We start from the raw sequence: 57,671 nt of genomic DNA on the forward strand, positions 1-57,671 counted from the left end.
GCAGGCGGTCGGGCATGATGTCGAGCGTGAAGATCGCCGTGCCATTGGTCTTTTCGCGGGTATCGAGCTTCGGCAGGTCTGTACCGATCAGCACGAAATCCTTCGGATCCTTCAACTTCGGATCCGTTGGCGGCGTCTGGCTCGCAGCCTTGTCTGCAAAGGCGCCGAAGCCGCTTTCCTTGCCGGAGGCTGCATGTTTGATGCGGCCTTTCTCCACGGTGATTTCCGCAGCCGGGACTTTCCATTCCGCAGCGGCGGCGGCAACGAGCATGGCGCGCGCGGTGGCACCCGCCTTGCGCATCTGCTCGTAGGCATTGGCGATCGAGCTGGACCCGCCGGTCCCCTGCAGGCCAAACGCGAGGTTGGCGTAGATCTTGTTGTCCGTCGGCGAGTGGACGGCGCGCATCTGGCTCCAGTCGGCATCGAGTTCCTCGGCGACAAGGGTCGCAAGGCCCGTGAACGGACCTTGGCCGAACTCGATATGCTTGGACAGTACCGTGACGGTATCGTCTGTGCCGATCTTGACGAAGGCATTCATCGGCTTGAGGTCGCCAGCACCCCCGGCCGGTACGCCTGTCGGCGCGGCCGAAAGGAACCGCGGCGCGATGGCTACGCCAATGACGAGCCCGGCGCCGGCAAGGAAAGTGCGGCGGGTGGCCGTGATGTCGTGAAGGGTCATCGTTCAACCCTCCATCGAATTGGCGGCGTTATGGATCGCCGCCCGGATACGATGGTAGGTGGCGCACCGACAGAGATTGCCGGTCATGGCGCCGTCGATCTCGTCATCAGTGGGTTTGGGCACCATCTGCAGGAGCGCGACTGCCGACATGATCTGCCCGGATTGGCAGTAACCGCATTGCGGGACATCGAGCCCCGTCCATGCAGTCTGCACGGCGTCTGCCTCCTTGCCGGAGATACCTTCGATCGTCACCACATCCGAGCCGTCGATCGTGGCGATCGGCGTGATGCAGGATCGCCGTGGCATTCCATCGAGATGCACCGTGCAGGCGCCGCATTGCGCCACGCCGCACCCGTATTTCGTACCGGTGAGTTTTTCGAAATCGCGGATGACCCAAAGGAGCGGCGTATCCGGGTCGCCGTCAAACGTGCGTTCTTTTCCATTCAGCGTGAAAGTCACCATGTCCATGCGTCCTTCCAAGGAACCGAACGAGGGCCGGCTCATGTGCAGAAAATGGTGCCGGAACTGTAGAAACGAGAGGCCGGCCAAGAGGGTGATGTGGTCAGAGAACTGCCATGCTACTGCCGGATCAATTCAAATGCGCGTGATTTGGACCGGGGACAGCGCGCGGGCCCGGTCAAAGCTTCTAATGCTCGCTTGGCCAGTTTGTTCCAAGAGATCCGATACGTTCGCCAAAGCATTCGAGGTCGGGGGCGCCAGAGGCTGCGTCCTTGTTGCGAAAAGAGCTGAGGTAGCGACCGCTCAAAGAGTGCGCCGGCAAGGGCGACCGCCGTTCCCCGTCGATCGTGCAGGCTAGGGAAAGGTCAGGCTTGCGGCCAGACCGCCGCCGGCCGCTTCTGCGAGTTCAACCGAACCGTTGTGCGCCGTCATGATCTGGGCGACAAGCGCCAATCCCATGCCTGTCCCTTCGCATGTGGTGTTGTTGCCGCGCACGAACGGTTTCAGCACGTTCTCACGCTCAGCAAGTGGAATGCCGGGGCCATGGTCCGAGACACGCAATACTCGTGTATGAAAAACCTCGACGACCAGCGTTTCCGTGCCTTGCGCGTGTCGCATCGCATTGACAATCAGATTGTCCAAAGCAACGCGAATGGCCGGCTCGGAGCCTGATATCACGATACGGTCCTCTGGCGCCCTGAACTCGATCTCCATTCCCTGATTCATTGCCGCTGGCACGTGCTCGGAAATTATCGCGCGGGCAGCAGCGACAAGGTCGACGGCCGTAAAGGTGAGCGACTGGCCGGACAGCCGTGCCAGTTGCAACGACGTCGTGACGATCGATGCAAGACGCGTGGTGTCGCGTACCAGCACCTCCCGGACACCCGGGTCCTGAACGAGATCAAGCTTGATGCGCAGCTTCGTCAAAGGCGTCCTCAACTCGTGAGACGTACTGGCAAGAAAGTTTCGCTGCGCGGCAAACGCATCATCGATGCGGCTGAGTGCCGTGTTGAAGGCTGCGACCATCGGTTTCAGCTCTATGGGCGTGTCCCGGTCAGATATTCGCCGCCCATTGGGAAGGCCATCGATCTGTTCTGCGGAGTTCACGACCTTGCCCACGGGAATTGCGATCGTGCGCTTGACCGCCACAACGGCAATCGTGGCCGTTGCGGCAAGAACGGCAGCCAGAAGATGATACAGACCCTGCGGCCAGATGTCCCGCAGGGCAACGAGTATCGTTTGACCGTTGGAAAACGATACCCCGCCAATGACAACGAGCCGGCCGGGGTTGTTTTCATCCAGCTTGCGAAGTCCCAGATAGCGTTGGCCTTCACGGATGTAATAGAATTCCGAGGAGATTATCTGCGCGGGAACGGAGTTGAGAACAGGTTGGACGGATGCTGGAACGCGTCCGTATTCAATTGTTTGGCTTCCGTCGCTCAGGAGATACCAGAAGCTTGGCTGATCTTCGGACAAGCGGATGATATTCTTGGCGATCAACCCATCCACCTCGATCCTGAGCTTTCCATCGCTGCCATAGTCCGCCTCGTCCTGCAGAAGTTTTGAAACGCTCTCCAGCGCGATCTTTTGCTTGATCTGAGGATCGGTCAGCAAAAATACTGCGATCGTGAGGACGGTGCTTACGACCATCATGAGTGCCATGCCGAGGATGAGCATGCTCGCGACCGGAAAGGCGATTGAACGCAGGCGCATCATTGTTCGAGTACCAGCATGTAGCCGATGCCGCGAATGGTCCGGATTGTCGCGTCGCAGTTTGCCTCGCGCAGGCGCTTTCGCAGCCGCGAGACGTGTGAGTCGAGCACGTTGGACTCGACCTCGTCGTCGATGTTGTAGACGGAAGCTTCCAGGTTGTCGCGCTGCACCACGCGTCCCGCCCGCCGAATTAGGGCCTCCAAAACGGCGAGTTCGCGCCGCGGAACGCCCAGCGCATTCTCGCCGATCATGGCGGAACGATTGGTCAGATCGAAAGACAGGTTGCCGAATTGGGTGCGGCCTGTCTCATCCAGACTATAGCGACGCAGAACGGCGCGTGCGCGTGCGACAAGCTCGATCGGCTCAAACGGTTTGCCGACATATTCGTCTGCGCCCTTGTCGAGCGCAGACACGATGTCGATCGGATCGTCCAATGCCGTTAGAACGAGTGTCGCCGGTCGTGGGCGGAGTTGCCGCAACGTGGAAAGGAGCGACAGGCCGTCACCGTCCGGAAGATTGCGATCGATGATGACAAGATCAAACTTGAAGGCAAGCAAGGCCGCCTCTGCGTCCGCAATCGTCTCGAATGTATCTGCGACCCCGATGGATGCTTCCATCATGAGCTTCAGTGAAGATGCCAACTCCCGATCATCTTCTACGATCAAAATACGCATGGAAAACCCGTGCTTTCAATATTGATTGGTCATGAATAAAGGCGACTTGAGCCGGATATAGTCCGGTTAAATCTTCGTTGCCGCGAGATCCTCGCAGACAACATGACGATTATGTATGGTGTCGATGCAGGAAATAATTCCTCCCTGTGGTTTCATTCGTAATCATAACCGGGTGAATCATAACGCGGCACTCTGCGATACTCTCGCGACATATCGAGCCTTTGCATGCAGTTGGCGTAGGCATCGGTCCCGCGGACAAATCCGTATTGCGAGCAACGCTCCTGATATTCAATGGTTTCGCATCCAGCCAGCGCGAATAGCAGGCCTACTGCAATTAAAAGTCGCATGAAATTACCTCAGGTGGTTATGTGTTTCTCATCGGTAAATCGTTTTGCAACCTTGCGAGAATGTTACGGACCGGGCGCTCGATCTCGCCAAATTTGTTGGCGAGCCCGCGCTGTTTCGCGGGTTGAAAGCGTGCTGTCGCATGTCGTGTCGATGACGCCCGCCTGGCGGCCAAGGCTGTCATAGATCACCGAGCGGAGATTCCCGCCAAGCGATGGACGAAAGGCGGGAGCAGATCGAAATTGCCAGGTTCCTTGCCAGCAATGAAAAAGAGTCGGCGGAGGCGGACGTCAGGTCGCAAGCAGCGTCAATACGCGGGCGTACCCGACCTCTTTATGTGGAAAGCGGGAGATGAGTGGATCTCCACCCTTTGAAGACGCTGCGCACTCTGACGCGACCGATACGACCAGTTACTGATCGTCATGTTAGTGCAATGTCGAACCTATAGCTTTTAGATATTGAAAAGCTCCGAGGTTATCCATGTATATATTCGCCGTTCCGAGTGCAATTATCGTTTTTATCATGCTATTTTTGTGGGGATACAGCATCTTTTATCAGTTTCGCGGCGATCAAAATATGTTTGGTCTCTAGCGTTGATTATGGAAAGTGTATTCTCCGTTCGCGTTCGAAGACTGCGACGGCCGTCCGGGACCGCAACTCGCCCGGCAATGCGCAGCCCTCCGCCGCGGGATCCGTTGAAGGAGGGCATTGCGCGTGGCCTACCACCGACACCCTTGATGGCAACCGGAACTACTGTTTTACAGCGGCACGCAAAGTGTCGTTGATGCGGTCCTGCCAGCCGGGTCCGTCAGCCTGGAAATAAGCCAATACGTCGCTGTCGATCTTCAAGGAGACGAGTTCCTTGGTGTTCGGGATCGCCGGTCTTTCCACCGCAGGCGCCGCGACCTTCTTCGCAGGTCTGAATAGAGCCTCCGCGGCATCCTTTGGATTTGCCGGTCGTCGTGGTGTCGTAGCCATGGTTGTTCCTTTCGATGTCGGTCAGATCGTGCCGCGGTGCGTGCGTGGGTATCGACCATGCCGGCCACACTTGCTCGTCCACACGTGGCAATACGCCTTCTAAGTAACAGGCAGCCGATCGGCATGCCATCGAAACAGATGCCTCAGGGCGCGATCCACCGCTTTCTGGGCAACCCGGCGACTTGAACCAGTGGCAAGGCTGAACGGCGCGGCAGGGTTTGCGCGATTGTCGAGGTCCATCTCGATGTCAGCTATTCCAGTTCACCTCTTCGCCGCCTGATGAGACGCCGCACGATCTCCGTCAGGTCGCCTTCGACGGCGCCGATGGAACAGGAGGATCCTTGGGGGCGATGCGTGCCGTAGATATCGCGGCCATTGATCGGCGCGCCCTTGCAGACACCAGGGTCGCCGCTTTCGCCCGCCGGGCTTGCCGGGCGGATCGGCGCGTAGAACCAGCCGAGCAGCGGTGGCCGGACGGGTATGGTGCTGCCACAGGTCGACCATGGGAACTGAAGATTGTGGCCGAGGTCGCGGAAGCTGCGGTCAGCGGCAGCGCCGGCGCAGACGCCGCTCTTGCCGCCCTGCAGAACCGTGTTGGCGAACTCGATGGCAGCTGGCCCGCATGGCGTGCCGTGGCGGACGGGCAGGTCGCCGTTGTCGGCGACCGTTGCGTTGAGGAAGCGGATGCTGCCACCCACATAGGCCGCCCCTGTATCGGCGGTGTTGTCTGCAATGATGGAGTTCGCGATGCGACTTGCCGCCGGCGAACACAGTGTCTGGACGGCGCCACCGCTGGCCGCACGGTTCCTCCGCAGCAGGCTGCCGTCGAGGAAAAGCGGCGACTGCCGGGCATAAATGGCACCGCCGGCTGTGCCGGCTATGTTGTCGATGAGGGTGCTGCCGCGGATCTCGGCATGGGCGGCTTCACCCACGGCGATTGCCCCGCCCGCGAGTGCTGCCCGGTTGCCCTTGAAGCGGCCGTTGCGGATCGTGAAGCTGACAGGACGGGATAGCTCCCCGGCGGCGGCCACCGCGCCGCCGCTGCCGTCGGCGACGTTGCCGGTGAAGGTGACAGCGCGCATGTTCGCCTCGACGCCGGGACCCGCGAAGATCGCGCCGCCCTGTCCGGAGGAACGGTTGCGCTCAAACGTTGTTTCCTCGACCGAAAGCTTGCAGCGCGACAGGAACGCGCCGCCGTGGTCGGCGCTGGAATTGTCGACGAACCACGACCGCGTGATCGCCACCTGGCAGTTGCCGGTGGCATCAGTGCCGCCGAAGCTCGAAGCGCCGCTGCGCCGAAACTGGGAATTGTCGATGCGCACGCTGCTGAAACGCGAGGTGGCCAGCAATTGTCCGGTGTTGTCGCTAAACCGGCTGTCGGAGATGTCCAGGACCCCTTCGGACACGATGAGTGCCGGACCGGAACTCCCACGGATCCAGGCGTCGCGCAGCACCAGGTCGCCGGCCATGAGCCAGATCGGCTGCTGCGATTTGGCGATGGTGGTGCCCTCCAGCAACGAGACAAATCCCTCGCCGACGATAACGCCGCCGGGCAGGGTGGACGCACCGATACCGCCACTCTCGATCCGGATCCTGGTAAACGAGACACGCGCCCCCGAGGAGCCGAGGCCGAACATGCGACGGCCTTTGCCATCAAGCGTGATCTTGCCGCCGCCGTCGATATCCATATCCCGCTGCAAGCCGTGCTGGCGCGTCAGTTCGATGATGCCCGAACAGGCGAATGTGACGCGCCCGCCAGCCATAAGCGCTTCTGCAAGGTCGGTGCGGGCATCGCCGGGCCAGACATCCTTGCCACAGACCGTGACAACCGCGTCGGCATGAGCAGAGGTGACGGCCAGCACCAGCCAGAATGCCAGGGTGAGCACCTTCGCCAACACGCTCATGGCAGGGTCACCGTATCGAAGCGCGGGTCGAACCAACGCTCGAGGTCGAGCACGACCTTTCGCTTGCGCACCGTACTCGTGATTTCGACGCGGCCAGTTCCGCTCGAAGTGATGGGGGCGATACCGATGGCACCGGGAGGTGCTGCGGCATGCGGCCAGTCGTCCGGGTCGGGCTGCTCGATCGCGTCGACCTTGGTGACGCGCTCGCAATCGAACGCGATGCGCTGTCCCGACGAACCACGCGCCGACACGTAGCTGCCCCCACAGTCGCTAGATACGGTCATTGGCTCTCCCGGTCCGGGGTTGCGCGCCGATACTCTCGACTTGAAATCGTCGAAGGTCATCTCGGCCGCGTCGACGACCTCCACGAACCCGGCGCTGTAGACCTCGTCGAAATTGCCAAGGTCGGAGCCGAAGAGTTGCTTGCGGTAGAGCGACATCCAGAAAGGCGGGCCGCCATTGTAGGCCGCGCAATCGGCATCATCCGAGCGGACCAGGAACCAGCCTGCGCGATGCCCCGGCTTCATGCATGGTGCCGCGAGATCACCGGGGATGACGACGTTGACGCCGCAGGCAAAGCCGTCCCAGACACAGAGGTTCAGGTCGTAGCTCGGTGCAGAATCGACTGCCTCGGGCAGCTTGCCCTGGAAACGCAGGAAGCGCTCGAGCGACGAGCGTCGCGCGGCAGGCGGCCGTGCGACCTCCGGCTGGGTCAAGGTGGGCGGCTGGTGGGGCGGCCCCGCCAGCATGACGGTGGTCGGAACAGCCACGCCCAAGTCATCGGCGACGAACAGCTGGTCGATCGGGTCGATGGTGGTGTTCTTGGGCATGCCGGTGGTAAGTCCGCCCGCGGTTATGGTGAAGGCCGCGCCGCTTGAGACGATCTCCCAGCCATAGTGATGCAATCGCTGATGGACTGGCGGCGAACGGTCGCGGTCGATAACCAGCGAATAGATCGTTTCGTCGGGCCGGTAGCCGGAGGTCGCGTAATAGATCGCGTGTGAAGCATAGGATGTGGAGGCGGCGTATTGATTGCCGTCGAACCCCGGCAGATTGAGCGAAACGCCGAAATAGAGCAGTCCGAGCGCGTGTTGATGGTCGGCGCCGCGATTGAGGTCGAACAGGCCGTTCTTCGGCGGGTCGGTCGTGGTAAGCGCCGTGCCGTCGCGTGGCACACCGTCGACATGTTGCAGATACTCGCGCTTGCGCCGGTAGGGCGCAATGCGGCGTCCCTCGCTGCTGGTGACTGCGTATTTGGCGACGGCATATTCCATGACGGCGCGCGCGCCGGTGCGAATGTCCACGTCCTCGGCGAAGTCAGCCAGGTTGGTGATCGAGACCATGCTGTAGCGCTGGTACGGACGACTGTTGTATTCGAGGAAATCTGCCTTCAGCAGCCTCTGCATTTCCTTCAGGATCCACTCGCGCAGGTCAGTCTGGTCGCTGGCGTAGCCTGTGCCACCATTGGCCATGATGTACTGGTTGTTCAGATACTTCGTGGAATTGATCATCCACAGGTGGTTCTCGGTTTCCGGTATCGTCAGCGTGGCCAGCGCCGCCGCGGCAACCGCCACGACAATGAGTACGATCGCGACGGTGATCGCCGCGACTGCCCCGGCCACAACCGCGACGGCGGCGATGATGGCTGCGATGAGGATGAGCAGGATGGCGAGGAACGACAGGATGTCCCAACCGGAATCCCAGAGATCCTCCATCATGCTATCGAAACCGGAACGGTCGTCGGAGCGGTCCTGCGGGCTGCCGACGCTCTTCTCCTCGTTGCCACACTCCCAGAAATGATAGTTTTCCGCAGCCGGCCCGCCATCGATGTCGATGAGTTGTTCGTTGAGATACTTGCGCGCTTCGTCGCTCAGCGCCGGCTGCCGGCGGTCGAGTTCGGCAATGCGGATCAGGTTTTTCAGCGTCGCATCCCAGTCGCCGTCGGTGCCGCCAAACAGATTGCAGGGGGCGCCGTCTGTGCCAACCTGCATGTCGCCGCGCGACATCAAAAGCAGCGACTGGTCAACCTGCGCGGCGAGGCAGGACGGCGAGATTCGGAATGTCAGGCGGACGTTGGCCGGCCGGTCCGGCGCGAGATTGCTTGCGGTGATCGAATAGTTCTGGACGACGCCGGCGTCGGTACTGGCGTCCCCGCAGGCCGGCGGCAGCAACGACAGGATGCGGTTACGGATCGGAGCGGTATCGGGTGCATAGCTGCCGGGATTTGGCCAGTTGGTGATCGCGAGCCAGGCGGGATGGGTGAGAAACGCGTCGATGGCCGGCTGCCTGACAGACGCTTCGTCATGCAGGCATTTGTCGTCGAACACCCGGCAGACCTGCCAATGTGCCGCGGCGATGGTGAACTCGCACGGTCGCGGAAGAAAAACCGCGGCGTGTGTTCCGCGCCCGAGCATGTTCCAGGCCATCTTGCCGAGCAGTTCTGCGGTGATGTCTTCGCTGTTGGACCGTTTCCAGTGGTGCGGGACAAAATTGAACTCTGAGCCACAGGCCATGGTGGCGATGACGGCATCGCGGCGCTTGGGCAACGTCTGTATGGGGTCGGCAACGAATGCCGGCGCAGGGCCGATCGGGACCTGGTAGCCAAAGGTATCGATGCCGGCGCGTGCGACCGTTGAAAACAACAAAAGCCAGCACAGGCAGACGCGCGCTGCCAGCCGGCTGGTTCTTGCGGATATCATCGGCGTTGGACCTGCCACGCGACCAGCAACGCGCGCGAGTATATGTCGAGCTGGGCGATCCTGAAAGGGCCGGTCACAGCGTGCCTTAACGGATCGTCAACGTCCGGAAACGGGTCCTGCAGCGCCGATGGAACGGTAGCCTCGATCAGACGTTATACTTGCCAGGCAGCGTGGGCCTATGGGCAGTGGCTGCCGGATATCTCGTCAGATGCGGTGAAATCCCGACCGGAGATTGGAGAACCATCATGAAATTTTCCGCGAAGATGTCATGGGGCGCACTGGTTGTCGCCTTTGCCGGAACAACCGCTCTCGCCGACAACTACTATTACGAACCGGCACCCGGTGTCGTCTACGTCGATCCCATGCCGACGGGCAGTGTGTACGTCGAACCGGGACCGATATACGGCCCCTATGGCTACTATCGTCCGCCGGCTCGGACCTTGGGCGACGAACGTGAACGCTACACCAACGAGTACATGGGCGGCGGCGAGGGTGACTATTACCAGGGCATTACGCCGCCAGCACCGGTTCCTTGACGCATCGCGACCGTCGCGCGTTTTCTTGCGGGCTGTCGGAAAAAAGCCGGCGCGCGATGCTTCGTTTGGCGGCATGACGATGCGCTTATCAATCCTGCGCGCGTGCAGCACTCTCGCTTGCCGATGCGGGTTATCCGCCTTCGGCGGTACGGGCATTCGCCACGCTGCGGGTGCGGCCGGCGTGACGGCTTACACCTTTTCGAGCCTCGAGATTCATTGCAATCGTCTCGTCGAGGGTGCCTGAGGCGTCGGTGATCATCGTCGGCGTGAAGTAGGAGCGGAAGCTTTCCCCAACCCGGAATGCCGGTGTGTAGAGCGGGCCAAGCGGCTGCGTCGTCGTCACGTAGGTGAGATTGTCCTCGTTGCGCGAACGCATCGGAAGGCGATGATGATGCATTACCGATGGCAGCGCGAGGCGCAGGCTGTTGGCAAGCAGGTGCGCCATCTGGCGACCCGAGAGCGAGTGGCGATAGGTGCGGTAGAAGCCGACGCAATGCCGCAGGATACGGAAGCGCTGGCCGTCAAGCCGCGACAGCCGTCGCGCGAAAGCCGATACCTCGTCGAGCGCGTCGAGGGGCCGCGTCATCAGGGTGAAGCCGTCCATGTCACGCAGCTTGGCGGAGGGCAGGAAACGGTTTTCCGCGACGCATTCGTCGAACAGCGGTGTGCCGAGCAGCGGGATCGTCAGGCTGAGGAAGGCCGGAAGCGGCATGGTGCTCTCGCCGGTGATGAAAGCCAGCTCCTCGTGCATCGCCTGCAAGGTTTGCGACGACGGGTCGAACATCAGGCCGTACTGGAAGGCGACGCCGGCCTTCAGGCTCGTCTGAATCGCCTCCAGTTGCGGCACCACCAGATTCTGCTTTTTCTGGTAGCGCTTCAACTGCGCCTCGTTCAGCGTTTCGACGCCGCTGAAAAGACCGAGACAGCCGGCGGCCCGCACCGCCTCGAGATTGCTGAAATCACGAAAGAAATCGCCTGTCACCAGTGCGAACCACCCCTCGAATAGACCCTCCCGCCAGAGCGAACGGATCAGGTCGAGCTTGGCGAGAAAAGCATCCTTGCTGTTCCCATAGAAATTGTTGTCGATGAAGAGGACGTATTTCTTTCGAGGCGCATTGCGCACTTGCGCTTCGATGTAGGCAGGATCGTAACCCTGGTAGCGTCGGCCTTCGGCGGTCAATGCGCAGAAGCTGCATTTGAAATTGCAGTAGCGGCTCGTCTCCACATACATCACCGGGCCGGCCCAGTTTGCCAGATCGAACCGCGGCAGGATGGTCTCGGCTGCGGCCCACTCTCCAAAGACATCCCTGATGATCGCCTGCATGTCCTCGATATCACCCTGGCAGGCGTAGTCGAAGGTCGCAGCACTCGAGACCGGTAGATTGCGCACGGCTGGCCCACCTGCCACCACCACGCAACGCGGTGACTTCGTGCGCGCGTAAGCCGTCAGATGGCGCATGCGGTCAAAGGCGGCGGTAACACCGGTGAGCACCAGCATGTCCAGTTCCGCAAAGGCTGTTTCGTCGACTAGCGGCCCGTCATGGAACTCGCTATAGGCCCAGATATCGACGCAGTCCCTGGCGAAGGCGCCTGCGAGAAAAAGGTGCCCCGTTCCCTGCGGGATGAAATCGGGACGGCCCCGCGGGTTGCGGGTTTCGTCGAAATGGGCGAGCACGATCAACACGCGGGGGCGCTGGGTGCGTATCATGCGCTGCCTCCCTCTGGGCCAACCATGGCGGCCGTCGGCGAACGAAGGGGTTGATGGAGGCGAAGGACTTCGCTCCAGATGGCTTTCCGGGGGGCAACCATCGTCTCGAACGCGCGCAGCGCGGCTTCATCCTTCGGGCCTGCCGGGTGATTCAGCGACGCAAGCGCCACGGCGGGCATCTCCAGCCGTATCGCTTCATCGAAGGCGTGCCGCGCGGCGCGCTCGGCGCGCCGCCTCTGGCCGCGAACGCCGTAGACGCTCGCCTGGCCGAGAGCTGCCGAAGGTCGGCCGATCGGATAGACGCGCGCAAAGCGCTTAAGCTTCCCGAGAACGAACCGGGCCGCGAACAGGTTGCCAGCTTCCGGGTCGCTTGCCACGTCCATCAGGCGGGCGAGCGCCGGCAGCGTGCGTGTCTTCATGGCGGGATTGAGTGCTCGACACCAGGAAAGCGCGCGTTCGAACCAGATCGTCGCCTCCTCCGAGTTACCCCTCCGTCGGGCAACCTCGGTCAGCAACGATGCGCCCTCGATGCAATGAACCAGCTCCAGCCCATCCGCCTGTTCGGCAATGATATGCTTGAGTTCATCGAGGTCCGCGTCGGTGGCATCCCACCGGCCAAGCGCTGCGTTGCCCCTCAGGCGACCGAGTAGGCCACAGCCGAGCACCTGGATGTCTCCGCGCCTTCGGCCTTCTTCGCAGATGCGCTGAACGAGGGTTTCCCAAGGCGTAATACCTTCGAAGGCCGGCGTCAGCAGCCACGGGCCGGATATCGTCTCGAGGCCAACCGCGACTTCGCACCAGCGTCTCATGTCGCCGACCGCCGTGGCATTGCTCAGCCCGGCTTCGAAGGCTCGTTTTCCGGCCGGCCAGTGGCCGATGCTGATCTGGTAGAGGCCCGACAGCAGGTCGACGCGGACCCGCGTTCCCAATTGGTCGACACGCTCCGAAAGGGCGGCGGCGAGGCGGCTATAGTGCTCCGCCTGCCTGTGCAGCGGAATGACGCCGCATATAGCCCCAAGGCTCGCATAATTCGTGGCTGTCGTCGGCGAGACATAGGTGTTGCGTTCGGCGAGGTTCGTTGCCCGCAACGTCGCGTGGATCAGTCGCAACTTCTCGCTCGTGAAGTAATAGATCCGTGTCAGATCCTCATGTGCTTTTGCTGCAAGGAGGAAGGGATCGGAAGGGGATCGCGAAATCTCGCGCTTCAGGATCCAGTCCTTGTCCCGATGGGTTGCACGGCGCCACATCTGCTCTGCGAGATCGAGAACGAGATGCAAGGCCAGACCGGCAGAGGTCCGTGGGAGTGGAATGTCGGAGAGCCTCAACCCTTCTTCATAGGCGTGCCTGGCCGCCTCGGCACGTCCCAGATTAAGGTTCGCTTCCCCGAGCAGGAAGCACGCGGCCGCATGCCTTGGCGCAGGGATCGCAATCGCCTGGTCCTTTGCGATCTTGAAGAAGCGTTCGACCAGATCGACGACAGCGGCATTGTCGAACTGGCGCAGCCGCAGTTCGGCGACCCGATCAAGGTAGTTGAAGGCCATCGCGGCATCGCCGGCGCGCTCCCAGTGACTGAGGATGCGGGGCAGGTTTTCAGCGTTATCGAGTTGCCCGCTCTCCTCCATGGCCTGGGCGATTGCGCGGTGCGCCTCCCGACGCTGCTCGGAGAGCATGCTGTCGTAGATTGCCTGACGGATAACCGCATGGCTGAACATGAACCGCCCCGGACGGTCGTCCACGGGCTTGATGAGATGTGCCGTCTGCAATCGCTCGATGCTTGCCAGGATATCGAGCTCGGTTTTCCTGATAGGCGACAGGGCCGCCAGGTCGGCTGCCGAGAACGTCGACCCCATGGCGCTCGCAATTTTCAGGATCACCTGGAGTTCGGCCGCCAGCTGATCGGTCCTGGCGATTACGGTCACCTTGGCCGTGTTGAGCAGCGTTGCATCGTTGGAGCGGTTTTCAGTGGGGGTCGTGGCGCTGGGGCTGCCGACGGCCTTCGGTAGCCGGCGTTCGTCAATCATCCGACAGATCTCGCAGATCAGCAGTGGATTTCCCGCCGACTGGGCATAGACCGCCTCGCCGAACCCGTCGGCCGGAAAATTGCTGCCGATCGACGCGCGCACAAGGGCGATCGTACCTTCTACGTCGAGCGGCAGGAGTTCCAATGTCTGGGCGCCGTTATGCCGCTGGCCGGTCCAGCGCGTCAGGTCCTCCTGCGTTCTCGCCGCGCGGGTCGAGACTACGACCGGCACCGGTTCCGCGCCGGAAGCCAATCGACCGAGCAAGTGTCCAGAGGCTTCGTCGAGCCAATGCACATCTTCGAGCACGACGAGCCCCTTTCCCGACGCAAGGCTCGTTGTCATGAGTTCACCAAGCAATTCGCGCAGGCGATGAGACCGCCCGTCGCCCGACATTGCCCAGGTCTCGACCGTGTCGGCCAGGGTGAGATTGATGGCGTCGTTGAGCAAGGGCGCGAGATGCGCGAGGTCCGGCTTGTGGGAAAAGAACCGCGTCACCTGTTCTGCGGCCTCGTTGCCACGCAGGTCAGTAATGCCAAGCAGTTCGCGGATCACGCCGCGCCAGGCAAAATAGGGGACGTCGTTTTCGATATCATCGGCATTTCCGACCAGAACACGACGCCCTTGGTCGCGACACTGTTCGACGAAGGCGCGCAGCAGAGCGGATTTTCCGACGCCGGAATCACCCCTGACGATCATGATTCCGGGTCGGCCGTTGCTGGCGCGCTCAAGATAGGCGTCAAGCGCGGTCAGCTCGGCCCGCCGGTTGAGCAATAGGGGAGCACTGGTGTCGCGCCTGGGAACTGTCTCGGCGACCGGTGCGAAGGCGGGTACGCCACCGCGCACACCGGGAACGGTGAGTGTCCAAGGTCCGGAGAACGCAATCTGGCCGGACGCCTCCCTTGCGGTTGCCTGATCGACGAGAATGCGCCCGGCAGCAACGCTCGCCAACCGCGATGCCATGTTCACGGCCGCCCCGACGACCGTGTAATCGGCGCGATGGTTCGCCCCGAGTGCGCCGCAGAAGCTCTCTCCAGTCGAAATGCCAGCCGACAGGCCAAGGTCCGCCTCGACCAGTTCACTCGACAGCCTCAGCGCCGCGAGTGTCGCGCGCCGGGCATTGTCTGCATGTTTCGCACCAGGCAGGCCGAAGACGGCGAACACCTCAAGCCCGTTTGAATGCAGGGCCGTATGCAGGATTTCGCCGCCGGTCCGCCCGACAACTGCGATCGCCATCCCGACGATCGTGTTCAGTCGCGCGAGATCCGTGTCGAGATTGCGGCCCGCGACATGCACGAACAGCGCTGTCACCGTTCGCAGGTCTGCTAGCCAATGCGAAAGCGGCGACAGAAGGCGGCTGCGCAGCGACAGGGGTAGATAAGCCTCGAGACGCTCGGTCGCCGATTGCAAGCGGATGGGCGGACCGGTGCTGGCCGCAACATAGGGTGTAATCTCGTCGAGACGCGCCGTTCCGTCGCCGGAGGGGCCGCCTTTTGCCCGTTTTCCGACCATTTGCCACACGGCATCGGACACCAGGATTTCGCCTGCCTCGGTCAATTGGCCACAGTGATCGGCCTGTGCCAGGCAGTCGCCGCCGACGATCAGCCACCGCTGGTCGGCGCGCGGCAGCAAATGCAGCAGCGTGATGGTGCCGGCGCCGACTGCGACGCGCAATTGCAGCGCGTCGTCTGGACCGCCTGGGCCGCCGATCTGTTCGCGGATCCGCCCGGCGCAATAGCAGCTGCGCCAAGCTGTCTGCTCCAGCTCGTGCGCATCCGACGCGCGCCAGCCGGCAATGAGGCTATCGCCGGCGAAACTCAGCACCGTGCCGCCATGCTCTTCCACATGGCCGACGAGCTCGCTCATGAACCCGTTCAAGAGCAGGCTGACACGCTCAGCACCCGCAGCACGGTCGCTTTCGGACCATTTCGCGGTCAGGCGGGTGAAGCCGGAAATATCGGCGAAAAGCAGCGATCCCAGGAAGTCTTCCCGCGTCGGGTCAGCAGAACCCGTCGCTGCGGGAGACGACCATTGAACCAGGGCCCCCGACAGGTAACGTTGGAATTCATACTTGCTGGTGCCACCAACCACGCAAAATTCTCCCCAAGATTTTAGAGTAACATGCCTCCTTTGCGACTGAAAGACGGCTTCCATTGATCTAGGAAACGGCAGTAACGGTAAGTAGATTTCTGTTCCAACAGGGCAGGAGCCGGAGTAATGTCGCCAGTGATTGTTCGAGGGGGTCTCGCAACAGGAGGGGACAATGGAAGATGATTGGGCCGGTCCGATTTCGGCCGCGACCCGCCGCGACGTGTTGCGGCTGGTCTCGGCGGGCGTCATCGCAAATGTACTTTCCGGGTGTCGTCCAATTCTGCCGCCGGCTGGTGCATGCAATCTCAGTCATCCTGTTGTCGACGTCCACTGTCACTTTTTCAACGCGGCCGATGTGCCGGTCGAGGGGCTGGTGCGCTACGTGGCGCTGCGCGAGCCCAAACCCGACTTCAGACGCGCAGCCGACGCCGCCGAAGCGCGCGGGATCAGCAATGCACTCATCGTCTTTCTGGTCACGGCACTCGGTGATGTCGCCCCCAAGGCAAAGGACGAACTTGCAATCCTGAAACGACGCACTCGTCGGCCGTCGAAGGCCGAGTTGGAGCGACGCAAGGACGAGCAACTGCGCACGGCCGTCCGACAGCTCGTGGGGCTCGCCGCCGGGCAACGCGTGTCGGGCATGGCGCGCAGCTCCGCCGAAACACCCGATTACGCCGGTCTTCTCAGCGAGTTGGGCGGCGAGGCGACGCTGCCGCGCACGTTTCAGCGACGCTCGGGACCTGTCGCAGAGGATGACGTTGATACCCTGGTCAAGGCCGCAAAGGCGCATGACAAGATCGGCACCTACCTGACCTTCGTGCGGCTGATGCAGGATTACCGCGAAGACCTGGCCGAGAGCTATATCAGGATCTTCGCGAGCAAATGCCGGCTGTCGCTGATCACGCCCAGTATTCTCGACTTCGAGAAGTCCATCGGCGGTCACGCTTCGCCACAGCGTGACCAGATCGACGTCATGGACGAAGTCCAGCAACTGGTGACGAAGCGCACCGGCATACGCATGCACAGCTTCGTCGGCTTTGATCCGCACCGCGAAGCCCTGAGGCCAGGGTCGGCGATGACCAATATCCAGTATGCGATCATGGAAAAGGGGTTTGTCGGCGTCAAGATCTATCCGCCCATGGGGTTCAAGGCCTGGGGCAACGCCGACCCTGCAATCGATGCAGCGCTAAAGCGGCTCTATGTCTGGTGCCGCGACAATGAGGTGCCGATCATGGCGCATGCGGAAAACAGCATCGGCGCCGGCTGCGGCTTTGGCGAACTGGCGAGCCCTGCCTACTGGAAGAAACTGCTCGATACCAACCAGTACGACAAGCTGAGGATCAATCTGGCCCATTTCGGCGCTTTCGACGAGGTTATCCGTCCCGGAGCGCCCACGGGCGTGATGGTGTCCTGTGCCAAGGACAAGTTCTCGGGTCCGCCGACCTGGGAAGACATCATCGGCAGAACGATCGATCATGGGCGTCGCCCAAACCTGTTTGCGGACCTGAGCTATCTCAGCGAGCTCGTCAGCAGCGACGACGCAACGCTGCACCGAAAGATCCGCGCGTTGCTGAACAAATGGCTGGACGCTTACGATCCGGACGCCCGCCACCTCATGTTCGGCACCGATTGGTCGATGATGGCGCTCGAGAGGAACTACAACGCCTATGTTCCAAGAATAAAGGACGAACTGACCCTGGCGGGCGTCAGCGAGGATCATCAGCAGAACATTTTCTGGCGGAACGCGTCCCGTTTCCTCGGCCTCGATCGGCCAGGCAAGGCGCGCGACCGACTGATATCCTACTGCCGCAAGCGCGGCCTGGACCAGGGCTGGCTCTCGGAACTGGCGGTCGCTTGAAGAGAACCGGTCGCTGTGCGCATGGCAACCATCAGGCATGGCTGGTGCGCTCCGTCACGCGCAAAGACCGCGCGTGACGGTCAATTCCATGGGCGCCCAGAGCTGCGGATTCGACGCTATGTGCGATGCACATGCGAAGCGCAGATCCGGGCTACTCCCTTTGTGACTGTTTCTACCCCAATCTTGCAGATCGACCTCATCCCACGATGCCCCCTAGATTTCCCATGGGGACGCAATCGCGACGGAGGGGAACCAAATGGCGCTGCCTGCTATTACCTGGACACAGGAGAATCGCACCGCGATCGCTCGATCCGGCCGGCTCATGAAGGCCGTCCTGTCGGACGAGACAAGCCGACTGACGTCCTTGCTTCTGGGCAAGCCACAGTCCCGAGAGGCGATCGAGGGGGAACTCGGCACAGCGGTCATAGACGATCTTGTGAGGTTCGGCGTCTTCGAACAGTCGGGCGCGGTCTTGCGTGCGCGGTTTCAGGCGCAGTCGCTTGGGGCGCACCTCGTCTTTTCGGATTTGCAACAGCCCATGCGCGTCGTGCGCAAGTCCGGTGATCGCGACAATTATGTCGATCCGATGTGGGAAGGGCCAATACTGTCAAACCTGCTGGTGCGGGAACCCGTGGAGAGCGGATTGGACATGGGCTGTGGCTGTGGCGTCATCGCCCTGGCTATGTCGGGTTATTGCAGAAGGGTCGTCGCACTCGACGTCAACCCGCGCGCACTCATGTTGACCAGCTTCAACATGGCGCTGAATGATGTCGGCAATGTCGAGGTGTTGCCGTCCGATCTCTTCTCCGCCGTCGAAGGTGCGACCTTTGACCGGATCGTTTTCAACGCACCGATCGGAATGGAGCTCAAGCCTCGCAACGCGTTGGAATCGGGCGAGCAAATCTTGATCCGTTTCCTCGGTGGGCTGGACAGGCATCTGAAGCCGGGCGGCCTGCTTCAGATGAACGTGTGCGTGAAAGAGTGGAGCAAGGCAAATCTGGCCACCAACCTGCGCACCTGGCTCGGAGGCAGCCACCAGGATTTTCAGAGCCTCTTTATCGAATTGTGGCGTGTGCAAAGTGGCCTCAAATTCTACATTCGCAGGTGGGTTGCGCCTTTTGTGTTGCCGCGACGATACGGCCGCCTTCTTCGCATCCGCCGTGGTTTGCTCGTTGTCGAACGCAACGGGGTTGCGGTCCACGCAGAGACGGCTTCGACCTATGACACGTGGGCGGTACCCCTCGGTCCCCGGTTCGGAGCAACCCTGGTCCAATCGCTGATGGCCTCGGTCCCGGGCAAGCAGCAAGCCGGTGCTTCCGCAACTGTCCTCAACAGCCTTGACGCGGACCAACACACATTCGCTGGCTCTGTGTTGGCCACGATCTTCCGAAAACTGCAAAAGGTTCAAGCGGCGGCGCTGCTTTGGCAGTGCGCGTTCATTGTGTGACGAACGCTTTGTGGCGTGCCGCCGTTGCGCGGCGCGGTGGGCGAGGCTGATGAGCGGCAATCGGACAGCCGGATGCCGTTGTCCGCCGAAGCGTGCGCTGCGGCATTTGCTAAGCGCCTGTCAGGTTCTCATCCAGAGGCACGGCCATTTCCAGCACCGAACCTGCCACTCGGTATTTGAAAGACAGGGTGCCACCCAAGCTTTCGACGCGCTGCCGCAAGCCGTCTATTCCCATTCCGCCCTTTGTAGCCTCTGATTTGGGCGTTGCGATCGTGCCCCCCTCGTCGTGAACGCGCACCTCGAGCGAGCCGTCCGTGAAACGGCATTCGACGTTCGGCGCACGGGCACCCGCATGTTTGTAGGAGTTGTTGAGACCCTCCTGCAGAAAGCGGAAGACGCAGGTCTTGATGGGTGTGGGGAGGCTGAGGTCCATCCGGGGCATGTCCAGCGCAACTTTAGCGCCCGTTCTTGCCTCATGAAGACGGATGACGCGGCCGACAATCTGTCCCAGGTCCAGGCGCTCGATATCAGGAAGCAGAAGCGCCTTTGCGATCATGCGAATTTCGTTCAACGAGTCGTCCAGGGTTTCGGCGATGACCTGAAGAGCCGCCTCGCGCCCCGCCTTTGTCTTCGATCGCTTCGCGGTTTCGAGTTGCAATACGGCAAAACCGATCAGTTGCGCCGGACCGTCGTGAAGGTCAGCCCCGATCTGACGCGCCAGTTTTTCGTTCGCGTCCGTCAGCCTCATCGTGGCTAGGCGCGCACGGTCGCTGAGGACGCGCACCTGATCGGTAACGCGCTCGGCTTCGGCGGCTCGCTGAAGCAGCTTGTTGCGTTGCGTTTCAATGGTGGCGCTGCCGCGCCGCACGATGCCGAAGAGGCAAAACAGGATCAGCGCCGACGCACCCGCAACGATCAGCCAACTGCTCAGACGGACCTCGAACATCTCCTGCGCAAGGAGGGCGCTTTCTTCCTGGATTTCCGCCACGGCCACGATTGCGCCGTCGTCGGCCACTCGAACCGGGCTGTAGATCTCAAGATACGGTGTCGTGAACGCCCGCGTCTTATGTTCGTCGGCGTTCAAATCTGTAAAGTCCGACACGACATTGCCTTGCCGCGCCTCGACCAGCCCTGGCGGTGGATCGAAACGGTTGCCGATCAGCTCGGGTGACGTCGAATAGACGATGGTGCCGTCGGCCCGCCATAGCTCGAGATGTGGGAAACGCATTCGGAATTCATCGTCGAAGAACACCTGGTCGAGGGCGTCTTTTGACGATTGGGAGAGAGTTCGCCCCGTTGCCAGTTCGTCGGCAAATGGCGACAGAATGCTCTGCATGAAAAGCGCGGATGCCGCCGCCCGATCCTTCAACGTGTCCTTGGACACCTGCTCGGCAATCAGATGACCGGCGATTGCCGCGGCGATCACGATAAGGATGCCGCTTGCAACGACGAACTGGAAAGCCAGGGTGCGCTCGGCAAACCAGTCCTGCCACCAGCCCGGTCTTCGCCCGCGCTGCTGGCTTTCTCGTGGTGACGAACTCAACCCCACTTTCGACATTTCATGCATGGTGCGCCCTCGGCTCCGCCGCCAGCATTGAACCATGGTTGATACGCGTTGAGAAAGGAAATTCCGTTATGTCCGGACACGACGAAAGCATCATATCTGGGCACGAACCGACCATCGGCGCGGCCGGGGTAACTCGCTCAATGGCTATGGTATTTGTCGGTAACGGACGCATGGCTATGCCGGTATCCGCCTGCTACCGATACCGCCCCAACGAGGTGGGGGTGCGACGCTTCGAGGTTGGTATGCACGTGGCTATCGTCCCGTTCAACCGACGGCCACAAGGCCGCGGCCGCGATCGCGCCAAGTGCCGTGATCACCGCCAGCACGCCATAGGTCGCCCAAAGGCCGATTGTGGCACCGAGCCAACCGGCGAGCGGATAGGTGATCAGCCAGCAGCCGTGCGATAGGGCAAACTGCGCCGCAAAAAGGGCGGGACGATCTTCGGATGCCGCCGAGCGGCGAAGGATGCGACCGGAGGGTGTCAACACCAGTGAGTAGCCCACCCCGATCACGGCCCATAGCGCAACCATTGACCAGTAGGAATCGACCAACAGGCCGGTGACGAGCGCGATCACCAGGACACCCGTGCCTGCAAGCATGACGGGGCGATCCGGTGTAATCTTGAGCAGGCGCGGCAGGAAAATTGCGGCGATCATGGACCCGAGGCCAAAGGCCGCAAGCGCGATGGCGGTGAACCGCTCTCCCAGCGCGTAGGTCCCTTGGACCAGCACGACGGTATTGACGAGAACCATGGAACCGCCGGCAGCGACAGCGAGGTTGAGTGCGAGAAGGCCCCTGAGGCGCGGGACCGCGAGGTACAGCCTGAGACCGCGTGTGGTTCTTTCATAGATGCTGCGCGGCGCCGACGGTTTCGGATCCGGCAACAGGACCGAAACGACCAGGGATGCGGATGCAAGGAAACCGACGACTGTCCCGAGGTAGAGATTGTGGTAGCTCATCACCGCCAGAAGGATCGCGGCGAGCAAGGGGCTGCAGACCTTTTCAAGATCATAGGCCAGCCGCGATAGCGACAGTGCGTTGGTGTAGTCGTCTTCTTCCACGAGAACGTCGGGGATTGTCGCCTGAAACATCGGGGTGAAGGCGGCGGAGGCAGCCTGCAGGACGAAGATCAGCACATATGCCTGCCATACCCCCGTCACGAACGGTAGACAGAGCGCGACCGCGGCTCGAACAAGATCGAGCGACACCAGCATCGCCCTGCGTGGCAGCTGTTCGGTAAAGGCGGTGGCGATGGGGGCGACCACGACGTAGGCGATCATCTTGATGGCAAGCGCGGTCCCGAGAACGGCCCCGGCGTTGCCATCGGCAAGCTGGTATGCCTGCAGCCCCAAAGCGACGGTTGCAAGACCGGTTCCAAGCAGCGCAATGACCTGGGCGAAAAAAAGGTGCCGGTAGGTCCGGTTCTTGAGAACTGCAAGCATTTCGCTGCTCCTGGCCCTGGGTCGACGACCCCAAAGTGGCGTTTGAAATTCACAGGCAAGTTCCACACGCAGTTTGCAGGTACGGGCCTGCAAGCTGAGTCTGGCTATCGCTAAAGATACTTCGTGATCGTCTTGAACGCGTCGATCGTCTGCCTTTGCTCTCGATCGACTGGGCCGATCGTTTCTTCGAGACAATGGTCGAGGTGGTCCTGGATCAGCGTGCGCTTGGCGTTGGTGATCGCCTTTTCGACAGCGTGCAGCTGTTGTGCGATGTCAAGGCATGGTCGACCGGCATCGATCATGGCGATGACGCTTTTCAAATGTCCTTCAGCACGCTTCAGGCGCTTGACGATTTCCGGGTGCGTATCGTGTCGATGTGTGTGTTCTGTCATGAGCAACTACCTATCCCCCTGGAGGGGATAATTCAATCCGGAAATTTACGAAAATGCTCGCTTCGGGGGAAAGGCCGCTTGATTTTATCAGCGCATTCTCGATCTCCAGAGAAAACCACCGCTGACTATTTCCCGATCGAAAGGGGATTGCCGGGCAAAAGACGAGCCGATAGCCGCTGATGGCGACGTCATCGATGGGCACGATCGCAGGGAAGGGGGCATGCGTTCGGGACGCGACGCGTTACTACAGTGTCGGCGTTGCGGCATCGTATGCCGGCCAAACCACCCCGCCTGTCGTTGCCATTGTGGCGCATGTGAGTTTCGCGCTCACCTTTCACATTACAGTGGCATGCAGGCGCCTTTGGCGAACCATCTCTGCGTTGCATGGATGCATTTCCTCTCCCGTTCGGCCCTTTGAAACTGTAGTCTCGCTCCCAAGCCGGCGAGAGCTTCGCAGGAACCGGATTCGCCGAATCCTGTTGATGCGTGTGGAGAACAATCATGAGCGGAACCAGACTTTTCTCGCCCTTCGAAATGGGCTCCCTTGCACTGCGAAACCGGGTGGTCATCGCACCGATGTGTCAATATTCGGCGACGGACGGCGAGATGACCGACTGGCATCTCATCCACCTCGGCAATCTGGCGATGTCGGGCGCAGCCGTGCTGACCATCGAGGCGACGGCAGTCCTGCCTGAAGGCCGCATTTCCTATGGCGATGTAGGGCTCTATTCGGATGCCTGTGAGCGCGCGATGGGCCGGGTTCTGGACGGGGTCCGGCGTTGGTCGGACATGCCGCTCGCCATCCAGCTCGGCCACGCCGGGCGGAAGGCCTCGAGCGAAGTCCCCTGGAAAGGTGGAGGGCAGATCGCTCCCGACAGCGAAGGCGGCTGGAAGACCGTTGCACCGAGTGCCGTGCCGTTCCGCGACAATTATGACCATCCAACGGCCCTCGATCGCGCCGACCTCGCGCGGGTAAGGTCGGCATTCGTTGATGCGACACGGCGTTCCGCAGCACTCGGGCTGGACGCCGTGCAGATACATGGCGCCCACGGCTATCTCCTGCACCAGTTCCTTTCGCCGTTGTCCAACCATCGCACCGACGAGTATGGCGGTTCGCTGGAAAACCGCATGCGCTTTCCACTCGAGATCTTCGACGCCGTTCGGGCGGCATTTCCGCCGGAGCGACCGGTCACGATGCGTCTATCGGCGACCGATTGGGCTGACAAAGGCTGGGACATCGAGCAGACGATCGCCTTCTGCCAGGCGCTGGAGAGGCGGGGGTGCTCGGCCATTCATGTCTCGTCGGGCGGCCTTGCATATCACCAGCAGATCGCAATCGGCCCGAGCTATCAGGTCCCCTTTGCGCGCGCCGTCAAGAACAATGTGACGATCCCGGTCATTGCCGTTGGACTCATCACCGAGTTCGAACAGGCGGAAGCCATCCTCACGATGGGCGATGCCGATCTCGTCGCGATCGCCCGCGCAATCCTCTACGATCCCCGCTGGCCCTGGCATGCCGCCGCGCATTTCGGCGAGAAAGTTTGGGCGCCAGACCAGTATTTGAGGTCGCAACCAAGCCAGCTCCGCCATCTATTCGACCGAAAATAGACGCCGAGGTTACTGCGCTGAAAGCTCGGCTAGCATGTAAAGAAAGCGCGTTAATATGAATATTACATTAGATAAACTATTAGATGCCTCATCTTCAGTCGGTGAAGATCGAAGTCTGCATTCAAGGGCGGCGCGCTTGATGGGGGATATGCGCGGCTGGAGCAGGGTTCTGTGTCGTCTGTCGTGATCGGCGTCGATATGTCGTGGGCCTTCACCTGGTCGAAGGACGATCCGACGGCCGCTCGCGACGACATCATCGATATCGCGCGGTCGTTGGTCGGGGCGGGCAGGTGAGGGCGCGGTGGCCAATGTTGGTCATGGTCGCAATCTCGTAATCAACGTGGGAGTTTGCCGGTAGTACCTTTACCCTTCACTTAGGCAGTCAAAAACGCGGCGCCTCCTGGACGCCCGCCTCTCAGAGTGTGTCCCGTTCTGTGCGAAGATTGGAGACCACGCGCCGATTCTGCACCTTGCAGGAACGCTCCGTGCAGTCGCGCACCTCGCGGTCGTTGCCATAGCCCTTGGCCCACATGCGGTTGGGGTCAACGCCCTTGGAGGCAAGATAGGCCATCGCCGCATCGGCGCGCTGTTGCGATAGCTTCGCCATCTTCGAGGCGGAGCCGCTGTCGTCGGAAAAGCCCTGCAGCTTGACCAGCCAGCGCGGGTTGCTGTTGAGCCAGATCGCCTGCTTGTCCAGGGTTGCCTTTGCGACGGGGTCGAGGGCGGCCGAATCCTGCGTGAAATAGGTTCGGCGGCCGACATTGAGGATGAAATCCTCCTCGCTGCCGGCTGATACTGTCTCGAAGCCGGGAGCCGGATCGTCGGTTCTTCCGGTCATCGGCACTGCGGCTGGTTCTTCGACTGCAGCAATCTCAGTGGTGTTGCAGGCGGTCAGCGTCAAGAGAATGGCCGCAGCAGAAAGCAGCCTCGTAAAGCCGGGCATAGCGTGCATCAGGGCGGTGTTCCTCATTCGACGGGGGTTGCAACCGGAGTTGCTTGACTGACCTCGGGGGCCTTGTCTGCAATGTGTGGCAGGACCTGAACGGCAGTGCCGATCGGGCAGCGCTGATAAAGGTCAATCGCATCTTCATTGAACATGCGGATGCAGCCACTGGAGGCATCCTTGCCGATACTACCCGGCTCCAGCGTCCCGTGGAAGCGATAGCCGGTGTCGATACCATCACGAAGCAGGTACATGGCGCGGGGCCCGAGCGGGTTCTTCGGCGAGCCCCCCTCGACGAACTCAGGCAGTTCTGGGTGACGTTCGCGCATTTCCGGCGGCGGTGTCCAGCGTGGCCAGAGTGATTTGCGGTCGATGGTGGCGCGGCCATACCATTTGAAGCCCTCGCGCCCGACGCCGACGCCGTAGCGGATGGCCGTCTTGTTCTCCATGATCAGATAGAGAAAATGGTGCCTTGTATCGACAACGACCGTGCCGATCGGCTCGCTGCTGAAATATTTGACGACCTGACGCTGCCATTTCCTGTCGATCTTGGCGAAATTCGTGCTTCGGTAGGTCACACCATTGTCGACTGCGGGGCCCGAAAAATAGGACGTCGCCGCAGCAAAGACCGGCTTTTGGGTTGCGCCGGCGCCAAGCAGTGCCAGGCCACCAAGCATAATATCCCTGCGGGTGCATTCCATCGGCAATATCCCCCGAAAAGCCAAGAAGCGAGCGGCAGTAAAACAGATTGGTGATTTTCTACAATATAAAATTCCCGCCCTGAAGCGGCTCTGGGTAGCTTCCTCACCTATATGGACAGGCCAGCTATGTCGCAGCCTTCGATAGGCAGGGCAGCCATCTTAGTCCTCCCCTGTCATAGCAAGACGAACTAGTTCGATTGAACTCGTTCGAGTCGGAAAAATCCGTCTGAATGGAGCACTATAGTGCTGCCCCCGATGGAAATCCGCCGAGGCTCTAGTCGCAGCAGGATGAAGATTGAGTGTTAGCTGAGCGTCCTTGTTGTTGAGGCCGTCCATCCGGGCGAACCGCCCAGTCGTCTGGAACTGACCCCGATAGATGACCTGGTCATGAGCCCCAGCAGGCAGATCCAGACGATGTCGGGCTGTCGGAGGAAATGTTCTTCGGCTCCTTTATTCCTCTGGATGAGAGGTGCCGGAAGTGCGCGACCCCATTGGGATCGGCACTCCCCATTGACGATCAGTTACAGGTACTGGACGTCGCCGCATGACTTTGCGACCCACTCATTCTGCGGGAATTTTGTTCTTTGGAGGCAGGGCCAAGACCGCGACGAGGCTCACGAGGATACCGGCGGCGGCAAGCAGGAACGCAAGTTGCGTGCCCTCGGCAACGGCGGTTCGCAGGGCGTCCCCTTCCAGGCCGTCGGTGTGCCGGTTGGCGATGGCAAGCAGCACTGCAAGGCCGATTGCGTTGCCGACGCTCAGCGTCGTCGAGGCCATGCCTGATGCAATGCCTTGTTCGTCGTGACGCACACCGGATGCGGCCGCGATCCACATGCCTGTCCAGACAACTCCCTGACCAACACCAGAAATGATCAAACCCGGCACGATGGCAAGATAACCGCTGTCGGCCGCCGCGCCGGGCGCCAGCAGTGCAGTGCCGATCGCACCAACGACCATGCCGATGATCAATGTCGTGCGGATGGAAAGCCGGGTCGCCATACGCTCACCGATCTGCGTGCCGGTCAAAATGGTGATCGATGGCACAAGGAACGCGAAACCAGTCTGCAGCGCGGTCAGCCCTTGCACATTCTGGAAGAGCACCGTTAGGAAGTAGGGGATTGCGCCGAATGTTCCCATGAAGAGGAAGGTAATGATCATCCCGGTGACGAGGTTGCGGTTCCTGAACAACCGGAGAGGCATCAAAGGGTCGGAACTGCGGGCCGCAATGATCCCGAACGCGATCAGAAAGATCGCAGCCAGGATAAGTGCCCAGAGGACACTTGCAGCCTCCCAGCCGATCTCAGGCCCTTCGACCAACGCGAAGACGAGCAAAGTAGCGCCGACCGTGACCGTGAGCGCGCCCGGCAGATCGAAGCTTCGCTTGTGATGCTGCTTTGGATCGCGCGGGATCAGCAGAAAGGCCGCAATGATCGCGAGACCGGCCAGTGGCACATTGACGTAGAAGACTGCGGGCCAGCCCCAGGTCGCGGTTAGGAAGCCACCGGCCAACGCGCCAATGCTCAGCCCGCTTGCGCCCGCTCCACCCCAGACGGCCAGCGCTCGGTTGCGTTCGGGTCCTTCCGCAAACAGCCGGTTGATCAGCGAGAGCGTGGCTGGGAACAGGAACGCCGCTCCGATGCCCTGTATCGCACGCGCTGCCACGATAATCTCTGGCGACCAGGCCAGTCCGCCGGCGAGCGATGACAGCGCATAGAGCCACAGCGCGAAGATGAATATGCGCCTCTGGCCGATCAGGTCCACGGCCCTTCCGCCGAAAAGCAGGAACCCTCCGCAAAACACCATGTATGCGCTGACGACCCATTGCAGGGTCTGGCCCGAAAAGCCCAGTCCAGCACCAATCTCGGGCAGGGCGACAAAGACGATATTGATGTCGATTGAATAGATGAGCTGGGCGAAGGCGAGCAGCGCGAGTGCCGCGGCTCTTCGCCCGTCTATGCCTGTTGCCGGTGTTGCGCCGTCGTAGTGCGATGCGGTCATGTTTATCTCCTTTACGACAATTCTTTGTCGATTAACAAATAATGTAAGCTTGCATTGAAGTGTCAAGCGAATTATTTGTTGATCGTTCAGGAATGGAGGGCGTGATGGCGGGGAGACCGCGAGAGTTTGATCGCGACGTTGCACTGGCAAAGGCGCGCGATGCCTTTTGGTCGCGGGGCTATGAGGGCGTGTCGATGGCCGATCTGGTGGAAAAGCTGGGGATCGCCTCCGCACGAATCTATGCCGCCTTTGGGTCGAAGCGGGAGTTGTTCCAGGAGGCGGTTGCGCTCTACGATGCCGAAGAAGGCGGCTTCGCCGTTCGGGCCATGGCGGAAGAGAAGACAGCAACACGAGCCATCGAGCGGAGCCTGCGCGAGGCAATTGAAAACTGCACACGAAAGGGCCGGCCGCAAGGCTGTATGATCGTGTCAGCGGCAACCAATTGTGCGGCAGAGAACGAGGATGTGCGGGAGTTTTTGGCCGAGTATCGCCGGGGCAGGTCCGCATTGTTGCTCAAGCGTCTGGAGCGGGCGATCGCAGAAGGAGAGCTGAAGCCGGAGGCAGACGCTCAGGCCCTTGCGGACCACTATGCGACTATCCTTCTTGGCCTCGCGGTGCACGCGCGCGATGGAGTGTCTCGCGCGAGACTGCTAGCCACCATCCCAATGGCTATGTTGCCCATTCGCGCCGTTGCTCTTTGAGGGCCGAAAGGTGCCGGCGATGTGACCAATGCAGTTCTTCGTTCGCGACGGGACCGCGACTACCTTGGGAGGAGATCTATCCTCCTCTGTCGCCGCCGAAGTATCCCGTTCGTATTCGCAGCGTCGCCTATACCTGTGACGACACGTTCTCGCTGGTATCACTGGTCTCAGCCGGACTTGGCATCGGCTTTGCGCCGGAATGGACGCTGGATTTGCCCAACCGCAATTTCTAGCTTCGAAAGGTGAGAGTGGACTTCAGGATTGGCCTCGGCGTTGCCTGGTCCAAGGACGATCCGACGGCCGCCCGTGACGACATTATCGACATTGCGCGGTCGCTGGTCAGGGTGGGCAGGTGATGCGTGAACTTAAGGTGGGGCTGGACGTGAAAGTGAAAGGCGGATTTGCAACGTGACGTCTGCACATTCTCCGCAAAGCGGAGCCACTGCAGGATGCCGACCCTTGGTCGTCGCATCTTCAGCCGGCGTGCGGGCTCAGGCTGCTCTCCTTTGCCTGTGTCAGGTAGATGACATTGGGGGCCGTTGAATGCCCCACTGGCGTTAGCGGCGCTCTGACGTAACAACGGAAGCAGCCGTCAACCACCGTGCAAATCCGACAGCGAGCAAACTGCCCAGACATTGGGAAACAACGAAGGCCAGGACGTCTACGGGGCGAATACCCGCAAGGCTGTCTGTGAATGCCCTGGCTATCGTGGTCGCCGGGTTTGCGAAGGAGCTCGACGCAACAAGCGTAACTGACAGGACGTAGAAACCGACGAAGGCGGATACAGAGTTGGGGCGAAACCTGAGCCCAAGGAAGATCGTGAATATGAGGCCAAACGTGGACGCTGCCTCGGCGATCCAGACGGGAAATCCGGTTCGTACGTGAACGCCGACAGAGAGCAGCGGCAAACCGAAAGTGACATGGACGAAGACAACGCCGAGTACACCGCCGATCGTCTGCATGGACACATAGGCGGCCGCCTCCTTCCGCGGTATCTGGCCCTGAAGGAGCATTGCCAGACTCACCGCCGGATTGAGGTGGCCGCCGGAGATCGGCCCGAGCAGCTCGAGAAGGACGTATAGCGCCGCGCCGCAGGATATAGCGACACACAGCACAACCAACGCCGGAACATCCGTCATAGCACCGGCCATTGCCGCGCTTCCAACAGCGGATACCGCGAGCAGGCCCGTCCCGAAGGCCTCGGCAACAAGGCGTTTTGAAAGCGAGTGATTCACGGCGGTTGTCTCTGCATTTGGTCTGTGATGGCGTTAGACAGATGGCGACTGTGTGCCTATCGCTATCGGTGACGGTGATGGGCACACAAGGTGGCTTTTCCCCCAACAGTTTCTTGAGAACCACCGCTATTCGCCCGAAGACACCCGAGTTTTCCGGTCGCTCTGGCTTCTTTCCTGGGTGCGCGCTTAACTGAAGCATAGATTTGCACCGGGACGGCTACAGGTTATGGGCAGTAAAACTGCGTGAGTTGCCCGGGCCAAGTCAAAGCCAAACTTAAATCACGTGAGTTCCCTCTGAATCTGCAATTAACTCCGACGCCGGCGCAACTTGCGGAAGTGACGTATTCTTAGGAGGTGATCACCATCAGGGATTTGCTGGGGAACAAAACCCATATTGTCGGCATTTTAGGTGGCGAAATCATCAGGTTATTGTCTCCATGCGCGAACTTCTCACCAGCCTTCTCCTAGCTTCATGCATGCTCCCGATCGCCGCTGGTGGCATGCAGCTATCATCGGATCTTGCCGAAACCAGTGTTCCTGGTTCGCTCGTCGATCTTAACGATGAACCCCTCTGGTCGTCCGGGGTGAGGCGGGTAGACCCAAGCCAACAGGCATACGAGCGGCTTCCTGCCACAGATCTCACGAACAACATGATGGGCGAAGGCAATCTTACGGAGCGCGTAAAGATAACGGTCGGCGGATTTCCCGACAGGGCAAATGCTTCAAACGGGCCGAACGCTAAGCCGGACATCCTCGCCGATCTGCAAGCCGCAAAGACGCGGGAATGGTGCAGCACGCGGTATCGATCTTACGATCCTGGCGACAATAGCTACCAGCCCTACGGTGGAGGGCCGAGGCGTACATGCGCAACCCCGATCGAGATGCCGATGGCTCCTGGTCGCCAAGTCGCAGATAATGTCAGCGCGAACGAGCCTGACGTGAACGCGCGGTGGTGCTGGGAGCGGTACAGTTCGTATCGGATCGAGGACAACAGCTATCAACCATTTTCGGGGGGAAGGAAGGCGTGCCCGGGGCCGCGGTCCCAGTCGGCCAGTAATTCAGATCGGACTGTTGTTGGTTCTTCGGTGATCCAATTCTAGGGTTCCAGTTCAGCCCGAAGGTCCGCAGAACCGATGTTCTGGGGAGGGGATCAACGCAGAAAGCCGTCCCGTCCGAATTCTTCCCAACCCGCCAAACCCACGTCGGCCTCGGCGGAAGCCTGATTGGCCGTCGCCGCTGACTTCGGGGCGTTCTTCAACGACCGCGTCAACTTGGCTTTGTAAGCCGCTTTCCGTCGGTTTTCGGCTGCAGCCTCTATATCTTCGTCCCGCCACTGATCAACCAGCCCGCGGTCGAGAAGGTCTTCGACGACCCGCGGATCAAAGACGTGGAAGGTGATCTGCCGTGCCCGTCCTGCTAGTCGCACCGTCCGCGTCCCGGCGCTCGGGAGACGACCGTCGGCGAGCCAACGATGCCTCTCGCCCGGCTTGATTGTCAGGATGTCCTGTATCTCGCGGGGAATAACCGGGAGGTTTTCGATGTCCTTCATTGCGGAGGAAACGATGGTCGCTGCGGCGTCGAATTGCGTCTTGTCATCCGCGGGCATCGACAGCATGAGTTCACCCGCCTCCAGAACGAGCGATTTCTTTGACGATATGGGAAGCCGCGAACGCATTTCCAACAGGATGCCGTGAGCCCGCACGGATGACCCAAGTGTAGCAGCTGGGGGCAGGGTCCAAGTCCTGAGGAGCTCGATATCATTCTTCTGTTGTTTCGGCATGGCACTTAGATGGGTTCTCGCCCAGAGAGTTCAACGCAGCAAAACCTACGACCGCTCCAGGGACTCTCCCTTTCTTCCGTGTGAGCACGTGAGGCAAGTACGATGCCTGCACCGGATACCTGAAAATACTCCTGAACCGCACGGACCGAGAGGCCATAAGGAAGGCATCCGCGCGTCTCCTTGCCAGAAATGTTCGGCCTGACAACGGCGACGAATGCTGCAATCTACGTTCACAGCGCTCCGAGTACGGAGGAAAGCACCATATCAACTCGTCGTTCCTCTCTGCTCATCGTTAACATGCCTATCCTACTGGTCTGGGCATTCAGGCCCGCGCCTTATGTGTTTACAGGGGCTGCGCCGGCAACGCAGTCTGACAGCCTGACACAGTGAACATCCTTGAACGTTGCCGACCTGCAGTTCGACTGGTTCTGCCCGTCTCTGACAGAGATGCGGGGTTTCTTTCAGACCGTCACGTTGCTGCCGTCATGGAACCGCCACTGAAGCTACGCGTTCCTGTGCGTTAGACTTCGGGCACTACCGGCATTCCGCTGGCATCCCCGATGGGAAAAAATCATGAAAACGCTTCTAATCGCATTTGGCGTAGCCGCTGCTACGTCATGGTCCGCTTATGCCGCCGAACCGGCCAAGATGGTCGACACGAAGGTGGGCAAGGTCATGACCACGGGAAACGGCATGACCCTCTACACGTTCGACAAAGACACTAAAGGCAAGTCGAACTGCGACACAGATTGCCTGAAGATGTGGCCGGCGTTTCATGCCGCTGCGAAATCGAAGGTTGAAGGCGAGTGGTCGCTGGTCAAGGACGCGGCCGGCAAGGAGATGTGGGCCTACGACGGCAAGCCGCTTTATACGTATGCCGAAGATAAGAAGGCCGGAGACGTCAAGGGTGACGGCGTCAACGGTGTCTGGCGCCGCGCCAAGTAAATTCCAGTGCAACATTGGCTCTATTGAAGAAGGGCGGCCCTCGGGCCGCCCTCGCTATCTGATCCCGGCTTGGAAGCAGACTTCCACTGAGATCGCATACGTTTCGCTGATAGAGCCGAGCCGTTGGTTTTGACTATGCTGCTTTTTCTGCGGCCTGGTTGACGACCTTAGTGGCGATCGCCGTCAGAGCGATGTCGGTTGCCTGTTCTTCGTCGAGCTTAGCCTGAAGCAGCTTGGCGGCATCTTTCATGCCCAGCTTCAGCGCCTATGTCCGTAGCGTGATATTTCGTAGTGTTCGACAGCCTGTGCTAGCGTGGTCCGGCTCGGCGACTTCCTACACCTTTCCCGAGTCGACGTGCCTGAACGTCGCCGTTCCCATTCTTCAAGCAGGGAACGATCGTCTGATCACAGGGTTTGTTTTGAGGCCCTGGCATCGTTCTGTTGTGCGGGCGAGTAACTTCGTATCCACGAAAGAAAAAACAATGTTTGACCCTCCAAATCAGCTCCCAGGCACGCTTGAGCGCAAGGTGGAACTTGAGCAGACCGTGGACTATGCAATCCAGGTTCTGGTCGAGGAAGCCTGCCTCTTAGGGTGGACCCCGGCTGAATCCTGACGGCTATCGCGGATGCCACAAACGTAAGGCTGAGCGCCATAGAGGAAGAAGTGAACTTTAAGCCAGAGGCGAGCGAGCATACACGAACGAGCTATCCGACCGACTAGGGATTTCCACCCGAGGAGGTGTCGCCAGGTTGCTCGGTTTCATCAACGGGGATAGCGCGTTCTACGCGCTATCTTGTTCGCTGGACCTCGAAACGTAAAACGGATGTCTCGACGTCAACCATCTTTGTCGAGGTCCGTGGCATTTCGAATTGCGTCCAGCATCCGGGCGCGCCAATGCGGACCTGATGCCTTGAACCAGTCGACAACGTCCCTATCAATACTGAGCGTGATCTTCGTTGCGGATCCTTGCGGAGGCGCCGGTTTCTTCTTGAGCGCGCGCGGACGTTCAAGAACTTGTTGCACCAGATCTCCGGTAGCGTGTGTGTGGACTGCTTTGGCCATGTGCCAGCCTTATGCGGTTACAATGCCGCGCAGTATGTCACGCTTCCATAGAGCCTCCCCATCATTTCTTTTGGCTTCGCCGGCGACGCGCTTGATCGTGTAAGTGCAGAAGAGGTTCAGATCCGAAATATTGCTGGGACCGCACAAAGGGCGTTCTCATCTGTCGATGGGCATTGACTGCACACTCAAGATGAATGCGTTGGATCGGATCGTTCGCATGGAGGCACCACCACGCGAAAGGAAGCTCGCAGCGTGCTGTGGTGCCGCGTACAACGGACCGCATTTAAGAGAATCTTTGCCCGGCCGAAATTGCGCCGTCGAGATAGCTTCCTCCACGGGCCTCCACCCACTGCTCGCGATGGCGAGCTTGCTTCGGCGTGCCTGACGTGAGTTGGACGAGGGTCTTTCCTTCAAGCAAATCGGTTGCGTGGCACTCATCGAGGACGATCGACGTTGCAGCGTAGTCCGACAAGCAGACGATGAGCGTACTGCTGCTGGCAATAACAGCGGCTGGCGTTTCCGCCTTCAAGCGCCGATGCTCTCCAGAGCGCCCGTTTTACGGAACCTTACATGCTATCTGATAAAACCTGGGTATTGCACCTCTTCACGATTCACGCCCTTGGAATCCAATCGAATTGGAGCAGGCTCCGGCTTGTCTGCCATGTAACGATGGGCGGCAAGCCAGTCGCGCAGAATAGTCTCAATCGCGGTGGCTCGGCCGTCTGGCGGAGGCAACAGGTCGGTATCGGTCATGTAGGCCGCTAGCCCTGTTTCGATATCATCTGCAAAAAGAGGGACGTCTGCTGAATTGGCCATGGCAAGCTCCTGTGACTTCAACATGATAACGAGCTTTAAGGGTGCCGGTTCCCGCGACCAGGGGTCTGAAATACTCAGCGTGTTGGCTTGGGGTAATGGGCGTCAACCCGCGGAAGCGACGGGCCGCGTTATAATCGTTGGAAAGGTGCAAAAAAGTCGGCCCCTGTGGAAAGGGGCCGATGAAGTGTTTGTCGGGGGACAACAGATAAACGCGGCGTCTCTCGCTATGTTCCGTAGCGAGAGATACTCGGCCATTTTCTAAAGCGCTTCCCGGTCCCCTATACCGCTCGGAAAAGGTGAAACCAATCGGGATACGAGGGCTTCGTCGCTATCGTTGGCCAGGCGTCGTATAATCTGCATCTGGTCCGGCTCGATGTTGATACTCCGCTCTGCGGAGATGGCCATGGCGCGTAATCCTGTCGGAGGCGAAAGCGCGTAGCATCTTGGGGGCAATGGCGCCCGTGTAGAGATCAGCAGATGGCCTGTTGTGCGCTGTTTTCGGCCGGTAGCGAGTCTAATCGCTGCGGTTTAAAGTTTAGAATCGCAGTACTTGCCTCAAAGCGTGGGACGCTGATGCTCCGGGGACCCGAGCTTAACCCTTGCGCAGAACCATCGGCCGCGGCCAACGTGGTCGTCTGGCCGAAACTGTTTGAACGCAGCCGTCATGTGGTGCTCGGATCGAGCATGATGGCGATCAATGGCCGCATCCAGCGCGAAGGGGAGGTCGTTCATTTGATCGCTCAACAGCTGTTCGACCTGACCGGCGATCTCTCCTCCCTTTCCGAGCGGGATGAGGCTTTTAGGTTGCCGACCGGCCGTGGCGATGAGTTCGCGCACGGATCGCCTGGCAGCCCGGACTCGCGCGAGAGACCCCCACGCGACATATTCATTCCCGACCTACATATCGACACGCTGAAAGTGAAGAGCCGGAACTTTCACTAACCATATGGGCCACGCGTTGAAACCCTTAGCATGATCAACCGGCCAGCGAACCTCGTGGTTTCCGGCGCAAATATCTGCGTCAGTACCATCAGGTTTTGCCCGGACACTCGCCCAGATGTGACTTCGGAAATGTGGTCGCGTGAGGATTACCTTGCCCCGGCGATCTCGGTGCAAATGTCTTCCAGTCTCCGCTGCGCGGCGAGCAGCTGCTCATCAATGACGTTTGGCGGTCGCCGTTCAGGTATGTGGGACTCCACCGATGGGCCGATGACCTCCATGGGATGCACGCCAAGCGCTTCGCACATCAAGATGAGCGCAGGCACCGTTATCTGGTGCCTGCCATCTTCGTACCGCTGGACGTCCTGCGTGGTGATGCCAAGTGCGGCGGCCAGCTTCGCTGCGGAGCATCTTCGCTCGAGCCGCACCTCGCGTATACGCTTGCTGAGCTCTGCGCAAAGTGCAGTTGCGCCATCAACTTGTGTTGCCATGGGCACTTCACCTCACGCGGCAATGACCTGGCTCAGCATGTGGTCTGGTGACGGTTTGAGCAATTTGGCCATTCGCGGTAGTCGTATGAAGCCGGAGGATCGAGAGGGGTAGAGTGGCTAACCGCCTGCGCGAATGATGCCATGCCGACACTCTTAGGGACCTTTTCTCCACCTTCCTGCACGTAGCGGCAGCCGAGTCGGTTTCCATGGGCAGATGCAGGTTCTGCGGTCGATGTCATCGCGTGAATGCGCGAGCAGCTCGCCCGCTAGGGTGCGGGCAGTGGACAACGCAGGCCCGGTGTTCTGGAGCCCGACGTGGCGATCTTCGATTTCTGCCTGCTGTTGCAGTGAAGATACGCATTTCGTTCCCTGGCGTTACATGGCGTTCCATCTTGTTCCTTCCATCACAAATTGTCGGCCTTGATCACCCGTCATGCCATTGCATAGGTGACTGAAGATTCATGTGTTTTGCCAAAATCACTTTGCTTGAAGCAGCAGCGATGGGGAAACACGACCAAAACGTGAGTGGCCTTGGGCAACGGGCCGGTCATGTGGCGGGGGAACGAGGGCTGAGGGTCTCACCACGATGGACTGCGTCTTATCGCGCCTCCTGGCGAAACACTTGGCATCAGATGAAATGCGTGGGGGCATTATGCAAAGAAACGTCTGCGGCAAGGGTTCCAACCTGGCTGTCCAATTCACCTTGTTTATCGTGTTGGCGTTGTCCGTACTTTTTGGCGCTTCAATCGGTGGCGGCGCCCAGGCAGCCGAGCCCCCTTCGAATGATGCGACGCTCTCCAACATCTGGGTGGGGACGGGCACACTGACGCCATCCTTCGACCGGCAGGTCACGGAATATTCGGTTTCCGTCCCTTCCTCGACGACGACCATCTGGATGAACGCCGACACTTCTGATGCTGATGCGAGGTATTATGCGGGTGGATCCTGGCGCTCGTCGGGTTCGTCCTGGGGTAACAGCCTGGTTTATGGCAACAATACCGTCACGATCATCGGCCGGGCGGCCGACGGCGTGACGACCAAGACCTATACGGTAATCGTCACCCGCCCCCCTGCAGTGCCGATGTTGACCGGAGCGAGCCCAGCGACGGGGACGACGACCGGCGGAACGTCCGTGATGCTGACGGGCACAAACCTGACGGGGGCGACGGCGGTCACCTTCGGCGGGACGGCTGCAACAGGCTTTGTCGTCAACAGTGCCACGCAGATCACGGCGACAACCCCTTCGCGTGCGGCCGGTGCTGTCAATGTCACCGTGACGACGCCGGGCGGCACAGCCACCATTTCGAATGGCCATACATATCTGTTGCCGACGCTGGCACTATCCCCTGCAGCCGGTTCTCTGCCCGGCGGCATCACCGGAACGGCCTACAGCCAGACGGTGACGGCTTCGCTCGGGACGGCGCCCTATCAATTCGCCGCCTCCGGCTCGCTGCCTGCGGGGATGTCGATCGATGTAATGACCGGTGTCCTGTCCGGCACGCCGAGTGCGGCCGGCAGCTTCGCCTTCACCGTCGTTGCAGCCGACGCCCACGGGGCCACAGGCTCGGCAACCTACACGCTCGACATCGCCCAGGGTCTGCAGCCGCCTGTCGCCGCCAATGTGACGGCCACGGTCAACGCCAACTCGTTGGCCAACCCGATCACGCTGGCGATCACGGGCGATCCCGCAGGCAGCGTTGCCGTTGCCCAACAGGCCTCACACGGCAGCGCGATGGCCACCGGCACAACAATCACCTACACACCGACTGTAGGCTATTTCGGTCCCGACAGCTTTACCTACACCGCCACCAATGCGGCCGGCACCTCGTCGACGGCCACCGTGACGATAACGGTCAACGCACCCCCTTCGAATGATGCGACGCTCTCCAACATCTGGGTGGGGACGGGCACACTGACGCCATCCTTCGACCGGCAGGTCACGGAATATTCGGTTTCCGTCCCTTCCTCGACGACGACCATCTGGATGAACGCCGACACTTCTGATGCTGATGCGAGGTATTATGCGGGTGGATCCTGGCGCTCGTCGGGTTCGTCCTGGGGTAACAGCCTGGTTTATGGCAACAATACCGTCACGATCATCGGCCGGGCGGCCGACGGCGTGACGACCAAGACCTATACGGTAATCGTCACCCGCCCCCCTGCAGTGCCGATGTTGACCGGAGCGAGCCCAGCGACGGGGACGACGACCGGCGGAACGTCCGTGATGCTGACGGGCACAAACCTGACGGGGGCGACGGCGGTCACCTTCGGCGGGACGGCTGCAACAGGCTTTGTCGTCAACAGTGCCACGCAGATCACGGCGACGACCCCTTCGCGTGCGGCCGGCGCTGTCAATGTCGTCGTCACGACGCCGGGCGGCACAGCCACTCTTGGCAACGGCTACACATATGTCACCCCGACGCTGGCTCTATCGCCTGCGGCCGGTTCTCTTCCCGGCGGCACCACCGGAACGGCCTACAGCCAGACGGTGACGGCTTCGCTCGGGACGGCGCCCTATCAATTCGCCGCCTCCGGCTCGCTGCCTGCGGGGATGTCGATCGATGTAATGACCGGTGTCCTGTCCGGCACGCCGAGTGCGGCCGGCAGCTTCGCCTTCACCGTCGTTGCAGCCGACGCCCACGGGGCCACAGGCTCGGCAACCTACACGCTCGACATCGCCCAGGGTCTGCAGCCGCCTGTCGCCGCCAATGTGACGGCCACGGTCAACGCCAACTCGTTGGCCAACCCGATCACGCTGGCGATCACGGGCGATCCCGCAGGCAGCGTTGCCGTTGCCCAACAGGCCTCACACGGCAGCGCGATGGCCACCGGCACAACAATCACCTACACACCGACTGTAGGCTATTCCGGTCCAGACAGCTTTACCTATACAGCCACCAATGCGGCCGGCACCTCGTCCACGGCCACCGTGACGATCACGGTCAGCGCACCGACGCTGGCACTATCCCCTGCAGCCGGTTCTCTGCCCGGCGGCATCACCGGAACGGCCTACAGCCAGACGGTGACGGCTTCGCTCGGGACGGCGCCCTATCAATTCGCCGCCTCCGGCTCGCTGCCTGCGGGGATGTCGATCGATGTAATGACCGGTGTCCTGTCCGGCACGCCGAGTGCGGCCGGCAGCTTCGCCTTCACCGTCGTTGCAGCCGACGCCCACGGGGCCACAGGCTCGGCAACCTACACGCTCGACATCGCCCAGGGTCTGCAGCCGCCTGTCGCCGCCAATGTGACGGCCACGGTCAACGCCAACTCGTCGGCCAACCCGATCACGCTGGCGATCACGGGCGATCCCGCAGACAGTGTTGCCGTTGCCCAACAGGCCTCACACGGCACGGTGATGGCCACCGGCACAACAATCAACTATAGCCCGGCGGCAGGCTATTCCGGTCCAGACAGCTTTACCTATACAGCCACCAATGCGGCCGGCACCTCGTCCACGGCCACCGTGACGATCACGGTCAGCGCACCGACGCTGGCACTATCCCCTGCAGCCGGTTCTCTGCCCGGCGGCATCACCGGAACGGCCTACAGCCAGACGGTGACGGCTTCGCTCGGGACGGCGCCCTATCAATTCGCCGCCTCCGGCTCGCTGCCTGCGGGGATGTCGATCGATGTAATGACCGGTGTCCTGTCCGGCACGCCGAGTGCGGCCGGCAGCTTCGCCTTCACCGTCGTTGCAGCCGACGCCCACGGGGCCACAGGCTCGGCAACCTACACGCTCGACATCGCCCAGGGTCTGCAGCCGCCTGTCGCCGCCAATGTGACGGCCACGGTCAACGCCAACTCGTCGGCCAACCCGATCACGCTGGCGATCACGGGCGATCCCGCAGACAGTGTTGCCGTTGCCCAACAGGCCTCACACGGCACGGTGATGGCCACCGGCACAACAATCAACTATAGCCCGGCGGCAGGCTATTCCGGTCCAGACAGCTTTACCTATACAGCCACCAATGCGGCCGGCACCTCGTCCACGGCCACCGTGACGATCACGGTCAGCGCACCGACGCTGGCACTATCCCCTGCAGCCGGTTCTCTGCCCGGCGGCATCACCGGAACGGCCTATAGCCAGACCGTGACGGCGTCAGGCGGCGCTGCGCCTTATGTCTACGCGCTGTCGAACGGTACACTTCCGGCAGGGCTGGCACTCGACGGCGCTACGGGCACCCTCTCCGGCACGCCGAGGACGGTAGGCACTGTCGGCTTCACCATCATGGCCACAGACGCCCACGGCGCAAAAGGTTCCGTGGTATATGCGCTCGCCGTAAAGGCGCCGGTCGTCGCCTTTACATTCACGCCGGCGGCGGGGGATCTCGCTCCAGCGATGGCAGGCGAGGACTACCGGCAGCAGATCGCGGCTACTGGAGGTGCGGCACCGCTCCTTTACGGTATCGCGTCAGGCGCATTGCCGAAGGGAATGGTTCTCAACGTCTCGACTGGGGAGTTAACCGGTCCGCTCGATGCGGCAAGTGAGGGCAGCTACACTTTCACAGTCGCGGTCGGGGACAACAATGGCGCAACTGGTACTGCAACCTACAGCATGACGGTCAAGCCGCGCGAAGTCACTGTTTCCGACAAGGTGGTCAATGTTTCGGAAGGCGCCACGCCAAGCGACGTCTATCTCAACCGCGGCGCCACCGGTGGACCGTTCGATGCAGCGGATGTGACATTCGTGGAACCGGCCAATGCCGGCACGGCGTCAATCATTCGGGGACAACTCGCTCAAGCTGGACCGATCGGCGCGCCGGCGGGCTGGTATCTGCAGTTCACTCCGAATCCGGGATTCAAGGGCTCGGCGAGGGTTGGCTTCCGCCTTGTCAGCGTCCTTGGCACGTCCAACACGGGCACCGTCACCTACAATCTATCCTTTGCCCCAGAGGAGGTGGCTGGTGATATCGACACGCTGGTAGATGGCTTTGTCACCACGCGCCAAGGTCTGATTTCCTCGAGCATTTATGTTCCAGGTCTGCTCGAGCGGCGACAGATGCAGCAGGCGACGGATGCCGTCACCGCGCGCATGACACCGTCGGAAGACGGCATGACAGCCAACTTTTCCACCAGCCTTGCCCAGATGGATGCGTCCCGAAATGCCGCCGACGGTATCGAGAGCGCGGCTCTCTCGCCATTCAACGTATGGGTCGATGGCGCCTTCATCATGCACAAACGGGAACAGAACGACGGCAAGTGGGGCAGCTTTGCGATGCTCAACCTCGGCGCGGACTATCTGGTGACGGAACGTGCATTGGTGGGCTTTTCCTTCCACTACGACCGGATGCGCGATCCGAGCGATGCTGATGCGGAGTTGACCGGCAATGGTTGGCTCACCGGCCCCTATGCCTCGTTCGAATTGGGCAAGGGCGTGTTCTGGGATACCAGCTTGCTCTACGGAGGCTCGGTCAACGATATCGACACCGCCTTCTGGGACGGCAGTTTCGATACCAACCGCTGGATGGTTGATACTGCGGTGAAGGGCTACTGGCAGATCGATGAGGCGACAGTCCTCACACCGAAGCTGAGGGCTGTCTACTTCAACGAACGGGTGAAGGACTACACGGTGCGTAATGGCACCGGTGACAAGATCAGCATTGAGGGTTTTAACGCCGAGCAGTTCCGCGTCAGCCTCGGAGCCGAGATCGCGCGCTCTTTCACGGTGGAAGACGGATCGGTCCTGACGCCGAAGGTGGGCGTGACAGCCGGCTATGCTGGACTTGACGGTACTGGCGCTTACGCCTCGATCAGCGCCGGGGTCTCGCTTGAGACCGCCAGTTTCTGGATGCTCGATGCAAGCCTCTTGCTCAACGTCGAGGCCGACGGACGCAAGTCCGTTGGTGGCAGAGTTAAAGCGGCAAAAGCGTTTTGACGCTTCTGCGGGGCCGACGTGCTGCGGCCCCGCATTCAACGCGGCCCCTGGATAGCGGATTAAGACCGCAATGAGGTCCAGATGCTACCGGCGAAACCCCAAGGGCGCACATGACGAGTGGAGACATGAGCACCTTGCAGGCTGTCCCCGGTTCTTCAATCTGGTTTCACGGCGGGTTTAGAGGATAAGCGCGTCACCGAGCCGTTACGTCATGATGAGCGGAGGAATGAATCGAATGCCGAGATTGTTGACGCTGGTCAGCGGCGCCTCCAGGCCTGCATCCGAGAATTTTTGCCGCAGACGGCGAAGGACCGCGTCGAGTGCACGGTTTTCCGGTCCCGGCGTCCCGTAGCCGAGGATTTCCGACAAGGCATAACGCATGATCGGCTCGCCTTTCTTGCCGACAAATTGCTCGATCAACAGGATCTCGCGTCCCGAAAGGTTAATCAGGCGTCCGTCGGGCGATACGAGACGCCGCAACAGCAGGTCCAGTTTCCATGTTGTTGTCGCGGCAGGGACGGCCCGCTGAATGCGCCGCGCGAGATTTCGTACAGCGAGCAGCAGCTCCTCGCCGGCCACTGGTTTTGTCATGTAGAGATCCGCGCCCTCCGCGTAGCCCCGAATGCGGTCCGCTTGTCCCGTGCGTGCCGTCAACATTATAACCCCGGGACGCATGGCGTCGCCGACCATGCTTGCGGCGAGATCGAAGCCGTTGGCATCGGGCAAATTGACGTCCAGGATCGCGACATCGAAGCTTTTGCTATGTCTGGCTGCATGAAAAGCCGTGCCGCTGTCGGCTTCAGTTACCAGCATGCCGTTCAGGCGAAGATTTTCGGCCAGTCCCTCGCGCAGATCGTCATCGTCCTCGACGAGCAAAATGCGGGTGAGCGGTTGTCCGCCGCCATAGGCTTGTGAGGGAGTGAGCATTATGCATTCAACCGAGAGCATTTGACCTTCCTATCGGAAGGTGGTTGCTCCTATAGCATGGGAGCTGTTGTTCGATAATCGCGACCCATGACATTGCACATGTTTTCACGCTCCTTCCTGGCCTCACTGACCGTAATCATTTCCTTGTTCGTGGCGCTGTCATCCCAAGCACAAGGGCTGAACCCTGTAGGAGTGTCGGTTGATATTCGCTACCTCGTCGATCCCACACGGAACCTGAACCTCGAAGCGGTGCTTGCTCTGCAGCCGGAGCGTTTCCATCGACATGATCGTTCGGACATTAACTTCGGATATACGCGCGACGCCGTCTGGCTACGAGTGTCGATTGAAAGCGAGAGGGACCGCACGGTTCTCCTTTCCATGTCGCCCAACTTTGTGGATCTGATCGATATCTACGCCTTTCCTTCAAACCACCTCAGCGTAGCCGCACCAGTCCGGCACGTTTCGACCGGCGATCACAGACCGTTGCCTTCCGACGGCCTATCGGGGTTGGACGACATGTTGGAACTCGACCTCAAGGCTGGCAAGGCCACCGTGACTTATGTCCGGCTCGCCGCACTTGGCTCCGCGATCACGACGAACGTTCAGGTTTATGCCAAGGAGGACGGCCCCCGCCGCTCGGCTGCGACTGCACTGGTCACTGGTGTCTGGTTCGGCAGCATGGGGATGCTGGTCGTCATTCAGCTCGTCTTCTTTTACTATGATCGCAGACCGCACTACCTGCTCCTGGCTCTCTCTACCCTCCTGGCCGGCGTTGTTTATACGGGAACGCTCGGGCTCTCCCGCGTTTTCCTCTTTCCGGAAGGTGGCATGGAAAATGATGTGTTTGTGTCGGTATCCGTATGGTTGGGTCTCACCGCGAGCACACTGGCCGTGGCATACATTCTCGATCTGAGGGAAAATAACCTGTGGCTACACCGGCTTTTTCTCGCAGGTTCTGTCCTTGGTCTCGTCGGCGCCGTTTTCGGGGCCGCCGGTTTACAGCAGACGTTTGCTCCAGTCGGAAGCCTGGCCAGCATGTTGCTGGCGACCTTGGCGGCTTGGCAGGGATTACGGACCGCAAAATCCGGTGGCGCCGCCACTCAATTGCGCGCAGCGGCCTATGTCGTGTTTTGGGTTGGCGTGATTGCCGTCATGGTACAAAGAACGGCACTTGTCGACCTGCCCAACTGGGTCGCTCACACCTATGCGGTTGCCTGCGTCGTGCAGACGATCCTGCTCACCGCCGCACTCGGGGTACGCCTGCGGGCCGCAGAGGCACTCAATCTCGTGATGCAGCAACAGGCGCTAGCCGCTGCCAAGGCGGCCCAAGTGCATGCCAATGCGCTGGTTGAAGAGCGGACACGGGAACTCGCGTCAGCGCGTCGGACCGCTGAGGACGCGTTGCAGGCGGAGTTGCGATCACAACAACAGCAGGTACAATTCATGGAGGTGATTTCACACCAGTACCGTACTCCCTTGGCGGCCATCCGAACGCATGTCGACAACATAGGCCTGAGCCTGCCGAAGACCGACGAGGCGAACCGGAGCCGGCTCGAGCGCGTCTACAAGGGGATTCTGCGGCTGGTGGAGGTGCTCGAAGTCAATCTTTCACGAGCCCGGTTGCAGGGGCCTTCGTTTAGGCCAGTCCTGCAACGTGTGCTCGTTGCCGAGGTCGTGGCGGCGGCCGCAAATCGCGGGCGCGACTTGTTGCAGAGCACGATTGTGACAGACATGGCACCTCACGCTGCAGACGCCCGCATCTATGGCGACGCTGACATGCTCGGGATCGCGATCATCAACCTTCTCGAAAACGCGGAAAAGTTCAGCCGCTCCCGAAGCCGTCAACCGATCCGGCTTTCATGCGAGATCGGTGAAGCGACCGCGGTGATTTCAGTAAGCGACAAGGGGATCGGCATCCCGGCCGGCGACCTTCCGACGATTTTCGATCCGGCACGGCGCGGATCGAATGCGCACGACATTGAAGGTTCCGGATTGGGACTGTCTCTGGTGGCACGAATTAGCGCGGCGCATGGTGGTACAATCCGCGCCGAAAGTGTTCCAGGCCAAGGAACGCGTGTCGCGATCGAGATCCCTCTGTCACGCGATTAAGGAGATGCGAGCGGCATACGAGATGAATGGAATGAGACCCGTCCGGGGACGAGGGCACATTTTCATTCCCGACCTGCATATCGATACGCTCAAAGTGAAGAGCCGAGATTTTCACCAGCCATCTGGGGGCCGCGCGTTAAGCCCTCAGCGACCATCGCCCGCGGAACAGAAACCGTGTCCCAGAGTTAGAAGAAATCGGCGCCAGCCGGCGCGCTGGTGGCTGGCGTTTGGACCCGTCAACTGGCGGTCCAGATCGCTTTCGCTTCGTAATGGACATGGACGATGCGTATGAAGAGTTTTCTTGAAATCACATTCGGACCTGGGGACCTTCGCACTGTCGAAACAGTGCTTATCGAGTGGCGGGAACAACATTCGCTGCCGAGAGATCACCCGGATAGCGCGCTTGCCGCGGCCATTCTTCTCAGTCTTTTTCGCTCGGGACATGACACCGTCGCCAAACTTCAAGCCGCCGCCAGGCTGCATAAGGGCCTGAGCGAGCTCGCGCCCGATGATGAGCGACGACTTTGACGCAAACGGATAGCGTTGTGCGATGCTTCGCCTTCAGATTAATTTTGATCGGCCGTTTCCAGCCCATGACGCGACAGATTGAGATGCCCGAGAAGAACTTGTCCGTCGTGGAGGGCTTCGCTGCGCGCCTTGAGGTCATCGATTACGTTCACGTCGCAGCGAGCCATACTGGACAGTTGCGCGCAGAGCTTGCCCGTAGCGGTACGCCGATCGGACCATATGACCAGCTGATTGCCGGACATGCGCGCTCCAGGAGGTTGATACTCGTCACAAACAACCGGCGCGAATTCGACCGCGTTCCTGGTCTACGGGTCGAGGATTGGACGGGTCCGCCGGATAGGCCGGCTTTGGATACGAATGCACCATGAGTAAACGCCGCGGCCCAGCAAAAAATCGCGGCTGAGACGAGACGTCGAGGGCATTAGCCGTCAATCAGTCACGCTCTTGGCTTCATTGAAGAGCCATTCGATGAAGACTTTTGAAAGTGGCGAGTTTTCACGCCCCTTCTGTGTCAGCACATAATAGCCCTTGGGTGACGCATTGAGCGAACCTTTCAGTGGCCGAACCAGTGCACCCTGCGCCAATTCCTCCGCAGCCGTGATATTGTCTCCCATTGCGATGCCCAGCCCGGCGCGAGCAGCTGCGAGATTCTGGTTGAAATCCTGAAAATACAGCCGTCGAACGGTGGCTGGAATGGATTGGCCCTGTGCCTTAAACCAATCATTCCAGTGGGTCGCTCCGATGCCATCAAGAAGGACGTGTCGGAAGAGATCACGGTTGCGCTTGATCCCGCCGTCGTGATTGAGGAGCACCGGGCTGCAGACCGGAAAGAACTCCATCTGCTTCAGAAGCCGGGCCTCCAGCTTGCTGGAGCTTGGCTCGCCAAAGGTGATCGCAAGGTCTGGAATACCGTCCTGAAAAGGATCGGTTAGCTCGGCAAGCGACATCAGCTGCAGTTCAACGCGCTCAAAGCGCGCATAGAACTTGCCCAGCCGCGGAATGAGCCAGCGCGTCGCGAATCCGGGCATGCAACGCAGAACCAGTCTTCCGGCGATCGGATCTCGCTGCAAACCGTGGACCGCCTCATTGAGGAGGCTGAAAGACTGACTGATCTTGGCGTGAAGCTCCTGACCTTCGGGAGTGAGCACGAAACTGTCGCGCGACTTGCTGGCGAGCGGGAAACCGAAATGCTCTTCCAACTGACGGAACTGCTTGCTGATCGCGCCGGGCGTGACGTGGAGCTCGTTGGCGGCCTTGGTCAGGCTTTTGTTTCGCGCGCTTGCTTCGAAAGCGCGCAGAGCATTCAAAGGCGGCAATCTGCTCAACGAACCAGCTCCCGTCGCATGTTTGAGAAAAACTCAAGTTGACGGAGAAATGTATTCGTTATGGATGAGAAAAGCTATCCCATATGATCTGCTCATAAACACGGTCGGGCCACCCAAAAGAGGCTCGGGCGCAGGCAGCAAAAGGGGAATGAATGTGAATGCGATCCCACCGAAGAAGCGTGACCTCTATTCCGCCACCATCAAGTACTTTGGATCCGAGCCCGAGCCGGCGTTTGAAGCACCGGAGCGCCTGAGCGCTCTGTGGGGCCGCAATTGGGGATGTGACAATGATGTGGGCGCCTTGCGGTCGGTACTGATGCACCGTCCCGGCAATGAATTCTCTATTATCGATCGCACAAAGACGATTGCGGAAACCGGCACATACGGCGACCTCGATGCTGGATGGTACTGGCAGAGCGACATCATTCCGGAACTTTCTGAACTGCAGGCGCAGCATGATGCGTTGACCGACCTTCTGCGCCGGGAGGGTGTGGAGGTCGTCCTGGTCGAAGGCGTCGATGGGTCGCGCTTCAAGTCGGTATACACTCGCGACTCCTGCATCGCCGTCAAAGGTGGCGCAATCGTGCCGCGGCTGGCGCCGCGCATGCGGCACGGAGAGGAGCTACCCGTCACCCGGACACTGGCAAAGCTCGGCATGCCGGTGCTTCGCACCCTGCACGGGACGGCCATGGCCGAGGGCGGAAGCTTTGCCTGGCTGAACAGCAAGACCGCCGTCATCGGCCGCGGCATCCGCATCAACGACGATGGTATCGCCCAGATTGCCGAAGTCCTGCGCTATCAGGGCGTAGAGCTTATCGTCGTCGATCTCTGCGGCTACGACATTCATATCGATGGCCACTTCCTGATGATCGATGTCGATCTGGCTTTGGTTTGGGCGCGAGGGTTGCCCTTCAGTTTTCTCGAGAGATTGAAGCAGCTCGGCATTCGCACGATCGAGATGAACGAGGAAGACAACCCGTGGATCGTCAACGGATTGGCGATTGCGCCGGGTCGCGTGATCATGCCACGCGGTCTTTCGGATCGCACCCGCGAGGCACTTGCCCGAAACCGCGTCACCGTTCTTGAGATCGACTATGACAAAGTCCAGCTGAACGGCGGCGGTATTCACTGCTCGACGAGCCCGCTCATTCGCGATCGCGTCGATTGAGGTTGGTCATACATGGTCGTCCATCTTGCCATCATGAACGCACGCAAGTGCTTCGGTGCGTTCGAGGCGCTGAGGAGTGTCTCGCTTGACATCGAGAAGGGTGAGTTTCTCACCTTTCTCGGCCCGTCCGGCTCCGGGAAATCCACATTGCTGAATGCGATCGCGGGTTTCGAGCCACTGACGCAGGGTCGCATTCTAAAGGACGGGGGAGATATCGGTCCTTTGCCGCCGGACAAGCGAAACTTCGGTATGGTCTTTCAAGGCTATGCGCTGTTTCCGCATTTGAGCGTCGCCGACAATATTGCCTTCTCGTTGAAGGTTCGTGGCGTCTCACGCGACGAGCGGGAAAGGCGCGTCAACAGGATGGTCGATCTTGTCGGGCTTGGTGGTCATGCCCATAAGCGCCCAAACGCTCTTTCTGGCGGGCAGCAGCAGCGCTGCGCGCTTGCCCGGGCCCTGGTCTTTGAACCGGAACTGCTGTTGCTCGACGAACCGCTGTCGGCACTGGACAAGAACCTTCGTGAGCAATTGCAGGATGAACTGGTCTCCATCCATCAAAGGACCGGTACGACCTTTCTGTTCGTGACACATGATCAGGGCGAAGCACTTGCGATGTCCGACCGCATCGCGATCTTCAATAAGGGGGCGATCGAGCAGGTCGGCCGACCTGATGATCTTTATGACTGGCCAAACTCCCGTTTCGTCGCTGAATTCCTCGGGACGATGAACATCATCCCGCTGGGGCCGTCCGCCAGCGCCGGAGAGACGTGCCATGCCGGGTTCCGTCTGGAAGCGGATATCGAGACATGCTCTCGATCCGCGGCAACCGGAGCTTCGGTGCTGGCGATCCGGCCGGAGCGACTGACGCTCCACCGCCACCGGCCTGAGGCGGCTGCCAACGTCCTGCCGTTCCGGGTCGATGCGCTGGTCTTCCAGGGATCGAGCGTCATCGTGAAGGGGAGTGCGCCCGATCAATTGCCGCTCACCTTGTCTGTCGCGCGTGTCGGTTTCGACGAGGACTTGGCAGTCGGGCAGGACCGTTGGGTGTCCTGGAGCAGGAGCGACGCAAGACTTCTCGAAAGTTGATGCAAACTGAATACCACAAAGTCAAAAAACAAAAGGGGAATAACGATGAACAGAAACCTGACGGACGATTGCCTCGATCTCCTGCAATCGCAACACGCGGCGGGCAGGATCGACCGCCGCACCTTTCTTGTCGGTCTCGCCCTTCTCGGCGGCGCTTCGGCCATCGGCGGCGGGTTCGCCCAGGCTGCCGACAAGCAACTTGTCGTAACGAACTGGGGCGGCGACGCGGTCGACGCATTCCACAAGGCGTTGACCGGCACCTACGCGAGCGAACGCGCCGTCGACGTCAAGATCAATGGTTCAGGCCCCACGAAGGGGGCGATGAAGGCGCAGTTCGAAAGCGGGGCGGTCAGCTGGGATGTTTGCGACGCCGACCCAGGCGCGACCAAGTCGCTCGGCGAACTCGGCATGATCGAGCCGATCGACTACGGCGTCGTTGACCGCGACCAGGTCCAGCCGGGCTTCGCCTATGAATTCAGCGTGGCAAACTATTTCCTCAGCTACGTGATTGCCTACGACGCCAAGAAGTTTGGCGACAACCCACCCACGTCATGGGCCGATTTTTGGGATGTCGAGAAATTTCCGGGCAAGCGCTCGCTCTATAAATGGATGTCAGGTTGCATGGAGGCGGCGCTATTGGCCGATGGCGTGCCTGCCGACAAGCTCTATCCGCTCGACGAGGACCGCGCGATCCGCAAGCTCGAAGCGCTCAAGCCCCATGTGCTCAGCTATTGGGATTCAGGCGCTGAGAGCCAGCAGCTGATGCGTGATGGCGAAGTCTCGATGGCGCTGATGTGGCACACCCGCGCCAACCTCGTCGAGCAGGATACCGGTGGCGACGTGCGCTGGACCTATGCGCAAGGCATCCTCGCACATTCGGGTTGGGCGGTCATCAAGGGAAACCCGTCGGGGCGTGCTGCCGCGATGGATTTCATAAGCTATTGCCAGGACCCTCAGCGCCAGATCGAGCTGTTGCGCGCGCTCGGTTGCGGTGCGGCCAATCCCAAAGCCCAAGATCTCGTTCCGGCCGATCTCAAGCCGCTGGATTGCAGTTCGGCGGAAAACGTTGCGCGGCAAGTGCTCATGGATATGGATTGGTACGCGGCGCGTTCCGACAAAGCACTCGACAAATACCTGGCAATGATTGCGTCGTAGCCATGGCAATCATTTCGAAACCACCTTTGTCGCCAATCGGCATGCAGATCATGCTGTGGGCACTGCCGGCACTTCTCGTGCTTGCATATGTGCTTCCCTTTGCCGGCGTGGCGCTCTGGAGCGTCACCCGGCCTGCGCCCGGCATGGAAAACTATGTCCGCATCGTTGCGAGCCCTGATCTGCGGATGATCCTCTATCGTACCGTACTCATCTGCGGGGTGAGTACGATTGTCACCGTGCCGCTGGCCTATATTCTTGCGTACTATTGGGTGATGGGCCGGGCAGTGACCAGCCGGCTGATGGAGATCTGCATTTTCCTTCCGTTCTGGATCTCGGTGCTCGTGAGGGCCTTCGGCTGGGTGGTGATCTTGCGAAACAATGGACTGGCCAGCGACTTGGCCACCTATCTGGGCCTGCCGGCCGATATGCTTGCGACAGGCCGGAGCGCGACCTCGGTCGTCATCGGCATGGTGCATTTCATGGTGCCGTTCGCGGTCCTGCCGATGGCCTCGGTGATGCGTAAGATCGACCACCGGGTGCTGCTCGCCGCCAACGGATTGGGTGCTGCAGCTCCATACGTTTTCTGGCGTGTCTTTTTGCCCATGTCGGCGCCCGGCATCTACTCCGCACTCTCCGTCTCCTTCATCCTCTCGCTCGGGTTCTTCGTCACGCCGATGGTTCTGGGCGGCGGGCGTGTGACGATGATTGCGGAGGGGGTCTTTGTGCAGATGTTCCAGACGGCCAACTGGGGGCTCGGTTCGGCACTCGGCATCATCCTCATGCTTTTCGTGCTCGCCGTGCTGTGGCTCGTCCGGAGCGTCGTCAAGCTCGATCAATCCGTTTCGCGCTAGAGGTGGGGCATGCTTGGAAAATCACGCTTCGGGATCGTTGTGGCGGGGGTAGTCGGGCTCTTTCTGCTCCTGCCGCTCGTGGCCGTCGTGCCGTTCTCCTTCACTGCGAAGCGATTTCTTTCGCTGCCGGGTGGCGAGTATTCGCTCCGCCACTACTGGGCGCTTCTGGATACCGACACCTGGCTCGCCAGCATCGGCACCAGCTTCTTGATCGCAATCGTGTCGAGCATCGTGGCGACGGTGCTTGCGACGACATTCGCGCTCGGCATCTGGTTGTTGCGGCCGCGACTCGCGGGGATCGTCACCGGGTTGGTGCTGCTGCCGATTGTCGTTCCGCCTGTGACGTCTGCCGTGTCCATCTATTTTCTGCTGGCCCAGATCGGATTGCTGGATACCATTCCCGGCGTGATCATCGGCCATGTCGTTGTCACGGTGCCTTTTGCGGTCGTCGCCATCATGGCCACCCTCAACAGAATGGACCGGACGCTGGATCAGGCCGCGCGCATTCTGGGTGCCAGTCCGTTCCAGTCGATCGGCCTGGTCATCCTGCCCAACATACGCTTCGGTCTGTTCACCGCCTGGTTCATCAGCCTGGTGATGTCCTGGGAGGAGAGCTCCGTCACGCTGTTCATCAGCGGCGTCAACGTCACGACGCTGCCGAAGAGAATGTGGGACAATCTGCGTCTCGATCTGGATCCCGCAATCGCGGCCATCTCCGTGTTGATGACGCTGTTAACAGCACTTGTAATCATCCTGCGGGGCAGTCGTCAGCAAGGCCAGACCTCGTGACGGGCTCAAGCTCTGTCAGGGGACACTGCTTGTAAGATACTCTCTTGCCTGCGGAGCCCCGCAGACGTCGGCCGCCGCCGCTTCGCTCGTCTGGCCGAGAACCGTACCAACGCGCTCGTCCCTTGGCGATGACGATGAGACCCATTCTGCGAGAGGTTTGCTTTGAAAGGAGCAGCATCTGGCCGCGGATAGAGGTGCCCGATACTGGCCCGTGACGGTCCCTTCGTTGCTGACCTGCAGGCCATTTGCCGCGGTAAGACCGCTTGCAAATTCGGGGCACTTGAGGACATTGGCGGCATGAGCACCTCGAAAGAGCCGACACACCAAACACGTCCTGCGGCCAAATGGCGCCGCATGCCGATCGCCGCCGTCATGGCCTTGAGTTTCGGCGCGCTGGTACTCGTATCCGTGGGCGGCGTTCTAGCCTTGTCGGTCGGTGCCAACGTTCGCAACACGCTCGATCTGCTGGGCGCTCAATCCACGCTCCTTGTCGATGCGATGGAAGATCTGCTTCGTGCCGAAATGGGGGGCGCCGAGAATGCCGTCGATGGTGTCGCCCAGCTCTATGCTCAGGGTGACTTCGAGATCGACGAGGCAACGATGTCGGCGGCGCTTGCTGGCGCTCTCTCGGCAACGCCGGGCGCAAATGCGATGTTGCTGTGCACCCCTGACCTGAAGTGCAGAGGCACGGCTCGTGGCACGCGCGGCGTTCCGAGCGGCGAGATTCGGCATTTGCCGGCAGCTCAGGAGGAATCACCACAAGTCCGTGCAGCGCTTGAAAGTCGACGACAACTGAAAGGGCGCCAATGGGGTGCATACGTTGCCAATGAGCATGGGCTGTTTGCCAATGTTTCGACGCCGCTTGAACGTGGCGGTGAAACGCGGGGCTGGGTGATTGCTGCCGTAGAGCTGCAGAAACTCTCCGAAATCACGCGCGAATTGTCGTCCCGGTTCGGCACGCATGCCTTTATTCTGGATGGCGACGGAACGGTTCTGGCTGATCCTCGCCTAGCAGATCCGAGTTCGGGCGCACTTCCTTTGACGCCGCTCGCAGCGTTCGGTGACCCGGTGCTGGCCCGCTACGGCGAACGCTCGACGGAAACGGAATTCAGTGCCAAACGCGGTCGCGATATCGAGGTCGCAGAAATCAGTGTCGAGGGCCCATCCGCATCGGACGGCTTCTTTGGCGCCGACAGCTATATCGCCATCACGCGCCAGATCACCGGCTATGGCGAGCGACCCTGGACGATTGGGGCGTATTTCGAGACCGGGCAGATCGGAAACGAACTCGAACGCGTCATGGGATCGGCGCTGCTGGGGCTTGGCGCGATGGGCGCGGCGGTCCTGGTCGCCGTCCTTCTGGGCAGGCGTATTTCTCGCCCTATTCAGGCAATCGCGGGTCAAGCCTCGCGTGTTGCCAACTTCGAGCTAGAGGGTGTGGAACCGCTGCCGCGCAGCAGGGTTCTGGAGCTGGACGAGCAGGCATCGGCCTTCAATGCGATGCTTGTGGGGCTTCGTGCATTCTCGACCTACGTGCCACGTTCTCTTGTTTCGAAGCTGGTGCGAACGGGACAGCCGGGGATCGCGGAACCTCGCGAAGCCGTCGTCACTGTCATGTTCACGGATATCGCCGGCTTCACAACCTTGTCGGAACGCATGGATGCCGCCGCTGCGGGACAGCTCCTCAACCACCACTTTGGCATTCTCTGCCGCGCAGTCGATGCGAACGGCGGCGCAGTCGACAAGTTTCTGGGCGACGGCATGCTGGCTTTTTTCGGTGCCCCGGATCATCTGGATGACCACGCGGCCGCCGCCGTCCGGGCAGCCGCAACCATTCGCCAAGAACTGGAGAATGACAACCGAAGAGGCATGGCTGAAGGCCGACCACCGCTGCGCGTGCGCATCGGCATTCACACGGGTCTCGTCATTGTCGGCAATATCGGTGCTTCAGACCGCGTGAACTACACCATCGTTGGCGACACCGTGAACATCAGCCAGCGGCTGCTCGACGTGGGCAAGCAGGCACAGCCGGATGCGCCTGCCTGCATCACTCTTTCCAGCGAAACGGCCTCCAGGCTGGATGGGACCTTCACGACAATTCCCATGGGCGAGCATCTGCTGCGTGGACGCGGCGAGGCGACGGAAGTCGTCCAGCTCGGCGAGATCGCAGGGCTAGCGGCGGCGCACCCACCCACAAGCCGCGGGGGCGACTGACCGCGTCAGGATCGACGTCGACGCGAGGGCTTCGTGACTTGCGCCCGCGCTGATCGATGCCATCGAAGGCGTTACAACCCTTATACTTCAGCTGGCCGGTGTGCCGGCTCACACAACAACGGCGACGACCGCGACGCAATCTCCCGGCTTGACCAGGCCGGGAAAGTGCCGGGCGCACAGGATGCCGTCCATCTTCGCAATGACTTCGGTCGGCGTGGCGCCGGTCTTGCCTATGGGGTGGATGCGCGCGACCACTTGACCGGTTACGACGCTCTCTCCCATGTCGACCAGGGGTTCGATCAGCCCGGCATCCTCGGCGAAAGAGAAGCAATCGCCATCGGGCATGTCGAGCCATTGCGTGCGGCCCACGGCCGCGCTGCTTTCTCCTTTCAGGATGCCCGCCTTGCGCAGCACGTTGGCGACGCCCTGTTTGGCAACACAGGCGCTTTTGGCGGTCGCCGTGCCGCCGCCGCCAAGTTCCGTCGTTATGAAGATCTTGCCCATACCCTCCGCTGCGGTGTCGTACATGCCGACCGCATCGATCTCGAGCATCTTCATCGAATACGGCGCGCAGAATGCGTCGACGAGTTCGAACGAGAAGGCTTCCTGGCGCTTATCCGGCAGGATATGCGCTGCGCAGAACGGCAGGAAATCGAGCGTCTTTCCACCGGAGTGGAAATCGAGCACGATATCTGCGAGCGGCAGCAGTTCACGCTGGAAATAGTCCGCAATCTTTTCGGTCACCGTGCCGTCGGGCTTTCCAGGGAAGCTACGGTTCATGTTGCCCCGGTCGATCGGCGAGGTGCGCGTCGCCGCAACGAAAGCCGGATAATTCATCGCCGGCACGATGATTACCCGACCGGCGACGTCTTCGGCCCTCAGCGTCCGGGCGAGATCGAAGAGAGCGATCGGCCCCTCATATTCATCGCCGTGGTTGCCGCCGGTTAGAAGGGCTGTCGGCCCTTTTCCGTTCTTTACCACGGTAATGGGGATCATCACCGAGCCCCAGGCGGAATCGTCGCGGCTATAGGGCAGCCGGAGGAAACCGTGCTGGACGCCGTCCATGGAGAAGTCCACCGTCGGCGAAATCGCCGACGGACGAAGCGCTGAAACCGTCATGGTCAGTCCTTCACGAAAAGCTTGCGCGGCACATTGGCGAGGCATTCGACCCCGGTCTCGGTGATCAGGATGCTTTCAGTTGTCTCGAAGCCCATGTCCTCGAGCCACAGACCGGTCATGAAATGGAATGTCATGCCAGGCTTCAACTCGGTCCTGTCGCCGGGGCGCAGGCTCATGGTGCGCTCGCCCCAATCCGGCGGATAGGACATGCCGATCGAGTAGCCCGTGCGGTTGTCCTTGACGATGCCGTACTTCTTCAGGACCGCGAAGAAGGCCTTGGCGATATCCTCGCAGGTGTTTCCCGGCCTGGCCTCTGCAAGGCCTGCTTCCATGCCTTCGAGCGTCGCCTTTTCCGCGTCCAGGAACGCCTGGGTCGGCTTGCCGAGGAAGACCGTGCGCGACAGCGGCAGATGGTAGCGATTATAGCAGCCGGCGATCTCGAAGAACGTGCCTTCACCCGATTTCATCGGGCGGTCGTCCCAGGTCAGATGCGGCGCGGATGCCTCGACGCCGGAGGGAAGCAGCGGCACGATCGCCGGGTAGTCGCCGCCGATGCCGTCGACGCCGCGCGTGCCGGCATCGTAAATCTCGGCGACGAGATCGCATTTGCGCATGCCGGCCTCGATCTTGTCGAAGATGCGCTGATGCATGCCTTCGACGATGCGCGCGGCGTTGCGCATATAGGCGATCTCGGTCGGGCTTTTTACTGCGCGCTGCCAGTTGACCAGCGCCGTCGTGTCGACGAAGCGGGCATTGGGCAGGTGTTTCTGCAGGGCGGCATAGGCGGCTGCCGAGAACCAGTAATTGTCCATCTCGACGCCGATTGTCAGCTTGTCGAGGCCGCGCTCGACAAGCTTGGCGGCGAGATAGTCCATCGGATGGCGCTCCGTGGATTGCACGTAATGATCGGGATAGCCGATGATGTTGTCGTGGCCGAGATAGGCCGTGAATTTCGCGCCAATGGCATCCTGGCCGCGGCCATACCAGATCGGCTCGCCGGTGGGCGGCACCACTACGGCCTGATGCACGTAGAAGGACCAGCCGTCATACCCGGTCAACCAGGCCATGTTCGTCGGGTCGCTGACGATGAGAAGGTCGACACCCTTCTGCTCCATGGCCTTGCGGGTCTTGGCCAGCCGCGCCTCGTACTCCCCAAGCGAAAATTTGAGGTTGGGTTGGGTCATGTCTCTCCCTCATTCTCCGGCCCTGCCGGTCTCAGCTGTCAAATATCGTGCCCTTGCCGCACTCCAGTGCGCGGGCAACGGCGAGCGTGGCGATGGCGGTGTCCTGGATGCCGGTTCCGGTCAGGTCGGCGATCGTGCGCTGGCGGGCGTCGGTGCGCCCTGGCCGCTGGCCGGCGATGATCTGGCCGAGTTCGGCAAAATCGGCATCGGCGGCGATGCGGCCCGCCTTGATGGCGTGGTGAAGCTCACCGAGCCGCCGCGTCTGCGTCAGCCTGTCGGCGACATAGAGCGAAGCCTCTGATATCGCTGCCGGCTCGATCTCGTTCTTGTGTTCGGCATCGGAGCCCATGGCAGTCACATGCTGCCCGGGCCGAAGCCATGCGGCTTTCAGGATAGGGCTCTCGGCCGGCGTGGTCGTGATGATGATATCGGCGCCAGCCGCCGCCTGTTCCGCGTCGCTTTCCGCCCGGACGGGAATGCCGAGTTTCTCTCTCAAGGTGCGGGCAGCGAGCGTCGCCTTTTCGCTGTCGCGGGCCCAAAGCCGTGCTTCCTGGATCGGGCGCACCAGGCACAGCGCCTCGAGTTGCAGCATCGCCTGCATGCCTGCGCCGAAAACGGCGGCGACGGAACCGTCCCCGCGCGAAAGGTGCCTTGCGGCCACTGCGCCTGCGGCCGCCGTGCGGATGTCGGTCAGGTAGCCATTGTCGAGCAACAGCGCCTGGACGACGCCTGTCGTTGCCGACAGAAGCACCATCATGCCGTTGGTGCTCGGCAGGCCGAGCTTGGGGTTGTCGAAGAAGCCGGGGCTGATCTTGATCGCAAAACCGTCGAGGCCCGGCACATAGGCCGTCTTGACGTCGACTTCGCCACGATGTTCCGGGATATCCAGGCGCAGGATCGGCGGCATCACCACGGCCTTGGTGGCAAGCGCCCGAAAGGCATTCTCAATGCAATCGATGGCGGCAAGGTCGAGCGGAACGATCGCACGCAGATCCGCCTCCGTCAAAATCGTCATGCGCGTCATGCCGCATTCTCCCGCAACAGATCTGTCTCGCCGTTGACGACACGCCGGTGCAGGTCCATGTCGACGTTGCGGCCCGAAAGAATGAGCGCGACGGGCCGGCCGACCGGGTCGATCTTGCCGGCGAGGATGGCCGCGATGCCGACGGCACCTGCGCCCTCGACGATCTCGCGCTCCAGCGCATAGGCGTGCTGCATGCCAGCTGCGATCTCGGCTTCCGAGAGCAGGATGACATCGTCGAGCAACGCCTGGCACATCGAAAAGGTCACATGATTGGCAAGGCCGATGCCGCCGCCGAGCGAATCTGCAAGGCTCGGCATTTCGGCAATCTCGACGGGGCGGCCCGCGTCGAGGCTCGCCTTCATCGCCGCCCCGCGCTCCATGGTGATGCCGATGACGCGGATGTCCGGATGCTGCGATTTGACGGCAAGTGCCACGCCGGAAGCGAGACCGCCGCCCGAGAGCGGAACGAGAACCGTCCCGACATCCGGCATGTCATCGACGATTTCGAGCCCGAGCGTGCCCTGGCCGGCAACGATGGCCGGATCATCGAATGGCGGTACGATCGCCAGCCCATCCTGCTCGACGAG

At 60.8% G+C, this 57,671-nt stretch carries 44 protein-coding genes and 4 pseudogenes (2 of these 48 cut by a window edge); 20 read left to right on the forward strand and 28 right to left on the reverse strand.

The window, feature by feature from the left end; genetic code table 11:
• The 7 genes from RTP54_RS14245 to RTP54_RS14275 form a co-directional block, all read right to left on the reverse strand.
• Nucleotides 1-679, reverse strand: partial view of a xanthine dehydrogenase family protein molybdopterin-binding subunit gene (locus RTP54_RS14245; protein ID WP_312363605.1) — the start only. 1,475 nt of this gene lie to the left of the window's left edge; 679 of the gene's 2,154 nt are visible here — the first part of the coding sequence; it begins with the start codon at nucleotides 677-679; its stop codon lies beyond the left edge, outside the window.
• 3 nt (nucleotides 680-682) lie between these two features.
• A complete protein-coding gene (locus RTP54_RS14250) occupies nucleotides 683-1,141 on the reverse strand; it encodes a 2Fe-2S iron-sulfur cluster-binding protein (RefSeq protein ID WP_312364408.1) in 459 nt (152 codons plus the stop codon).
• A gap of 351 nt (nucleotides 1,142-1,492) precedes the next feature.
• Nucleotides 1,493-2,854, reverse strand: a complete 1,362-nt coding sequence (locus RTP54_RS14255; protein WP_312363606.1) for a HAMP domain-containing sensor histidine kinase — start codon at nucleotides 2,852-2,854, stop codon at nucleotides 1,493-1,495.
• Nucleotides 2,851-3,525, reverse strand: coding sequence for a response regulator transcription factor (locus tag RTP54_RS14260; protein WP_312363608.1), 675 nt, complete (start codon nucleotides 3,523-3,525; stop codon nucleotides 2,851-2,853). The genes RTP54_RS14255 and RTP54_RS14260 overlap by 4 nt, the downstream gene beginning before the upstream one ends.
• 1,095 nt (nucleotides 3,526-4,620) lie before the next feature.
• Nucleotides 4,621-4,848 (reverse strand): BrnA antitoxin family protein, encoded by a 228-nt coding sequence (locus tag RTP54_RS14265; protein ID WP_112811469.1) that lies wholly within the window; start codon nucleotides 4,846-4,848, stop codon nucleotides 4,621-4,623.
• Between the two features lie 251 nt (nucleotides 4,849-5,099).
• Nucleotides 5,100-6,752 (reverse strand): right-handed parallel beta-helix repeat-containing protein, encoded by a 1,653-nt coding sequence (locus RTP54_RS14270; protein WP_312363612.1) that lies wholly within the window; start codon nucleotides 6,750-6,752, stop codon nucleotides 5,100-5,102.
• The gene (locus tag RTP54_RS14275; protein ID WP_312363614.1) at nucleotides 6,749-9,451 is read right to left on the reverse strand and encodes a hypothetical protein; all 2,703 of its coding nucleotides are present in this window, start codon (nucleotides 9,449-9,451) and stop codon (nucleotides 6,749-6,751) included. The genes RTP54_RS14270 and RTP54_RS14275 overlap by 4 nt, the downstream gene beginning before the upstream one ends.
• A gap of 218 nt (nucleotides 9,452-9,669) precedes the next feature.
• Here RTP54_RS14275 and RTP54_RS14280 point away from each other — a divergent pair, with 218 nt between their 5' ends.
• On the forward strand, nucleotides 9,670-9,987 hold the full coding sequence (locus RTP54_RS14280) for a hypothetical protein (protein ID WP_409517149.1): 318 nt from the start codon (nucleotides 9,670-9,672) through the stop codon (nucleotides 9,985-9,987).
• A 130-nt stretch (nucleotides 9,988-10,117) separates the two neighbouring features.
• On the opposite strand, the gene RTP54_RS14285 is transcribed toward RTP54_RS14280, so the two are convergent.
• Together RTP54_RS14285 and RTP54_RS14290 are read right to left on the reverse strand one after the other, a co-directional pair.
• On the reverse strand, nucleotides 10,118-11,695 hold the full coding sequence (locus RTP54_RS14285) for a radical SAM protein (RefSeq protein ID WP_312363615.1): 1,578 nt from the start codon (nucleotides 11,693-11,695) through the stop codon (nucleotides 10,118-10,120).
• Nucleotides 11,692-15,804: an AAA family ATPase gene (locus tag RTP54_RS14290; protein WP_312363617.1), complete on the reverse strand. Its 4,113-nt coding sequence runs from the start codon at nucleotides 15,802-15,804 to the stop codon at nucleotides 11,692-11,694. Before RTP54_RS14290 ends, RTP54_RS14285 begins: the two co-directional genes overlap by 4 nt.
• Before the next feature lie 172 nt (nucleotides 15,805-15,976).
• On the opposite strand from RTP54_RS14290, the gene RTP54_RS14295 reads away from it, so the two are divergent.
• A complete protein-coding gene (locus tag RTP54_RS14295) occupies nucleotides 15,977-17,662 on the forward strand; it encodes an amidohydrolase family protein (protein WP_312363619.1) in 1,686 nt (561 codons plus the stop codon).
• Between the two features lie 256 nt (nucleotides 17,663-17,918).
• Complete coding sequence (locus tag RTP54_RS14300; protein WP_312363621.1) at nucleotides 17,919-19,109, forward strand: methyltransferase; 1,191 nt, start codon at nucleotides 17,919-17,921, stop codon at nucleotides 19,107-19,109.
• Between the two features lie 109 nt (nucleotides 19,110-19,218).
• Here the strand turns inward: RTP54_RS14300 and RTP54_RS14305 are convergent, their stop codons facing one another.
• The 3 genes from RTP54_RS14305 to RTP54_RS14315 all read right to left on the reverse strand — a co-directional run bounded on the left by RTP54_RS14305 (nucleotide 19,219) and on the right by RTP54_RS14315 (nucleotide 22,510).
• A complete protein-coding gene (locus RTP54_RS14305; protein ID WP_312363622.1) occupies nucleotides 19,219-20,676 on the reverse strand; it encodes a histidine kinase in 1,458 nt (485 codons plus the stop codon).
• A gap of 137 nt (nucleotides 20,677-20,813) precedes the next feature.
• Complete coding sequence (locus RTP54_RS14310; RefSeq protein WP_312363624.1) at nucleotides 20,814-22,118, reverse strand: MFS transporter; 1,305 nt, start codon at nucleotides 22,116-22,118, stop codon at nucleotides 20,814-20,816.
• A 110-nt stretch (nucleotides 22,119-22,228) separates the two neighbouring features.
• Nucleotides 22,229-22,510 carry a metal-sensing transcriptional repressor gene (locus RTP54_RS14315; RefSeq protein ID WP_112811479.1) on the reverse strand — a complete coding sequence of 94 codons (282 nt, stop codon included), beginning with the start codon at nucleotides 22,508-22,510 and terminating at the stop codon, nucleotides 22,229-22,231.
• Nucleotides 22,511-23,011: 501 nt separating this feature from the next.
• On the opposite strand from RTP54_RS14315, the gene RTP54_RS14320 reads away from it, so the two are divergent.
• Both RTP54_RS14320 and RTP54_RS14325 read left to right on the forward strand, forming a co-directional pair.
• Nucleotides 23,012-24,118 carry an NADH:flavin oxidoreductase/NADH oxidase gene (locus RTP54_RS14320; RefSeq protein ID WP_312363627.1) on the forward strand — a complete coding sequence of 369 codons (1,107 nt, stop codon included), beginning with the start codon at nucleotides 23,012-23,014 and terminating at the stop codon, nucleotides 24,116-24,118.
• 171 nt (nucleotides 24,119-24,289) lie between these two features.
• Entirely contained in the window at nucleotides 24,290-24,412 is a 123-nt protein-coding gene (locus RTP54_RS14325; protein WP_312363629.1) for a hypothetical protein, read from the forward strand.
• A 121-nt stretch (nucleotides 24,413-24,533) separates the two neighbouring features.
• Here RTP54_RS14325 and RTP54_RS14330 read toward each other — a convergent pair whose 3' ends face one another.
• From RTP54_RS14330 to RTP54_RS14340, 3 genes are all read right to left on the reverse strand, one after another.
• Nucleotides 24,534-25,088: an OmpA family protein gene (locus RTP54_RS14330; RefSeq protein WP_312363630.1), complete on the reverse strand. Its 555-nt coding sequence runs from the start codon at nucleotides 25,086-25,088 to the stop codon at nucleotides 24,534-24,536.
• The gene (locus tag RTP54_RS14335; RefSeq protein ID WP_112834025.1) at nucleotides 25,085-25,762 is read right to left on the reverse strand and encodes a L,D-transpeptidase; all 678 of its coding nucleotides are present in this window, start codon (nucleotides 25,760-25,762) and stop codon (nucleotides 25,085-25,087) included. The genes RTP54_RS14330 and RTP54_RS14335 overlap by 4 nt, the downstream gene beginning before the upstream one ends.
• Nucleotides 25,763-26,323: 561 nt before the next feature.
• The gene (locus RTP54_RS14340; protein ID WP_312363632.1) at nucleotides 26,324-27,826 is read right to left on the reverse strand and encodes an MFS transporter; all 1,503 of its coding nucleotides are present in this window, start codon (nucleotides 27,824-27,826) and stop codon (nucleotides 26,324-26,326) included.
• Nucleotides 27,827-27,864: 38 nt separating this feature from the next.
• On the opposite strand from RTP54_RS14340, the gene RTP54_RS14345 reads away from it, so the two are divergent.
• Complete coding sequence (locus RTP54_RS14345) at nucleotides 27,865-28,461, forward strand: helix-turn-helix domain-containing protein (RefSeq protein WP_312363634.1); 597 nt, start codon at nucleotides 27,865-27,867, stop codon at nucleotides 28,459-28,461.
• 116 nt (nucleotides 28,462-28,577) lie between these two features.
• Nucleotides 28,578-28,817 (forward strand): annotated as a pseudogene (locus tag RTP54_RS14350) (LysR substrate-binding domain-containing protein); the annotation flags it as partial.
• Between the two features lie 201 nt (nucleotides 28,818-29,018).
• Here RTP54_RS14350 and RTP54_RS14355 read toward each other — a convergent pair.
• Entirely contained in the window at nucleotides 29,019-29,696 is a 678-nt protein-coding gene (locus RTP54_RS14355) for an aquaporin (protein WP_162704546.1), read from the reverse strand.
• Between the two features lie 653 nt (nucleotides 29,697-30,349).
• Between RTP54_RS14355 and RTP54_RS31070 the strand changes: the two genes are divergently transcribed.
• The gene (locus tag RTP54_RS31070) at nucleotides 30,350-30,796 is read left to right on the forward strand and encodes a BA14K family protein (RefSeq protein ID WP_409517150.1); all 447 of its coding nucleotides are present in this window, start codon (nucleotides 30,350-30,352) and stop codon (nucleotides 30,794-30,796) included.
• A gap of 50 nt (nucleotides 30,797-30,846) precedes the next feature.
• On the opposite strand, the gene RTP54_RS14360 is transcribed toward RTP54_RS31070, so the two are convergent.
• Complete coding sequence (locus RTP54_RS14360) at nucleotides 30,847-31,476, reverse strand: hypothetical protein (RefSeq protein WP_312363637.1); 630 nt, start codon at nucleotides 31,474-31,476, stop codon at nucleotides 30,847-30,849.
• Nucleotides 31,477-32,049: 573 nt separating this feature from the next.
• Between RTP54_RS14360 and RTP54_RS14365 the strand changes: the two genes are divergently transcribed.
• On the forward strand, nucleotides 32,050-32,421 hold the full coding sequence (locus RTP54_RS14365) for a hypothetical protein (RefSeq protein WP_312363638.1): 372 nt from the start codon (nucleotides 32,050-32,052) through the stop codon (nucleotides 32,419-32,421).
• 133 nt (nucleotides 32,422-32,554) lie between these two features.
• Here the strand turns inward: RTP54_RS14365 and RTP54_RS14370 are convergent.
• The 4 genes and pseudogenes from RTP54_RS14370 to RTP54_RS14385 form a co-directional block, all read right to left on the reverse strand.
• Nucleotides 32,555-32,730: pseudogene (locus RTP54_RS14370) on the reverse strand (DUF892 family protein); the annotation flags it as partial.
• A gap of 526 nt (nucleotides 32,731-33,256) precedes the next feature.
• Nucleotides 33,257-33,484, reverse strand: a complete 228-nt coding sequence (locus RTP54_RS14375) for a BrnA antitoxin family protein (RefSeq protein WP_112833500.1) — start codon at nucleotides 33,482-33,484, stop codon at nucleotides 33,257-33,259.
• A gap of 283 nt (nucleotides 33,485-33,767) precedes the next feature.
• Nucleotides 33,768-34,013: an NAD(P)-binding domain-containing protein gene (locus RTP54_RS14380; protein ID WP_312363641.1), complete on the reverse strand. Its 246-nt coding sequence runs from the start codon at nucleotides 34,011-34,013 to the stop codon at nucleotides 33,768-33,770.
• A gap of 44 nt (nucleotides 34,014-34,057) precedes the next feature.
• Complete coding sequence (locus tag RTP54_RS14385; protein ID WP_312363643.1) at nucleotides 34,058-34,300, reverse strand: hypothetical protein; 243 nt, start codon at nucleotides 34,298-34,300, stop codon at nucleotides 34,058-34,060.
• A gap of 618 nt (nucleotides 34,301-34,918) precedes the next feature.
• Here RTP54_RS14385 and dnaE2 point away from each other — a divergent pair.
• Nucleotides 34,919-35,242: pseudogene (gene dnaE2, locus RTP54_RS14390) on the forward strand (error-prone DNA polymerase); the annotation flags it as partial.
• Nucleotides 35,243-35,388: 146 nt separating this feature from the next.
• On the opposite strand, the gene RTP54_RS14395 reads toward dnaE2, so the two are convergent.
• Nucleotides 35,389-35,730 (reverse strand): helix-turn-helix transcriptional regulator, encoded by a 342-nt coding sequence (locus RTP54_RS14395; protein ID WP_312363645.1) that lies wholly within the window; start codon nucleotides 35,728-35,730, stop codon nucleotides 35,389-35,391.
• Nucleotides 35,731-36,451: 721 nt separating this feature from the next.
• On the opposite strand from RTP54_RS14395, the gene RTP54_RS14400 reads away from it, so the two are divergent.
• Nucleotides 36,452-41,605 (forward strand): putative Ig domain-containing protein, encoded by a 5,154-nt coding sequence (locus RTP54_RS14400; RefSeq protein ID WP_312363646.1) that lies wholly within the window; start codon nucleotides 36,452-36,454, stop codon nucleotides 41,603-41,605.
• Between the two features lie 204 nt (nucleotides 41,606-41,809).
• On the opposite strand, the gene RTP54_RS14405 is transcribed toward RTP54_RS14400, so the two are convergent.
• On the reverse strand, nucleotides 41,810-42,553 hold the full coding sequence (locus RTP54_RS14405; protein WP_312363648.1) for a response regulator transcription factor: 744 nt from the start codon (nucleotides 42,551-42,553) through the stop codon (nucleotides 41,810-41,812).
• 78 nt (nucleotides 42,554-42,631) lie between these two features.
• Between RTP54_RS14405 and RTP54_RS14410 the strand changes: the two genes are divergently transcribed.
• The 3 genes and pseudogenes from RTP54_RS14410 to RTP54_RS14420 all read left to right on the forward strand — a co-directional run.
• Nucleotides 42,632-44,641 (forward strand): sensor histidine kinase, encoded by a 2,010-nt coding sequence (locus tag RTP54_RS14410; RefSeq protein ID WP_312363650.1) that lies wholly within the window; start codon nucleotides 42,632-42,634, stop codon nucleotides 44,639-44,641.
• 288 nt (nucleotides 44,642-44,929) lie between these two features.
• Nucleotides 44,930-45,169, forward strand: coding sequence for a hypothetical protein (locus tag RTP54_RS14415; RefSeq protein ID WP_312363651.1), 240 nt, complete (start codon nucleotides 44,930-44,932; stop codon nucleotides 45,167-45,169).
• An 86-nt stretch (nucleotides 45,170-45,255) separates the two neighbouring features.
• Nucleotides 45,256-45,537 (forward strand): annotated as a pseudogene (locus RTP54_RS14420) (PIN domain-containing protein); the annotation flags it as partial.
• Nucleotides 45,538-45,597: 60 nt separating this feature from the next.
• Here RTP54_RS14420 and RTP54_RS14425 read toward each other — a convergent pair.
• Nucleotides 45,598-46,494 carry a LysR substrate-binding domain-containing protein gene (locus tag RTP54_RS14425; RefSeq protein WP_112807040.1) on the reverse strand — a complete coding sequence of 299 codons (897 nt, stop codon included), beginning with the start codon at nucleotides 46,492-46,494 and terminating at the stop codon, nucleotides 45,598-45,600.
• Between RTP54_RS14425 and RTP54_RS14430 the strand changes: the two genes are divergently transcribed.
• From RTP54_RS14430 to RTP54_RS14455, 6 genes are all read left to right on the forward strand, one after another.
• Nucleotides 46,424-47,662: an arginine deiminase family protein gene (locus RTP54_RS14430; RefSeq protein ID WP_312363655.1), complete on the forward strand. Its 1,239-nt coding sequence runs from the start codon at nucleotides 46,424-46,426 to the stop codon at nucleotides 47,660-47,662. The two genes, RTP54_RS14425 and RTP54_RS14430, sit on opposite strands and share 71 nt — an antisense overlap.
• Before the next feature lie 12 nt (nucleotides 47,663-47,674).
• Complete coding sequence (locus RTP54_RS14435; protein ID WP_312363658.1) at nucleotides 47,675-48,748, forward strand: ABC transporter ATP-binding protein; 1,074 nt, start codon at nucleotides 47,675-47,677, stop codon at nucleotides 48,746-48,748.
• A gap of 45 nt (nucleotides 48,749-48,793) precedes the next feature.
• Nucleotides 48,794-49,903, forward strand: coding sequence for an ABC transporter substrate-binding protein (locus RTP54_RS14440; protein ID WP_312363659.1), 1,110 nt, complete (start codon nucleotides 48,794-48,796; stop codon nucleotides 49,901-49,903).
• 2 nt (nucleotides 49,904-49,905) lie between these two features.
• Nucleotides 49,906-50,754, forward strand: coding sequence for an ABC transporter permease (locus RTP54_RS14445; protein ID WP_312363661.1), 849 nt, complete (start codon nucleotides 49,906-49,908; stop codon nucleotides 50,752-50,754).
• A 9-nt stretch (nucleotides 50,755-50,763) separates the two neighbouring features.
• Entirely contained in the window at nucleotides 50,764-51,543 is a 780-nt protein-coding gene (locus RTP54_RS14450) for an ABC transporter permease (protein ID WP_312363663.1), read from the forward strand.
• A gap of 297 nt (nucleotides 51,544-51,840) precedes the next feature.
• Entirely contained in the window at nucleotides 51,841-53,757 is a 1,917-nt protein-coding gene (locus tag RTP54_RS14455) for an adenylate/guanylate cyclase domain-containing protein (protein ID WP_312363665.1), read from the forward strand.
• 108 nt (nucleotides 53,758-53,865) lie between these two features.
• On the opposite strand, the gene doeB is transcribed toward RTP54_RS14455, so the two are convergent.
• The 4 genes in view from doeB to eutB are tightly spaced (at most 31 nt apart) and all read right to left on the reverse strand, a layout consistent with a single transcriptional unit that may run on beyond the window.
• Nucleotides 53,866-54,876 carry a N(2)-acetyl-L-2,4-diaminobutanoate deacetylase DoeB gene (gene doeB, locus RTP54_RS14460; RefSeq protein ID WP_312363667.1) on the reverse strand — a complete coding sequence of 337 codons (1,011 nt, stop codon included), beginning with the start codon at nucleotides 54,874-54,876 and terminating at the stop codon, nucleotides 53,866-53,868.
• 2 nt (nucleotides 54,877-54,878) lie between these two features.
• Complete coding sequence (gene doeA / locus RTP54_RS14465) at nucleotides 54,879-56,060, reverse strand: ectoine hydrolase DoeA (protein WP_312363669.1); 1,182 nt, start codon at nucleotides 56,058-56,060, stop codon at nucleotides 54,879-54,881.
• Between the two features lie 31 nt (nucleotides 56,061-56,091).
• Nucleotides 56,092-57,084 carry an ectoine utilization protein EutC gene (gene eutC, locus RTP54_RS14470; RefSeq protein ID WP_312363671.1) on the reverse strand — a complete coding sequence of 331 codons (993 nt, stop codon included), beginning with the start codon at nucleotides 57,082-57,084 and terminating at the stop codon, nucleotides 56,092-56,094.
• Nucleotides 57,081-57,671: the 3' portion of a hydroxyectoine utilization dehydratase EutB gene (gene eutB / locus RTP54_RS14475; RefSeq protein ID WP_312363672.1), read on the reverse strand. 417 nt of this gene lie beyond the right edge of the window; the window shows 591 of its 1,008 coding nt (coding positions 418-1,008); its start codon lies beyond the right edge, outside the window; its stop codon occupies nucleotides 57,081-57,083. The genes eutC and eutB overlap by 4 nt, the downstream gene beginning before the upstream one ends.

This window comes from Ensifer sp., from assembly GCF_031989085.1.
Classification (GTDB): Bacteria; Pseudomonadota; Alphaproteobacteria; order Rhizobiales; family Rhizobiaceae; genus Ensifer.

Coding starts and splice junctions, on each gene's coding strand:
- RTP54_RS14415 (WP_312363651.1), top strand. CDS start 44,930: ATGAAGAGTTTTCTTGAAATCACATTCGGACCTGGGGACCTTCGCACT.
- RTP54_RS14320 (WP_312363627.1), top strand. CDS start 23,012: ATGAGCGGAACCAGACTTTTCTCGCCCTTCGAAATGGGCTCCCTTGCA.
- RTP54_RS14315 (WP_112811479.1), bottom strand. CDS start 22,510: ATGACAGAACACACACATCGACACGATACGCACCCGGAAATCGTCAAG.
- RTP54_RS14455 (WP_312363665.1), top strand. CDS start 51,841: ATGAGCACCTCGAAAGAGCCGACACACCAAACACGTCCTGCGGCCAAA.
- RTP54_RS14450 (WP_312363663.1), top strand. CDS start 50,764: ATGCTTGGAAAATCACGCTTCGGGATCGTTGTGGCGGGGGTAGTCGGG.
- RTP54_RS14330 (WP_312363630.1), bottom strand. CDS start 25,088: ATGAGGAACACCGCCCTGATGCACGCTATGCCCGGCTTTACGAGGCTG.
- RTP54_RS31070 (WP_409517150.1), top strand. CDS start 30,350: ATGGGCGAAGGCAATCTTACGGAGCGCGTAAAGATAACGGTCGGCGGA.
- doeA (WP_312363669.1), bottom strand. CDS start 56,060: ATGACCCAACCCAACCTCAAATTTTCGCTTGGGGAGTACGAGGCGCGG.
- doeB (WP_312363667.1), bottom strand. CDS start 54,876: ATGACGGTTTCAGCGCTTCGTCCGTCGGCGATTTCGCCGACGGTGGAC.
- RTP54_RS14335 (WP_112834025.1), bottom strand. CDS start 25,762: ATGGAATGCACCCGCAGGGATATTATGCTTGGTGGCCTGGCACTGCTT.
- RTP54_RS14300 (WP_312363621.1), top strand. CDS start 17,919: ATGGCGCTGCCTGCTATTACCTGGACACAGGAGAATCGCACCGCGATC.
- RTP54_RS14445 (WP_312363661.1), top strand. CDS start 49,906: ATGGCAATCATTTCGAAACCACCTTTGTCGCCAATCGGCATGCAGATC.
- RTP54_RS14305 (WP_312363622.1), bottom strand. CDS start 20,676: ATGCATGAAATGTCGAAAGTGGGGTTGAGTTCGTCACCACGAGAAAGC.
- RTP54_RS14265 (WP_112811469.1), bottom strand. CDS start 4,848: ATGGCTACGACACCACGACGACCGGCAAATCCAAAGGATGCCGCGGAG.
- RTP54_RS14250 (WP_312364408.1), bottom strand. CDS start 1,141: ATGGTGACTTTCACGCTGAATGGAAAAGAACGCACGTTTGACGGCGAC.
- RTP54_RS14395 (WP_312363645.1), bottom strand. CDS start 35,730: ATGGCAACACAAGTTGATGGCGCAACTGCACTTTGCGCAGAGCTCAGC.
- RTP54_RS14255 (WP_312363606.1), bottom strand. CDS start 2,854: ATGATGCGCCTGCGTTCAATCGCCTTTCCGGTCGCGAGCATGCTCATC.
- eutC (WP_312363671.1), bottom strand. CDS start 57,084: ATGACGCGCATGACGATTTTGACGGAGGCGGATCTGCGTGCGATCGTT.
- RTP54_RS14410 (WP_312363650.1), top strand. CDS start 42,632: ATGTTTTCACGCTCCTTCCTGGCCTCACTGACCGTAATCATTTCCTTG.
- RTP54_RS14345 (WP_312363634.1), top strand. CDS start 27,865: ATGGCGGGGAGACCGCGAGAGTTTGATCGCGACGTTGCACTGGCAAAG.
- RTP54_RS14260 (WP_312363608.1), bottom strand. CDS start 3,525: ATGCGTATTTTGATCGTAGAAGATGATCGGGAGTTGGCATCTTCACTG.
- RTP54_RS14375 (WP_112833500.1), bottom strand. CDS start 33,484: ATGGCCAAAGCAGTCCACACACACGCTACCGGAGATCTGGTGCAACAA.
- RTP54_RS14435 (WP_312363658.1), top strand. CDS start 47,675: ATGGTCGTCCATCTTGCCATCATGAACGCACGCAAGTGCTTCGGTGCG.
- RTP54_RS14275 (WP_312363614.1), bottom strand. CDS start 9,451: ATGATATCCGCAAGAACCAGCCGGCTGGCAGCGCGCGTCTGCCTGTGC.
- RTP54_RS14385 (WP_312363643.1), bottom strand. CDS start 34,300: ATGGCCAATTCAGCAGACGTCCCTCTTTTTGCAGATGATATCGAAACA.
- RTP54_RS14285 (WP_312363615.1), bottom strand. CDS start 11,695: ATGATACGCACCCAGCGCCCCCGCGTGTTGATCGTGCTCGCCCATTTC.
- RTP54_RS14310 (WP_312363624.1), bottom strand. CDS start 22,118: ATGCTTGCAGTTCTCAAGAACCGGACCTACCGGCACCTTTTTTTCGCC.
- RTP54_RS14270 (WP_312363612.1), bottom strand. CDS start 6,752: ATGAGCGTGTTGGCGAAGGTGCTCACCCTGGCATTCTGGCTGGTGCTG.
- RTP54_RS14365 (WP_312363638.1), top strand. CDS start 32,050: ATGAAAACGCTTCTAATCGCATTTGGCGTAGCCGCTGCTACGTCATGG.
- RTP54_RS14295 (WP_312363619.1), top strand. CDS start 15,977: ATGGAAGATGATTGGGCCGGTCCGATTTCGGCCGCGACCCGCCGCGAC.
- RTP54_RS14405 (WP_312363648.1), bottom strand. CDS start 42,553: ATGCTCTCGGTTGAATGCATAATGCTCACTCCCTCACAAGCCTATGGC.
- RTP54_RS14440 (WP_312363659.1), top strand. CDS start 48,794: ATGAACAGAAACCTGACGGACGATTGCCTCGATCTCCTGCAATCGCAA.
- RTP54_RS14360 (WP_312363637.1), bottom strand. CDS start 31,476: ATGCCGAAACAACAGAAGAATGATATCGAGCTCCTCAGGACTTGGACC.